Here is a 57,671-nt window from a genome sequence, read left to right on the forward strand (position 1 = left end):
CTCCTTTCTTCTGATTTTCGATGTACTTGCGAATGACATCTTCTGAGATTGAGCCAACGGTTTCAATGTAAAAGCTACTGTTCCAAAGATGACCGCCCCGTAGCCCCTTTTTCAGTTGTGGGAATTTCAAAAACAGTTTACGGGCAGAAATCCCTTTCAGCATTTTCACAATGTACGAGGGAGCGATCTTTGGATGGGCAGAAGCAAAAACGTGAATGTGGTCTTGTTCGCCGACTTCCATCATAGCGATTTCAAACTCCTTTTCTTGTGCGATCTCTTGGAAAAGGTCTTTCAAGTAGCTTTCTATCTCGGAAGTGAGCACTTTTCTTCGGTATTTTACAGACCAAACGATGTGATAATTGACATTGTAGACACAGGTTCGAGCATGTTTTATGGTAGATTTTTTCATACATATAGTATAACTTAAAACCATATTTAACGTCTATTATATCGGTAATTTCCAACTACATATAGTCATTGAAAAAAGATAGAAATTTTCCCCTGTAATCCCCGCAAGGGGGATTCGGGAAAAGCGGACTCTCATCTCTCCTCTAAAGAGGTAGAGGATTCCCGTCCGCAATCCTAAAGGTTCCCTAAACAAAAAAACCAGGTAAACAACTAGTGAAAAGTTGCTTATCTGGTTTAAACAAACTTTTAATCATGCTGATGTTTTACGCCCCGATGAAACATCCACTTCTGTTCCATCTTCACGTAATAATTTCGGAGATTTATTTTCCGTTACGGTTTCTTCTGTGATAATACATTTCGTAATATCTTCACGAGAAGGCAAGTCAAACATCACTTCTAACATGATGCTTTCAATGATGGAACGAAGACCACGAGCACCTGTTTTACGTTCGATGGCTTTTTTCGCAATTTCTTTTAAGGCTTCCACTTTAAATTCAAGCTCAACTTCATCAAGCTCTAACATTTTTTGATATTGTTTAACTAGGGCATTTTTTGGTTGTGTTAAAATTTGAATTAACGCTTCTTCATCTAATTGTTTTAAACTTGCAATCACAGGTAAACGACCGATGAATTCTGGAATCAATCCAAATTTCAATAAGTCTTCTGGAACGACTTTTGCTAATAGTTCTTTATCTTCAACCTCTTCTTGCTTCACATCAGAACCAAATCCGATCACTTTTTGACCAAGTCGGCGTTTAATAATTTGTTCTATTCCATCAAATGCGCCACCACAAATAAATAAAATATTGGTAGTATCGATTTGAATAAATTCTTGATGTGGATGCTTACGACCACCTTGTGGCGGAACACTTGCAACAGTACCTTCTAAAATTTTCAACAAAGCTTGCTGAACCCCTTCACCCGATACATCTCTTGTGATAGAAGGATTCTCAGATTTTCTAGCCACTTTATCAATTTCATCAATATAGATAATCCCTTTTTCAGCCTTTTCGACATCATAATCTGCAGCTTGAATTAACTTGAGAAGAATATTTTCTACATCCTCTCCTACATAGCCAGCTTCAGTTAAAGATGTAGCATCAGCAATGGCAAAAGGGACATTTAAGATTCTCGCTAATGTTTGTGCAAGCAATGTTTTCCCACTACCTGTAGGTCCAATTAAACAAATATTACTTTTAGATAACTCTACTCCATCTACCTTATTGTTCGAGTTAATTCTTTTGTAATGGTTGTATACAGCAACAGATAATGATTTCTTCGCTTGATCTTGGCCAATTACATACTCATCCAAAATTTCACGAATTTCCCTAGGTTTAGGTACATCTTTAAATTCAACTTCCTCTTCAGTACCTAGTTCCTCTTCAACAATTTCCGTGCACAGTTCAATACATTCATCACAAATATATACACCAGGTCCAGCAACTAATTTACGGACTTGATCTTGCGTTTTGCCACAAAAGGAACATTTCAATTGACCCTTTTCATCGTTAAACTTGAACATTCATTGTCACCCCTTATTTCGATATAAAAAAAAAGACGATTATACCCTTAAATGTTATGTATTGCATTGTAACATATTTTCCTATTTTGAAGAAATGAAAGGCTTTCTTCTATAGTATGTGTTACAGGCCTGACTATAACCAACTATTAGGAATTAACATTTTGAAAAAAATAGGCAATTATTATGTATAGGTTGTAAAAACAAGGCACGGTAATCGCGCCTTGTTTTTATTATGTTAAATGTACTTATGTTCATTGTTTCGTTGATGTGTTAGGTTTACTTTCTATCATGAATTAGTTGCTCAAATTATGCAACTGTTTTGCTGTTTTCAACTAAGAAATCCACTGCTTTACGGATTTTCAAGTCACCTTTTAATCCTTCAGCATTTCCTAGTGCTTTTTTGATATCTTCTACAGCCATATTGTATTGTTCAGCCATTTTATTTAATTCTTTTTCTACTTCTTCGTCAGAAGCCTCTAAGCTTTCTGCAACAGAAATGGCTTCTAAAGTGAGACTTGTACGCACACGAGTTTCAGCATTTTCTTTCATTTGGTTGCGAAGGTCTGCTTCACTTTGACCTGAGAATTGATAGTAAAGATCAAGTGTCATTCCTTGCATTGAAAGATTTTGTGAAAATTCTTGTAACATACGATCAATTTCGTTTTCAATCATCACTTCAGGAAGATCAATTTCTGCATTCGCTGTAGCTTTTTGTACTAGTTCGTCTTGCAATTTTTGCTCTGCTTCGTTTTTCTTTTGTTCTTCAAGACGTTTTTGGATTTTTTCTTTAAGCTCTGCTAATGATTCCACTTCATCATCTACATCTTTTGCAAATTCATCATCAAGCTCAGGAAGTTCTTTCGCTTTAATTTCATGAACTTTTACTTTAAATGTAGCAGGTTTTCCAGCTAAATCAGCAGCATGGTATTCTTCAGGGAAAGTAACTTCAACATCCTTCTCTTCCCCAGTAGCAACGCCAACTAATTGTTCTTCAAAACCTGGGATAAAAGAACCTGAACCAAGCTCAAGTGAATAGTTTTCAGCTTGTCCACCTTCAAAAGCCTCTCCATCCACAAAGCCTTCAAAGTCGATCACAGCTGTGTCGCCATTCTCCGCTTTTCCTTCTTCTTTCACAACAAGCTCAGCTTGACGTTCTTGTAAAGTTTTCAATTCGTTTTCTACGTCTTCTTCTGTTACTTCAGTAGACATTTTTTCAACTTCTAACCCTTTATACTCTCCAAGTTTTACCTCTGGTTTCACTGTAACAGTTGCTTTAAAAATAAGCTCTTTTCCTTTTTCTATTTGCTCAATGTCAATTTCAGGGCGATCGACTGGCTCGATTCCTGTTTCTTCAACAGCACTTGAATACGCTTCTGGAAGAATGACATCTAATGCATCTTGGTAAAGAGACTCTACTCCAAAACGCTTCTCAAACATTGCACGAGGCACTTTTCCTTTACGGAATCCTGGAATATTTATTTGTTTGACAACCTTTTTAAATGCAGTGTTTAAACCTTCGTTAACCGTTTCCGCATCTACTTCAACAGTCAGAACCCCTTGGTTCCCTTCTAGTTTTTCCCATTTAGCAGACATACAGTTCCCTCCAACAATCTATAAATTATAAGTAGAAAATGATTCATTTTCTAATCATTCCTTGTAATTATGAACAAACCGAACATATACAGGAAAAGGATATATTACAACCATTACATTATAACACACGATTATGCTCTTTCAAGAAAGAACTAATGAATGGGGGTAGAAATTTCATCTAATTTCTTCATAAGTTCAAGACATGATCCCCATTCTGGATCATCAAACTCCTCCAATTGACCGTCATCTCGATCTTCACCATAATATTGATTAGCTAAAAAAATAGTCACATTCATCCAAGTCTCTGGAAAAAAGGGCGGGGAAAACGGATATAATTGAAAGAAATGCCGATCAACGATTTCCTTTATTTGACGAAAGAAAATGGGATTATCATGAGCAATTTTCTCTTCTAATTTATGTATAACCTCTTGATAATATGGGGTCTCAAAAGGATCTTGTAATTGTTTAGGTATAAATTCATCAGAAAAGGTAAATTTACGTACACAAACTTTTTGATCGTATCGATGCTCCTTTAGCACGTTCAAAATTAAACTTTGCAAAAAAGGATGGGCCTTTTCATCTTGTAAGATTGAACATAGTTCCTCTATATAAGGAATAATATTACTATGAAGCAATTCAGCAATTTTCATTGTTTGCTGATGTAAATCTTCTTGTTCATCAAAAAGCTTTCCTTTATAAGGCAAGGAGTATGACCCGTCCTCATAATCGACCATTTTCTCTCCCAATTGATAAAGCTTCATGAAATGATCACGTTTTTCGGCTGGTATTTGCTCTTCTTCTATAATAGGTGATAATGTCGCTACTACTTCATCATATTCTTTTAATTGAATAAGAATAAGCATGTATAAATCTAATACGTCATAATAGTCGCCAATTCCTGCATGAAGCATGTTTTTGCAATTTTTTTTCGCTTGCTCAAATTGGGAACTTTCGTAAAGAGCGAGCGAAAGAGCCATTTGAATTTCTCCATTTTCGGAATCCTTCGAAAGCTGAAGTGCCTCTGTTAGAAAATTTGCTGCTTCTCGATATTGTTTCTTCTGAAGTGCGTCAATTCCTTTATCAATTAACTTCTCATTTGTACCCGGAAATACAATTACATTCCCTTGCTTTATTAAATGTCTTTTTCTTTTTCTCATTCTTGCGTGTACCGCCTTTAAAGATTGAGTTTCCATTAGTTTAGCACGTTTAAAACAAAAAACAAAATAGTGAAAGGATACAACTTAAATAAAAACAAGAAAGATCCGCAACGTTTGTGACGTCTCTTTCTTGTGAATAATCATTTCATTAAATTTTGAACTTTCTAGATTCGAATCCTTTTGAATATACAAAAAACCCTTATATCAGTACGATATAAAGGATTTTCTGCATATTTATAAGCGTCCCAGGAGAGATTCGAACTCCCGACCGACGGCTTAGAAGGCCGTTGCTCTATCCAGCTGAGCTACTGGGACATACCTTGTTAAGTAGGACATTTTTTATTATATATTTTGACATTCGGAAAGTCAATATTTATTTGGAAATTATTTTAGAATAACTGATGGATAATGAATGGGCAAGGAACAAATATTTCCTTGCCCTATTTATTATAATGAGAAAATTTGTTGTAAATCAAGAAGTTCCTCATGAAGGTCATTAAAAAACCGAATGATTACTTCTTTTCGACCTACTTCAACAATCGCATAGGTTTTCTCCATTCTCCCTTTCGGCATGGAGATGCTTCCCGGGTTCAAATATATGGTTTCATCTACCTTTTCGACCCCTAACATATGAGTGTGACCAAAAAACACAAAATCTGCCCGATATTCTTTTGCCTTATAATGCAAATTCATCATCGTTGTTTTCACTTGATAACGATGACCATGAGTTAGAAATATACGTTTTCCTTCCATTACTTCCACAAGCTCATACGGAAATCGGTTCTCAGTGTCACAATTCCCTCGAACAGTTGTATATCCTGCCATTTCTGGATCATGATCATATAATTCAGAATCACCACAATGATAAAACCCATCCACTTTTCCTTTATAACGTGCCATTATTTCTGACAATATTTCTCCCCAACCGTGGTTATCACTTACGACTAATAATTTCATCCTCATTCATCCTTCGAAAAATGTCGTTATTTTTTTCTCGAGCTCTTTTAAAGCTTGTCCGCGGTGACTAATAGAGTTTTTTTCACTTGGAGATAATTCGGCGAATGTTTTACCGAAGTGTCTCACGTAAAAGATTGGATCATATCCAAAGCCACTTTCTCCTCGTCGCTCTGATAAAATATATCCTTCACATGCACCGGAAACTGTATTTACTTTCCCGTTTGGCATTGCAATGGCAAGTGCACAATAAAAACGAGCTGTCCTGTTTTCAAAAGGGATTCCTTGTAATTCCTTTAATACTTTGTCTATATTTGCTTCATCATTTTTATCGAGTCCTGCATATCTTGCAGAATATACCCCTGGTCGGCCATCTAAAGCATCAACGATTAATCCCGAATCATCCGCTATCGCAACCGACTGCATACTTTCGGCAACAGCTTTTGCTTTTAATTGAGCATTTTCCTCAAATGTTTCCCCGGTTTCCGCGATATCGGGAAACTCTGGGAAATCTAATAAGGTTTTTACTTGCACACTAAAGGGTTCGAACATTTGAATGAATTCTTTTGCTTTTCCTTGATTTTTTGTTGCAATTATGACTTGATCCATTTTATTTCTCCATTCATCACGACTTTGCTGTTATTTGATTGGCAATTTCCCCTAATACTTCTTTCTGAATTTGGATTAATTGAGAAATTCCCTTTTCCGCTAACATTAATAACTCTTGTAATTGTTTATTAGAAAAAGTGGCTTCTTCACCTGTACCTTGAAGCTCGACAAATTCATTCGAGCCAGTCATCACAACATTCATATCTACTTCTGCCTGGCTATCCTCAATATAATTCAAATCCAGAATAGCCCCGTGGTTTTCCAGCACTCCGACACTTGTTGCAGCTAAATAATCCGTAATCGGAAATTTCTTTAATTCCTTTTCAGTATACAATTTTGCCATCGCAATCGCCATTGCAACAAATGCACCTGTGATGGAAGCTGTTCTTGTTCCGCCATCTGCTTGGATGACATCACAGTCAATCCAGATCGTTCTTTCACCCATTGATTCTAAATCAACAACGGCTCTAAGGGCTCTGCCAATCAATCTTTGGATTTCCATCGTTCTTCCTGATACTTTTCCTTTAGAGGATTCACGAATATTACGTGTTGCTGTTGCACGAGGTAACATAGAATATTCTGCCGTAATCCACCCTTTTCCACCCCCACGCATAAACGGAGGGACTCTTTCCTCTATACTTGCGTTACAAATGACTTTCGTATCTCCCACCGTAATGAAAACAGAGCCTTCAGGATGTTTTACATAATCCTTTTCAATATGTATAGGTCTAAGTTCATCAAATTTTCTTCCATCAGTACGCATTTTCTTCCTCCTTAAAGGCTATAATTCTTTCCTTGTAACAGTAAAAAGGAGGTGGCAATGTGCCGACCCCACTCTTTACTATATAGTATATCAAATATTTTTTTTTAAAAACTACCTGTATTCACACTTTCTGGTCTTGTCACAGATTCCGATACTTTTTCCCCTTTTTCATTAACAAAATTTGTTTTTCCGTTGACTTGAATGGCTACACTTTTAATATTCTCTTGCTCTGTTAATGAAAGGACTAGGGTATTTAATAAATTTTGTGAGAGGACTCTTTCTTCAAAGCTTCCTAAAATTGATTCATTAAAATTTAATGTTACTTTTCCATCATCTATTACAGGCTTATCAATTAATTGGACATCTGGTAAAAATTCACTCACTAAGTTAGATTTTAAACCAGGACCCTCTGCTAACTCATTGACAATCGCCGTTACATTATCCTTCTCAAGATTGCTCACACGCTTCGTTACAGGTACATAATAATACCCATCATCCTTTTGAGCCATATAATACACGGTAATTGCACGAGTATTGGACATATCCACGACATCTTGAATATTATGATTGATTCCCACTGCTCTACTTAACCCTTTTGGATCGAGCGTTGTCCCATTGACAGGCATTTCTTTTAATCGTTCACCATTCACTCGTAATTCGACTTCATCTACGGAGTCAAATTGAGTAAGTGTCCATGTGACAGATTGAATAATGCGTTCCTCATCGTCTGCTTGGTATTCCTTAAACTCTGGTGAAAAGTCAACGACCGCTTTGCCTTCTTTAATATCTACACTTAAAACTTGGGTACCTGCTGGTAGTACTGCACGAAAACCATTTGGTAGCATATTGGAAATCGGTCCATCTGCAACTAAATATTCCAATGCCTGCTTTGCAAGACTTTTTGTATTTGGGAGTGGGAATGTTTGCGAAACGACATAGCCATTTTTATCTATTAAATATAATTCAGTCATTGCGATATTTTCATCTTTTTCTATCATTTTCGTTTCGTTTTTATTTTCTAGCTCTTGTAATGCTTCACCTTCTTTTAAATAGGAAACGGTTTGCGGCGGATCAATCTTTTCTTTTTTATCTTCATTCCCAAATAAGCCGCAACCAGCAAGATAAACCGACGATACCACGACGGTTGCAGCCACCCATATCTTCTTCTTAGACATTCTATACCCCTCCTAAGATAGTTTGTACTATATATACGAGCCATTCTTTTAATTTAGACCGTTGGAGAGGTATTTTGTTCAATTAAAAAAATCGCTTAGCTAAAAAGCTAAGCGAATCGTTTGTACATCAATGGTTCGATCTTGAAGCCAATCAGAGGCAATAGAGAAGAATATTTTCTCAGAACCTGTTGTAAAAAACTTATGTGAACAACGGGTTTTCTCCATATTTAATAAATCTTTATAATGAAGGATAGCACTTACTTCCCTTGCTGTTTCTTCACCAGAACTGATGACAGAAACAGATTTGCCCATAAAATTTGCAATAATCGTTTCTAGAAGAGGATAATGTGTACATCCTAAAATCAATGTATCTAGTTTTTTGGATTTTAATGGCAACAAAGTTTCAGCTACGATTTTTTTCGCCATAGCCCCCCTATATTCTCCACTTTCTACGAGGGGGACAAATTTCGGACAAGCAAGTGAATACACAATTGATTTTTCATTAATGGATTTTAATGCTTTTTCATATGCCTTGCTATTAATCGTACCAATTGTTCCAATTACACCAATGCGATCATTACTTGTCATTTTTATAGCTGCTCTTGCCCCTGGGTATATAACTCCAATGACAGGAATACTTAATTCTGACCGAATCTCATCAAGTACAACAGCTGTTGCTGTATTGCAGGCAATCACAAGCATTTTTATATCATATAATAATAAATAACGGGTCATTTCCCATGTGAATGTTTTTACTTCTTCAACAGGTCTAGGGCCATATGGACAACGTGCAGTATCTCCAACATAATAAATCGTCTCGTTTGGAAGTTGCCTCATTAATTCCTTTGCAACTGTTAACCCCCCAACCCCAGAATCAATTACACCAATTGGTTTATTCAAAAATCTCGCCTCTATCTTTCTTCATTTCTTGATGCATTTTCATTAAGTTGTTTTTGAGGGACATTATTTCTGTATCATTGAAATCGGACAAAGTTTGTTGAACGAATAATTGACGTTTTTGTATCACTTCATCAATAATCCGTTCTCCTTCTTCCAACAATTGAATTCGTACTACTCTTCGATCTTGAGAATCTTTCATCCGTGCGACTAATTGATTTTTTTCCATACGATCAATAAGATCTGTCATTGTGCTACAGGCTAAATACATTTTCGACGATAATTCCCCAATCGTCATATCACCATCTTCAAAAAGCCATTGCAAAGCAATAAATTGTGGAGGGGTGATTTTATACTGATTTAATATCTCCCGTCCTTTTTGCTTAATAATACATGCTATGTATCTTAAATCTTTTTCAATATCAGCCACACAATTTAACGTAAAAGATTCAATGCTTTCCTTAGACTTCATAATGACACTCCCTAAAACACTTTTGCATTTATAGCTAATCATATTTTCTCTTTTTTTTCATAAAAAAGCAAGGTTGATAGTTTGAAACATTATGCAAACATTCTTACATTGAGGGAGGCTATTTCAGGGCATTTCACCCCAAGCTAAAAGGTTTTAGGTTTTTAGTTGGGGTGAATTATGACCTAAAAAAGTAAGAAGCATCAATTCGATAACCAGCTGCTAAAAAAGTGGCCGGGCATCTTTTATCCCACTTTTGACGAGCAATCAATCATACTCAGGAAATGATGAGGAATTATAGAAGAATGGTTAGGTCATTGCCCGTAAAGGTTTAAAGGGACAGATCATATGTCATTTTAGGCGAAAGCCAAGACATGTAAATTTTGAGCGTAGTTCGTTCGACTCACATTCAATGGGGGATTAAGCCCCTACTGAATGAAGTTTTACTTTATAACTTGAGCTCCCCCATTCGAAGGAGTTCAACTACAGCTTGAGAACGCCCTTTTACTCCTAGTTTTTGCATGGCATTTGAAATATGATTTCTAACCGTTTTCTCGCTGATAAAAAGCTCCTTCGCAATTTCTCTAGTTGTCTTGTCTTGGACTAACAGCTCAAAAACTTCTTTCTCTCTCTTAGTTAATAATGGTTTATGTGCAAAATCATGATCCTTCAACTATTGTAACCCTCCTTGCCTTCGCCAGCTCTAAACAATTTAGGAATGGGTACTGCGGTCGTCAACATATTATATGAATACAGCGGCTCTTCAGTGACATCACGAAGGCAAGGTTTAGTAAATAGGCTTTTAACAAGACGGGGAGAATTCAGTTAGATTTTGGAGCTTCTTTTTCCATTCATTAGATAATGGCATTGAGCGACCTGTTTTCTTGGAAATTTGGACAATCGTTCCCCGACCAGTTAAACATATCTCTTCTTTTTCATTCAATACTTTATAATGGAGATCCACAGATGAATTCCCCACTTGATGTGGTTTAACATATACTTTTAATGTTTCCCCAAAATATACTTGCTGAAGAAAATCACATTGAAGATCTGCTACAACAATAATCTCTTCACTTTCCTCTTTAGACCATTCTTGCATTAATCCAACATGATCAAAGAATTCTATCCGTGCTTCTTCGAAATAAGCGAATGGTACCGTATTATTTAAGTGTCCAAACATATCTGTTTCAGAAAATCTTACTTTAATCTTCTGAAAAAAGTGAAAATTCTCATTCCAAGCATTCCAATCCTCGATATAAGCGATCTTTTTCATCCAATCCCTCCATTAATAATATGAACCAATATTCATTTTCCTACTATTATATTCTTTTTTAACAAATGCGCAAGCGTCGCATCTCTAGCATACGGATTTCGCAAGTTTTGACTGAGATAAAGAAAACTAGAGACGAGGCCCTTTACGTGCTGATGTTGACTGACCATGGGACACACCATATTAAAAAAAACAATATTAAAAGACCTTCAACCAAAAGTTGAAGGTCTTTTCTAATAGTATTATACGGAACGGTCACTACCAAAGAAGTTACGGAATGCTTGTACAGTTGCATCACGGTTAACCGCTGCGATAGATGTTGTAATTGGAATCCCTTTCGGACAAGCTTGAACACAGTTTTGAGAGTTACCACAATTCTGCATTCCACCATCTTGCATAAATGCATTTAGACGTTCGTCTTTATTCATTGCACCTGTTGGATGTGCATTGAATAAACGCACTTGGTTAAAGATAGCAGGTCCCATAAAGTTAGATTTACTATTCACATTTGGACATGCTTCTAAGCAAACACCGCAAGTCATACATTTAGAAAGTTCATATGCCCATTGACGTTTTCTTTCAGGCATACGAGGTCCTTCTCCAAGATCATAGGTACCATCGATCGGAATCCATGCTTTTACCTTTTTCAATGAGTCAAACATTCTGCTACGGTCAACTTGTAAGTCACGAACAACAGGGAATGTGCTCATTGGCTCAAGACGAACCGGTTGTTCTAAATGATCGATTAACGCTGTACAGGACTGACGTGGTTTACCGTTAATCACCATTGAACATGCTCCACATACTTCTTCCAAACAGTTCATATCCCATGCAATTGGTGTTGTCTTTTCCCCTTTTGCATTGACAGGATTACGACGAATTTCCATTAGCGCCGAAATAACGTTCAAGTTAGGGCGATATGGTATCTCGAACTCTTCTTTATACGGAGCAGAATCTGGATTGTCTTGACGAGTAATAATGAAGCGTACTGTTTTATTTTCACTCATCATCTAGTCTCCTCTTTCTTTTTAGTGTTTTTTTGTGTAGTCACGTTCACGCGGCTTAATTAATGAAATATCGACATCTTCATAATGGAATTTAGGAGCATTTCCTTCTCCAGCAAATGTCGCCATTGTTGTTTTCAACCATTCCTCATCATTACGTTTAGGAAATTCTGGTTTATAGTGAGCTCCACGGCTTTCATTACGGTTATAAGCACCAATCGTAATTACACGAGCAAGTTGTAACATATTTTTTAACTGACGAGTGAATGTAGCACCTTGGTTACTCCATTTGGATGTATCATTGATGTTGATGTTTTTCCAGCGTTCCATTAATTCAACTATTTTTTCATCTGTTTGTAATAGTTTTTTGTTTTCACGAACAACTGTTACGTTCTTAGTCATCCATTCCCCTAATTCTTTATGGAGCATATATGCATTTTCTTTTCCGTCAAGAGACATAACTTCATTCCATTTAGCCTCTTCTTGTTTTTTGTAGCGGTCGAATACGGAAGAAGCAATTGCATCTGATCCTTTTTCTAACCCCTCAATATATTTTACTGCGTTAGGTCCCGCAACCATTCCACCATAGATCGCCGATAATAAGGAGTTAGCACCTAAACGGTTTCCTCCATGTTGAGAATAATCACATTCACCAGCAGCAAATAACCCAGGAATGTTTGTTTGTTGTTCATAATCAACCCAAAGTCCACCCATTGAATAGTGTACGGCAGGGAAGATTTTCATTGGAACTTTATGAGGATCTTCTCCAGTGAATTTCTCATAAATCTCGATAATTCCACCTAATTTAATATCTAATTCATGTGGATCTTTATGAGATAAATCTAAGTACACCATATTCTCGCCGTTAATACCGAGCTTCATATCCACACATACATTAAAAATTTCACGAGTAGCAATATCACGTGGTACTAAGTTTCCATATGCAGGATATCTTTCTTCTAAGAAGTACCAAGGTTTACCATCTTTATATGTCCATACACGTCCACCTTCACCACGAGCGGATTCACTCATAAGGCGAAGCTTGTCGTCCCCTGGGATCGCTGTTGGGTGAATTTGAATGAACTCACCATTTGCATAATTAACCCCTTGTTGGTAAACGATTGAAGCAGCAGAACCTGTATTAATAACTGAGTTAGTCGATTTACCAAAAATAATACCAGGGCCACCAGATGCCATAATAACTGCATCAGCAGGGAATGTTTGGATTTCCATATTTGTCAAGTTTTGAGCAACAATTCCACGACAAATTCCTTCATCGTCTAGGACAACTCCAAGGAATTCCCAGCCTTCGTATTTATTAACGAGCCCTGCAACTTCATGGCGACGTACTTGTTCATCAAGTGCATAAAGTAATTGTTGACCAGTTGTTGCACCAGCATATGCAGTACGGTGATGCTGTGTTCCACCAAAGCGACGGAAGTCAAGTAATCCTTCTGGAGTACGGTTAAACATTACTCCCATACGGTCTAATAAATGAATAATTCCAGGTGCAGCCTCACACATAGCTTTTACTGGAGGTTGGTTTGCTAAAAAGTCGCCACCATAAATCGTATCATCGAAATGAATCCATGGCGAATCCCCTTCTCCTTTAGTATTAACAGCACCGTTAATACCACCTTGAGCACATACAGAGTGGGAACGTTTTACTGGAACTAAAGAAAATAGATCTACTTGCGTCCCTTCCTCTGCTGCTTTAATTGTCGCCATTAATCCGGCTAAACCACCGCCCACAACGGCGATCTTTCCTTTACTCATTGAGACTCACTCCTTTTCTCCCAAAATCCGTACTAATTAGTAAGTTCATATGGTTCGTTACATTATTCAAAAAAATTAGTTTGATAAATTAAAATTATACAAATGCTAAAATGGCTCTAACACCTACAACTGAAAGTGCTATAAATACCACTACGGACACATAAGAGAAAATTACTTGTGAACGCGGTGAAATGATAATTCCCCAGCTAACGCAGAATGACCATAGACCATTTGCAAAGTGGAAAATTGCTGAAATAACACCAACTATGTAGAAAGCTAACATAAACGGATTTGACAGAATATCTGCCATCATTTGGAAGTTGACATCCGCCCCAAAAGCTGCTTGTACTCGTGTTTGCCATACGTGCCATGCTAGGAAGATTAAAGTAAGAACCCCCGATACACGTTGTAGAACAAACATCCAGTTACGGAAGAACCCAAGACGATTTACGTTGTTCTTTGCTGTGAATGCAATATACAATCCGTAAATTGCGTGGAAAAGCAAAGGTAAGAAGATGACAACGATCTCCAACACATAACGGAATGGTAGCATTTCCATGAAATGAGCTGCATTGTTAAATGCTTCTTCCCCTTTCGTAGCAAAGTGGTTCACAACTAGATGCTGAGTTAAGAATAGTCCTACAGGAATGACACCAAGTAAAGAATGAAGCCTACGGTTAAAAAATTCACGATTTCCAGCCATGATTTACCCCCCTTAATCAATGAAGCTGTTTGAGACCCTTTTTGACAAATTTCGCACACTGCTCCTAACAGCATTCATATTATAACAATTATGTGACAAGTTTATTTTACTCCCAACTGATGGGAGCGTCAAGAAAACGTATACAGATTTTTTTATATTAAAAAAATACCCGCAATGAATGTTGATTCAACTTCTAAGTTTTTTCTATTCTAGTTGCTATTTTAAAATAATATTATTTCTATTATACCTATTATTTTTTATTTTTAATTCTTTGATTTTCTTTATATAATAAAGATGCAGAAAGTGGGGATATTTAAAATGGAAGAGACAGATCAATCAAGTACACTCGTTGTGTCAATGTTTGGGTATGAGTTAATCCGGGAGATTTTACTACCTGAGATTTTAGGTCAGGACACTCCTGAAGTTTTATATTGGGCTGGGAAAGCTTTAGCAAGAAAGTTCCCCCTCATGTCAGAAGATGAAATTTCCACCTTTTTTAATGAAGCAGGTTGGGGGAATTTACAAATAAGTAAACAACAAAAACGAGAAACTTCTTTCGATTTGTCCGGCCCTTTCATCGAAAGAAAAATAAAATTGCCTACAACTACATCCTTTTCTCTTGAAGCCGGATTTATCGCTGAACAAATAAGTATTCAAAAAAATGTGACAGCAGAGGCCATTCATGAAGTCCAAAAACGGTCTTCATCCGTTAAAATTATCATCCAATGGAATGAAAAAGATTAATATGATGGAGAAAGTGAAGGCTGGAAACGGCTTCACTTTCTCCTAATTCTTTACATTTTTTATTGCTAGTAAGTTCATTAATTCCACTACTATTTGGTGAAAAACGGAGATGATCTCTGTCCTAGCAAAGTTTTGATTTTTGTTGTATTATGCCTGAAATTCACTTATTAGTAAGTATATCCCACATCTGTAGTTACTTCACAAACTATCACATTATTATTGTAATTTTTCGATTATAGTCGCAGCCACTTTTTTCGGGATTCCAATTTCAAGTAATTCATCGATGGAAGCTTCTTTCATCCGTTTAATCGATCCGAAGTGTTTTAACAAAAGTTTCTTTCTCTTTGGACCTATTCCTTCAATATCATCAAGAGCGGATTGAAAAGCAGATTTCCCTCGCAATTGTCGATGAAATGTAATCGCGAATCGATGAACTTCATCTTGAATTCGTTGTAATAAATAAAATTCTTGACTATTATGCTTTAGTGATACGGTTTGTAGGGGCTCACCATATAAAAGTTGTGATGTACGATGTTTTTCATCTTTTGCCAGGCCCGCTACTGGAATCGATAAACCTAATTCATCCTCCAATATTTCCTTCGCAGCTTCCACCTGCCCTTTTCCCCCATCGATTAGAATTAAATCAGGTAAAGGTAAATGGTCTTGTAACGCCCTCGTATATCTTCTTCGGATCACTTCTCGCATTGAATTATAATCGTCCGGTCCTTCGACTGTCTTGATTTTGTATTTTCGATATTCTTTTTTCTCAGATTTTCCATCGATAAATACGACCATCGCTGAAACAGGATCTGTTCCTTGAATATTTGAATTATCGAAAGCTTCGATTCGCAACGGGGTAGAAATCCCCATCGCTACTCCTAATTTTTCCACCGCTTTAATTGTTCTTTCTTCATCCCGTTCAATGAGAGCAAATTTCTCTTTTAATGCCATCCTTGCATTTTTTTCTGCTAATAATACAAGATCTTTTTTCTTCCCAATTTTCGGTTTAAACATCTTTACATGAATAAGTTTTTCCGCTAAATCTTCATCTACACTTTCTGGTAGGAATATTTCCTTTGGCTTAAAATGGTTTGCTTTTGAATAAAATTGACCAAGATAAGTCAAAAATTCTTCTTCTGGCTCATCATAAAATGGGAATAAAGACACATCACGCTCAATCAATTTTCCTTGTCGCACAAAAAATACTTGAACACACATCCATCCCTTATCGACTGCAAAACCGAAAATATCCCGGTCTGTAAAATCATTCATCGTCATTTTTTGCTTTTCCATCGTGGCTTCAATATGAGCGATTTGATCACGATATTCCATTGCACGCTCAAACTGAAGCTCTTCTGAAGCCTGATGCATTTTCTCCGTTAATACTTTCTTAATCTCCTGGTATCCACCGTTTAAAAATTTCGTGATTTCATCTGTCATCTCTTTATAAGTAGATTCACTAACTTCCTTCACACATGGAGCTAAACATTGTCCTAAATGATAATATAAACAAACCCGATCAGGTAATGTATGGCATTTTCTTAATGGATACAGACGATCTAATAATTTTTTCGTTTCATTTGCAGCCTGGACATTAGGATATGGGCCAAAGTATTTTCCTTTATCCCTTTTTACCTTCCTTGTCGTAATTAATCGTGGATGCCGTTCATGCGTTAATTTAATAAACGGATAGCTTTTATCATCCTTTAACATGACATTATATTTAGGGTCATGTTTTTTAATTAAATTCATTTCCAAAATTAACGCTTCAATATTTGAAGATGTGATAATATATTCGAAATCCTCAATTTCACTCACTAAGCGCTGTGTTTTACCGTCATGTGTTCCTGTGAAATAAGAACGCACACGGTTTTTTAATATTTTTGCTTTCCCGACATAAATGATCGTTCCTTGTCTATCTTTCATTAAATAGCAACCAGGTTGATCTGGAAGAATCGCTAGTTTATTTTTTATCATTTCGTTCATCCATTCCCACCTCCATCATGAACCCATTCATATAAAATAATGTCATTATAAACAGGATCGAACATTGATGATGAATGAAATTTCTTCACCTTTTTGACATATTTCTTTATCGATATATCAGTCTGAAGTTGAAAACCTGTCAATACATGATCTGTTATATAAATTTTCCTATTGGGTTGTTGTTTTACCTCGTTTAAAAAAAGATCCAACGTATAAATACGCTTATGTTCAAAAGGAGCTTGGTCAAATTCAAAAACCCTTGTTTCTTCCCAAGTATAGACGACCAATGGGCCCTTTTCCTTTGAAAGATACTGTTCAGCCTGAACAACTGCAGGTACTTCCCTCACTTGTTGCTCCATCAAATTTATGGACAAGATCCCCTGTAATAGAATATAAAGAGCCATGAGAGTCAACATCATTTTACTAGTCCAATTTGTGTAAAAAAAGAGAATGGCTGGTGCCAAAAAGATTAAGGGCAATATATGTCTAGGTTTATCAATATTTTGTGCAAATAATGCCCATATGAAATAAAAAACGAGGATCACGACAAGAGAAGAAAGTGTCACATCCATCTGCCCGCTTTTTTTCCAAAATGAATGACATGCTATGATAAAAAGAATAGAACCTATTCCCAATAAGACCTTTGATTCCGCGAATACTCCTACCCAAAGGAAATTATCAAGAAGCAGTTTCCACAAGCGCGACAAGAACGAAAGGTCATTCTCGGCGACAGTTCCTCCCCATTCAGTAAAATGTCCTTCAGTAAAGCCGAAAGCGATACGGATAAATGTTTGTAAACCACCTACATTTGCAATTAACGCACTAATCCAAATGAAATTACTCACTGCAAGAATCATCAATTGGAATACAATTCCCTTCCAATCTTTCGTTCGAACCCAATACCAACCCCAATAAAATACAATCCCACAAAAAACAGGAGCATAAGATAGGCGGATTCCCATTAAAATCGAAAAGAGGATCATTGGAAAGATTCCAGAATCCATCGTTTTCTTTTGAAATGCACGATGTAAAGACCAAATAAACCACCATAATATACTAATGGCAGCCCCTTCTGATATGGGTTGTTGCAATAAAGTGGAAAAATAGGGTTGCGTCTGAGTGAATAACACGATCATTGCCGAAGGAATAGCGGAAACATATCTTCTAGAAAGGAGATAAACCGGAACGATCGTACTCATAAATAATAACTTATTAAAAATAGTTAAGGCATGACTAGCATCCCCTATCCAATTATGAAGAAACATCCCCCCTAAAATAAATAAAGGATAGCCTGGAAAATGGGGTTGCATATTTAACAAATCAAATTGCTCTACTCCTAAAACAAAATCGACCTGATCCCATGTTGAAACGGTAGCAGAACCTAAATAAAAAGCACAAGTCCAATAAATCAAAAGAAATACCGATATGACGATCCATTTTATATTTTTTACTTTCATATATTCCCTCAAAATCTTTAGTTATTTTATTATATCATGGAGTGAGACATTCCTCATTAGAGGGTTCTAGTCCTCCAGTTGGATGTTGAACGATTCTCATTTTCCCTATCTAAGTTGAACAGGATTTTTTATGTAAAAAATAAAAAAAGCCCCGCATGAAAGCAGGTGTAAAAAAGGGGACTTATTCAAATATGGAGCTAACTTATAACATTTTGTCTTTAAGGAGAAAAGCCAAGCCGTTCTTATAGGAGAAATCGTACTCTTTCAGAACGGCAAGGCTGCCAAAATATGAATCTTATAACTTCTGCTCTGCTATTGGATCAGAAGAAGAAGCTGTTTCTTTTTTCTTTTTAGAAGGGCGAATTTTTCCCGAATTGATTAATTTCATCCAAATTCCAACTAATATAAAATAGAGCCAGTAAGCTAACACTTGTTCAAGTGAAGGGTCATGACTATAACCGAACATAGCTGACATAAACAAGCCAACCTGACCGCTGATCATCGTTTCCTTCCCTGTATCACGTTCAAAGTGAAGTTCATCTTGGTAATGTTCTGGCATAAAAGCGACGATATCATATACAGGTTCTGGTTTTCCTTCCGCATTCGTATACAATGAACCCATTTTCCCCATATCTTGCATTACACCGATTCCTTGTACAAGGAGTCCTGCTGCAATAAACATAATTAAAATTCCTGTCACATTAAAGAATGTTTTCAATGAGAATCTCATCGTTCCTGAGAAGAATAAATAACCTAGTACTAGGGCCATCAATAAACCCGCTAAAGCCCCGTAGCTTTGGAAAACCTTTGTCACATCTCCACCGCTAATCGCCGCAAAGAAGAATACGGTTTCAACCCCTTCTCGGACGACAATTAAGTAGGAGTGAATAATCATCGCTGAAATGCTACCCGTCGATAAGACAGCATCGAGTTTCTTCTGCATTTCCGTGTTTTTACCTTTGGATTCTTTCTTCATCCAAAGAATCATATGGGATAAAAGAAAAACAGACGCAAACATAATGCCAACTTTTAAGTACAATTCACTTCCGAAACTAGCAAACCCTGTGAATACGACTTGGAATAATAAAGCAGCTAAAAAACTTGTAATAAGTGCTAAAAACACACCTACAAAGACCCATTTCTTGTAACGATCGGCGTTTAAACGGGTTAGATAAGACAGTATTAAACCAACGATTAAGATCGCCTCTAACGCTTCGCGAAGGGTAATCAAAAATGCTTGAAAATCCATTCCGTTGTCCCCCTTTTACAAAGACTACCTTTTCTTCTGCTTTCTTTTATTATTGACAATTAAGACAATAAGCAGGGCGATTAACCCTACAGAAAACCATAACCAAAAACTTGAACTACCTTCATTGCCCATCTTGTCAAAAAGGCCTAAATTTTCTTCTGTTAAATGGCTTTTATCTTTTTCCACTTCAGACACAATAGGAAATTGTGGCTGTAACTTGTCAATGATGAACTGAACCTTTTGGTCAAATGTTTCCCTATCACTTTGTTTATTTCCGATTCCGAACAATCCAGGGTTTCCTAGGGCTTTTAATGCCTCATCAAACGCTTGGTAGATTTGATCTGCTGATGATTGATCCGAATTTTTTGAGTAAATAGGCTCTAATATAGAATAAGTTCCTCGAGCTTTTGCGAGCAAGAGCTTAGCTTGACCATAGTCTTCAAATTGTTCCTGTGCAAAATGAAGGCGTCTTTCAATATTTAGGCGCATTGCTGCTTGCCAGCTTCGCCGAAGTAATTCTTTATCCTTGTCTTTAAAGGCTTCTGAAATGTCTGGTTGTGTTTTTTTAAAATAAAGATCAAATTCCTTTTTATATGTTTCATAAACTTGTTCGGCACGATTCCAATCATCATTCTCCAAATGCTTATCAAGTTCTTTATAGGCTTCTGCCATTTTTTCCTTTCCTGGATCCCCATAGGAATAAGCAAAAGCTGATGATGGAAATAATATGTAATTGAAAGTAACTATCATTATCAGACCAAAAAAAAGTAAAAACTTTTTCATTCATACATCCTCCTATGATTTTAATGATAATGATTATCAATCATAATGTCAATCGCTATTTTTTAAAATTTCGTTCTCTTTGAACTCTGCCATTTTATGCTGATCTTTTTGAATGTGGATGCGGTCAACTGGTCTTCTCATTTCCTTATAAATGGCCGGTATTACATTGGTCATATACGCTTTAAATTTAATAAATGATTGTCCCTTTGTTCGGACTTGATATTGAATAGGGATTTCTTTCACACGGAACCCTTTTCTAACGATATTTAATGTAATCACTTGAGCATAGTTATAATCATGAATAATTTCAGCATGTTCCATTACTTGTTTCGAAAAAGCTCTCATCCCCGATTGACCATCATGCAGCCATTTCCTCAGTAAAATCGATTGTAATAAAGTAAAGCAATAGTTTCCTAACCGTCGATGTAACCTCATCCCTTTGATGGTCCCTAGAAATCGCGAACCCATCGTATAATCCGCTTCTCCCTCAAAAATAGGCTGTAATAATGACGGAATGCTGCGAGCCGGATATTCTGCATCCGCATCAATCATGACACCAATGTCAGCCCCAAGACGAAGACATTCCTGCAAACCTCTTCGAACTGCGGCCCCAAGTCCGCTGTTCTTCTCCATATGAATAACTTCATCCGCACCCGCTAATTCTGCCACCTCAACGGTTCTATCTGTTGAACCGTCGTTAATCACAATCACCTTCACCTCGACTAAAGGGTGAAACGAACGGGGAACCTCTTGAATCACATCCGCGATCGACTTCTCTTCATTATAAGCTGGCAAAAAAACAACTACTTTCTGTTTATACACCGAAGTTCCTTCCTTTCAAAACAAACCAACATTCCTCTGTTATATTATTTCTCTTTCGTTTCAATAAAAGCCTCCTGCAATACTGGTCCGCGGGCATGGCTAGGTAGCGGAGCCCCTAATATATACGCAATCGTTGAAGCTAAAGATACTAAACTATGTTTTTCTTGTATCTTGACACCTTTTTTTATATTAGGACCATTCATAAAGAACGGAACAAATCTTTCCCCTTCATCCAAATGCCCATGACCACCAATTCCATCTGCTTGCCCATGGTCCGCACAAATGAATAAGGTCGTATTCTCCATTTTTCCTTCAGCCTTTAACCAATGTACAAAATCTTCAATCAGTCCATCTGCTTCTTTGATTTTTTGCAAGTACTCATCATATAAAACTCCCCGGCTATGACCGGTTTGGTCCGTCGCAATCATTTGCACGATAAAAAGATCGGGGTCTTGCTCTTTCATAATTTTTTTGGCACGTTTCATAATGTTCACATCTGCCACATCATTTTTCATGACAGCTGTCACCGTTTCAACGTCGTCTCCCATAGAATCCACTAAGTGAGCAATCCCTAGCAAGCGACCTTTCTTACCAATTTTTCTTAAAGAATCAAAAATACTTTCCACTTTAATGCCTAACTTCCAAACCATGTTTGATTTTATTCCATGTTCAGCTGGATAAGTCCCTGTAAACATAGAGGAAAAACAGACGACCGTTCTCGCTGGATAAACGGTTTCCATATTCGTATATTCAACCCCGCCTTCTTTCAGGGCATCTAAAAAAGGAGTTTCCGCTTCATAGAAACGTTCTTTTCTCATTCCATCTACTACAATCACAACCACTTTATCTGCCTGATGCCCCTCTTCCGGCTTTGGCATATGGGCATATGATGGATACATTTTTGGTTTCCAATCGAATAAATAGTGATGTAAAATCCATGTAAAGAGGAAGATTGCCACATAAAATATAGAAACATGTATCCAATTGATTATACTATCATTTATTTGACTTTGTAAGAACATTTCCCACATCATTAATAATAGTAGAAATTTAGGAAGCTGTTCTTGAGCATTCCCACTCGTTGAATCACTATTTTTCAATACTAATTTCCAAAAACGAGTAAAATTTAACCAGGAGGTGCCTATTCGAAGATGATAATAAAGAGTCCCCCAAAAGAACACCGTAAAGAAGAAAAACAACCCGATCGCCAAAAACATAAGAGAATAATAGATTTGTCCAAATAATAGAATATAAGCGATAAATGGAATCCATAAATAATTTCTTAAAAACAAAGGAAAATCATATATAAAATAAAGAATGAACAGCGGCAGCACGCACGCAAAACTGATCAAAAGATTCAAAAGAAATTCACCATCTGTTAATTGTGAAAAATGGAAAATGAAGATGGTTCCTATAACAAAAATGGGAGTAAACGGCTTCCCTTCATTTAAAAGATTCCAACATCTTGCAGCAATTTTTTCAAATTTTGAAGCGCTTTTCATGCCTCATTCCTCCTTTCTTTTTGCCATTTTCCTACCTCACCAAATGTGATGGGATAGATCATCCAGGCAATAAATCCGATAAAAAAAGAAAATAAAAATTTTAATCCATGACTAATCAGAGCCGTTATCATTCCAAATTCAACTGGGAAATCCACTGTTTTCATCGCTAAACTCATAATCGTTTCGTAATTGGCAATTCCTCCTGGTGTCATTTGAAAGGTTTGGCCAATAATCGTGATGCTGTTTACCCAAATAGCTGTCACAACATGAATCGAAGAACCTAACGCACTTACAACGGTCATAAGTACGGCAGCTTCCATCAACCAACTAATAAAAATGAGGAAAAAAACCGGAATTGTCTTCCATTGAAAAAAAGTCTGTTGAAAAAAGGAATATTGTTTATGAAAAAAATCTGGAAACTTTGTAATAATAATAAAAGCCAACACGATTCCACCAGAAATCATCATGACAAGAGGTAACATTGAAAATTGAAAGTACAGCGGTACCAAAAAAAGGCCTAAAGAAACAATGATAATTAAAGAAAAGATATCGAATAGTCGCATGATCACGACAGATTGTAAACATAAAGAGAAATCGAGGTGTTTCTCCCGCTTATAGAAAACATACGACCGAAAAAGATCTCCCACTTTAATCGGTAAAAGATGGTTGACAAGTAAACTGTACCAAATACCAATCATCGCAGTGGACAGCGAAAAACCTTTTCCTACATACCATTTCCATGCAATTCCTTTCAATAGAAAAGAAATAAAATAGAACATCAATCCTAGACTAATAAATAAAGGATGCTCTCCTATTTTTTTTAAAGAAGTTAAAAAAGTTTCCGTTTGGAAAAATGTCGAAATGAGATAGAAAAACAATATTAATATAGCGAAACTAATCAAACGTTTCACTTGTCTATAAATATTTTTCATATTCATAAGCCCAGGAAATAGTTCTCTTCAATCCCTCCTCAAAGGAAACTTTAGGAGAAAAGTCTAGCTCAGATTTCGCCTTTGAAATATCTGCCCATGTAGAATGAACATCCCCTTTTCTCGTCGGTTTATTTTCAAGACGGAAACGGCCGAATTGTCCGGTCAAATGATCTAGTAAAGAATTCATCGAAATGGGATGACCCGCACCAATATTATATATTTTCGTTTCCGACGCAAAATGGTTCATGGCCAAAATAATTCCTTCTACGATGTCATCTACATATGTGTAATCCCTTGCGCTTCCCTTTCCATAAACCGAAATAGGCTCCCCTTTCATTATTTGTTTAATAAACTTAGCGATCGCCATATCAGGTCTTCCCCATGGTCCATATACAGTAAAAAAACGTAGAATCGTTAACTGAAATGAATAAAATGATGCATATACATGACAAAAAGACTCTGCACTCCATTTAGCAGCAGCGTATGGGGAGATCAATCTTCCATTTGCCATCTCCTCTTTTAATGGGATTTGGGGTTGGTCCCCATACACAGAAGAGGAGGAAGCAAAAATAACTTTCTTTACCTCTGATGTTCCAGCAGCTTCCAGTACATTAACCGTTGCTTTAATATCGTAATCAATATAGGCTAATGGTTGTTCTAATGAATAACTTACCCCTGGCAAGGCAGCAAGATGGATCACAACGTGTGGAGAAATATCGAGAAATAATTTCTTTGTTCCCACTGGATCTAGCAAATCATGACGATAGAAATGGACATTTCCGAAATTTCTGATTTGTTGTAAATGAACTTTCTTTCTTTCGTTAGAATAATAAGGATGTAAACAATCGACTATATAGACGTCATAACCTAACTGGATTAATTTTCTACTTAAATTCATTCCTATAAAACCGGCACCACCGGTTATGAGTATTCTCATGATTTATTCACTCTTTCATCTCATGCCATTTTATATCTATTTATCCTCCCCTTATGAATGGGCAGTAAAAAATCCATCAAAGTGAAGTTTCACTTTATTCTACCACATACACTCCTACATGAGAAAAGTCGCTATTGAATAAGCGACTTTTCATTATGGTCATGAGCTCTTTACTACTACATATCGTCTATTTAAGAAGGACTCTGTTATTTTATTTGATTTAAATCGGCTAGGATTGCTTCACTCGTAGCCTTGGCTTCATCTACTTTGTTCTCAGAAATTTGTTGGAACCATTTTTCGGCATTTGCACTTAATTCTTTTGCTTTTTGTTCACCAAGTTGATCTTTGATTTGGATTTCAATCATATTTGTAAACATATTTCCCTCTAGAGCCGAAATTTTTGCATCTATTTCTTTATTTTCTTTTAAAGCAGCAGGTGCTTTTTCATGATATGAAAATATTTTTCCTTTTATAGCTTTATTAAAAAGACTTTTCACTTCAGCTGCTTTAATTGCCTTAGGATCATTATCTAAAGCAAATAATGTATTTAATTGCTTAGAAGCGTCTTCATCCCCACCAGACAACGAATCTTTAATCGCTTGGAAAAATCCGTACGCTTCGGCTTGCATAATTTTTAACTTTTCTTCTTCGCCCGCTTGCCCAGCTTCGTCCATTTTTTCTGCATATCCATTTGCAGCTAAATAGAAAATTTTATAAATGGATTTATCTGTTAATTGAATATACACGTTGAAATCGTCTTTTTTATCTTGAGTTAATGCTTCTTCCTGAACAGTCAAGCCGTTGTTAATATTTTCAGCGATACTGTCTTCACCTGTAAGTTGGTAATAATTATCGCGTTTTTCAGCTGTAGGGATAAAAATCTCGGTTGATAATTTTTTAATTTCTTCAAACTTTGCTTTTGCTGTTTCTTTATCCCCTTTTTCAAGATCGGCTACAATTTCTTTTTGTAAACTTTTTTGCTTTTGATAAAAATAAGATTGTGTTAATTTATCAGTAAGTTGAAGGGCTACAATTTCATCAATCTGTCCGGTCTTTCCACCTTCGATCGCTGCTTCAATTGATTGGGCGAATTCCCCATTTAATTGATTAACAGCTTCTTGCATTTGTTTTTTATAAGCTTCCTCTACTGCATTCCAGTCGGCTTTTTGTCCTTCTTTCACTTTACCTAGTTCAGATGTATATGTATTATAAGCCTCTAATTGGTTATTGACACTATATTCTTTCACTTGTTCTTCTTTTTCCGCTTTTTGATCCTCAGAAGGTTGTGCTTCTTCTTGTTTATTTTCTTTTTTAGGAGCTTCTTCATTGGCTCCACAAGCTGCTAAAATCGTACTGGCCGCTATAAATGATGCAAATATTCTTCTCAATTCTCTTTTCTTCATATGTATAACCTCCACCGAATTCTATATATAAATGATAATGATTTTCAATCTAAAATGATTATACCGATAATAAATATCATCGTCAATCCATTTTCTCATTTTCTCCTCAGAAAACAAAAGCTCCGGACCTACTTAAGTAGGCCCGGAGCTTTTCATATTCAAATATTAGGCATGTTTGTTTACTAAATCAGCTAAAGCTTCTTTCGGTTGGAATCCAATTACTTTATCGACTGGTTCACCATTTTTGAAAAGGATAAGAGTCGGGATACTCATGACACCAAATTGACCAGCTGTTTGAGAGTTTTCATCTACGTCAAGTTTAGCAATTTTCACTTTATCTCCTAGGTCCCCATCTAACTCCTCTAGAACAGGTGCAATCATTTTACAAGGTCCGCACCATGGTGCCCAGAAATCCACTAAAACAAGACCATCTTTTATCTCTGAAGCAAATGTTTGATCCGTTACTTTTACAATCGCCATCTTTCTACCTCCTAATGCATATACTACCGTAAGTATAACACCTATTGAAAAAGGATGCTATTTTTTTGTTTCTAATGTAATATTCCCCATCTGCCTCCAAATTATTACTTACCTTATGTATTAGCAAAGGAGATTATCCAGAATCTTTGTCACTTGAGGTGAGAAGTTCGATGTGGGTTTAAGGAGGGCTCAGCGATTGACCAATTGTTTCTATTGAAAACTTTTGAAAAAGGATAGAAAGCGACCGCTCGCTCGGCCGCTTTCTAAATTCAACCTCATATTCTTATCATTCAGTGTTCTATCAAGAAGAAGCCACTTTTAATTTCTTGAACTCTTCTGTTAACATTGGAACGACTTCAAATAAATCGCCGACAATTCCGTAATCAGCAACATTGAAGATATTTGCTTCAGGATCTTTGTTGATAGCAACAATGACTTTTGAGTTTGACATACCAGCTAAATGTTGGATCGCTCCTGAAATACCGCAAGCGATATAAAGATCTGGAGTTACAACTTTACCTGTTTGTCCAATTTGTAATGAATAATCACAATAATCAGCATCACACGCACCACGTGAAGCACCAATTGCTCCTCCTAATACGCCTGCTAATTCTTTTAATGGTTCAAAGCCTTCTTCACTCTTCACACCACGGCCACCCGCGATAACAACTTTCGCTTCTGATAAATCTACACCTTCACTTGCTTTACGTACTACTTCTTTAATGATGGTACGTAAATCTTTAATATCAGCGGATACAGAGCTAACTTCGCCAGTGCGAGATGCATCTTTTTCAAGTGGTTGAATATTGTTTGGTCGAATGGATGCAAAAACAATACCATCTACCACAATTTTCTTTTCAAATGCTTTCCCAGAGTATATTGGGCGAGTGAATACAACATTACCTCCAGCTACTTCTACAGAAGTGACATCTGAAATAAGTCCAGTTCCCAATTTACTTGCGATTTTCGGTGAAAGATCCTTTCCTAAAGCTGTATGACCAAATACAATTCCTTCAGGATTTTCAGATTCAATCACTGCCATCATAGCTTGAGAATAAGCATCAGATGTATACTGTGTCAATTTCTCATCTTCTACAACTACTACACGGTCTGCACCGTATTGAATCAATTCTTCTCCTAAAGCGCTTACAGCGTCACCAAGTAAAACCCCTACTACTTCTCCACCCTCTGCGACTGTTTTACCAGCTGCAATTGCTTCAAACGATACGTTTCTTAGTGCCCCATCACGAGCTTCTCCTAGTACTAAAACTTTTTTTGCCATTTACATAACCTCCTGTCTGTTTCTATTGTTTTATCAAACTACTTTTGCTTCTGTGTGTAATAATTGAACAAGTTCTTTTACTTGATCCCCTAGATCACCTTCTAAAACTTTTCCAGCTTCTTTAGTTGGTGGTAAGAAGATTTCAGTTGTTTTCGTTTTAGCTTCCACATCATCTTCATCTAGATCAAGATCATCTAATTCTAATTCTTCAAGCGGCTTTTTCTTCGCTTTCATAATTCCTGGTAAAGAAGGATAGCGTGGCTCATTTAAACCTTGTTGAGCTGTTACTAATATTGGTAATGATGTTTCAATTACTTCGGAGTCCCCTTCAACATCGCGAACAATTGTTGCTTTTTCACCGTCAATGTCTAACTTAGTAATTGTCGTAACGTAAGGGATTCCAAGTAAATCAGCAACGCGTGGTCCTACTTGTCCACTTCCACCGTCAATTGCGACATTTCCTGCTAAAATAATGTCTGCTTCTTTGTCCTGTAAGTATTCTGCTAAAATTTTTGCTGTAGTAAATTGATCACCATTTTCAACATCATCTTCAATATTGATTAAGACAGCTTTGTCTGCACCCATCGCTAAAGCAGTGCGAAGTTGCTTCTCACTTTCGTCATTTCCAACAGATACTACCGTAATTTCGCCGCCTTTTGCATCGCGAATTTGAATAGCCTCTTCAACAGCGTACTCATCGTAGGGGTTAATGATAAATTCTGCCCCATCTTCATTGATAGCGCCGTTAGAAACGGTGATTTTTTCCTCTGTATCAAAAGTTCTTTTTAATAATACATAGATGTTCATGGTTTCGCCTCCTATATTTTATCTATCTTTTCTTTCCTTTTAAAAAATTAGGAAAATTTATTATAAAAAAATTACTCGCCTTTAAATACTGCTTCCCTTTTTTCAATGAAAGCTTGAATTCCCTCTTTGGCATCGTTTGTAACGAATACTTCTCCGAACAGTTCTGCTTCCTTCGAAACTCCTTCAGAGAATTTTGCTTGTTTCGCATAACTCATCAATTCGATGGACGCTTTCATCGTAGCTGGACTTTTTTTAGAAATGTCTTGAGCCAACTTGCGAGCATTTGGAAGCAATTGCTCTTCATCATAAGCATGATTGGCAAGACCTAATTGTACGGCTTCAGATCCCGTAATTGGTTTGCTAGTTAGGAGCATTTCCATTGCTTTGGCTATCCCAACATAACGAGGAAGTCGTTGTGTCCCTGCAAACCCAGGTATAAGGCCTAATGATAGTTCAGGTAGTCCAAGCTTTGCCTTTTCCGTTACTAAACGAATATGGCAACTCATTGCTAGCTCTAATCCTCCACCAAGTGCTGCACCATGAATGGCCGCAATAACTGGTTTCGAAAAAGATTCAATCCTTTCAAATACATTTTGACCCCTTTGTGATAATACAGAAAATTCTTCTTTACCTGGAATAGTGGTGAATTCCTTAATATCCGCACCAGCTGAGAAGAATCTTCCATCACCATAGAGTAGAACGACACGAATTTCCTTGTCAGACTCAATTTCATTTAAAATAGAATCTAATTCCTCAATTAGCCCACTTGATAATGCGTTGGCTGGCGGTCGATTTATTTGGATTTCACCAACCATACCATCTTTTTTCAAAGATAAGTATTCCATTAGTACGCCCCCTTTTTACCAAAAACCATTCTACGCTGATAATCCTGACATTAGTAGTTTTGAGACAGTTGGGGCAAGAGCTACAAGATCATATTTTTGATCATTCATTACCCATGTAGTGACAATTTCGTCAATCGTCCCAAAAATCATTTGTCGTGTTATGCGAATATTTAAATCCGACTTAAATTCTCCTGATTCGACACCTTCAGATAAAATTTTTTCAATCAGTTTCAAATAATCTTTTAACACATTATTAATTTTCAATCTTAATTCTTTATTAGATTGGCGAAGTTCCAACTGAGTAACTACTGCTAAATGACGATCATCAGACAATATCGTGAAATGATTTTCTAGCATCAATAATAATTTCTCCGCAGCCTTCTGTTTTCCTGCTACAACTTTCTCTAAATTTTCGACAAAATTCTGCATTTTTTCCTGAAAGAGAGAAATCAGGATGTCTTCTTTATTTTTAAAATATAAATAAATGGTTCCATCTGCTACTCCTGCACGCTTTGCTATTTTCGAAACTTGAGCAGCATGATAGCCATTCTCTGCAATTGCAATAACGGCTGCATCAATAATTTGATGATATTTAGGTTTGTTTCTTTTCATGGGCTATTTTCCTTTCAAACACCTTTTGAAAAATGAATGATTATTCATTCACAATTCTATAATACTCTTTTTTGTCTAATCGTGTCAAGAATAAAATAACCCATGAAACATCCTTTTTCCTAATTTATTTTTTCAAGTTTTTGTTTTTCTTCATCTAAAAGTGCACGTCTTAAAATCTTCCCAACAGCTGTCTTTGGTAATTCATTCCTGAATTCATATAGTCGAGGAACTTTGTATGCAGCTAAATGCTTTCTAGCAAATTGATCCAATTCTTCTTCCGTTATGTTAGTCCCTTTTTGCAGTACAACATAAGCCTTCACGGTTTCACCCCGATATGGATCCGGTACTCCAACAACGACAGCTTCCTGTACAGCTTCATGTTCATATAAAACTTCTTCCACTTCACGAGGATAGATATTATAGCCACCTGCAATGATCATGTCTTTCTTCCGGTCGACAATATAGAAATAGCCTTCTTCATCCATATACCCTATATCTCCTGTATACAACCAACCATCTTTCAATGTCTGCTCTGTTTCCTCTGGTCGATTCCAGTAACCCTTCATCACTTGTGGCCCTTTTACGACGAGCTCCCCTATTTCATTCGGTGGTAGTTTCTCACCAGTTTCTAATGATAAAATAGCAGATTCTGTATCAGGCCATGGAACACCGATACTTCCTTTCACTCGTTTCGATCCCCATAAAAAGTTCGCATGTGTAACTGGAGAGGATTCTGTTAACCCATATCCTTCTACTAGTTTTCCTCCCGTGATTTGTTCGAATTTTTCTTGAATTTCAACCGGGAGTGGAGCAGATCCGCTAATACACGAGTTGATGGAGGAAAGGTCATAATTCTTTAATTCAGGGTCATTTAACAGACCAATATACATAGTTGGCGCACCCGGAAATAAGGTCGGGCGTTGCTTTTCAATCGCCTTTAAGGTTGTTTTTACATCAAATTTCGGGATTAGAATCATCTTATACCCTTGCATAATTGATAATATCATGACAGCCGTCATCCCGTAAACATGGAAAAATGGCAGCATGGCAAGGACCACTTCTTCCCCTTTCTTGCATTCATACAGCCATGCATCACACATTGAAGAATTTGCAACTAAATTTTTGTGTGTAAGCATGACCCCTTTTGGAAAGCCCGTCGTTCCACCTGTGTATTGTAGAAGGGCTAAATCTTCTTCAAAGTCTAATTCTAATGGAATGTTTTCTGCTTTTTCCGTTGCGATGATATTTTTAAATAGATGATTAGACCCTCTATGCTCAACACTAACTGATAAACCTGTTTGCTTCCTTTGAATAAATGGATAAATGAAATTTTTTGGAAATGGCAGATAATCTTTGATAGCGGTTACAATGATGTGCTCGAGGTTTGTCTTATTAAAAACTTTCATAACGCGTGGATAGATGAGATCTAATGTAAGGATTATTTTTGCTCCCGAATCTTTCATTTGATACTCGATTTCTCGTTCAGTATAAAGTGGATTCGTTTGAACCACAATCCCTCCAGCGTATAAGACACCGAAGTATCCGATGATTGCTTGCGGGGTGTTTGGGAGCATGATTCCTACTCGATCCCCCTTTTGGATTCCCAGTCTCTTTAAATATTTTGCAAATTTCAGAGCAGATACATACAGTTCATTATATGTTAGTTCCTTTCCCATAAAATGAACAGCGATCTTATTTGGATACTGTTCTGCTGCCCTTGTTAAATAAGCTTGTATGGGAATTTGCTCATATTCCAATGAGGTTGGAATCTCTTTCGGGTATTGATTCAGCCAGGGCTTTTGTGTCATAAGACCCCTCCTTAAACTGTTAGAATATTTTTAAAATTAATTTTATTATAATACAAACTTATATCAATGACAATTTCCTTTATAGTAATGGTACCTTTTGAATAAAGTGAAACTTCATTCAGTGGGGGTTTTCTTCATCCCCAACTGAATGTTAGTTAACCTTATCGGGCCTTTAGGGGCTGTGATCCTCTACCTATCTTCTTTGTTTCCAAATCATTTTAAGGTGGAGGTTTACTGCCCGTTAAGTCAGGAGAAATGAATGTGCAATTCGAAAAATATCAAATAAGACTGTCTTAAAAACGAGAAGATCGGCATTTTTAAGACAGCCCCTTTTAGCTAAAACTATGATTATATTATGCAAAAAACAGTAAATAAATAACTCCAACAACAACAAAGAGTCCACATAAACCGATTAACACTTTTGCCAATGTTTCCATTCTACCACTGCTCCCTTTATGACACTCCTGCACCAATGACGAATGATAACCCAACAGATATTACCATGGAAATAAATCCAACTGCACGATTATCATTTTCGATTTCTTCATCAATTTTAAAATTTGGGGTTAAAAATTCAAAGATAAAATAACCAGATAATAAGAGGAAAAAGCCAAACACTCCACAACTAATCATTTCAATAAGTGAATCATGCTGCAAAATGGAATGTCTGAAGATGTTAGCAATCCCGAAAATCTTTCCACCTGTTGCCAATGCTACAGCCATATTCCCCTTTTTGATTTCTTGCCAGTTTTTATACTTCGTTACAAGTTCAAAAATAGCTAAGAAAATAACAAGAAAAAGGATCACTACACTATAATAACCTGTTAACTGAACATATTGATTTTCCCAGAATTGATTCATTGTCGAATTTTCCCCTTAGATTTATTTTAACTCGACAACAGTCACACCGCTGCCGCCTTCACCAGCTTCACCAAGTCTTGTTCCTTTAACGGAACGGTGATTTTTCAAGTATTGCTGCACACCTTTTCGAAGTGCACCTGTACCTTTTCCGTGAATGATGGATACTCTTGGATAACCAGCTAAAATTGCGTCATCAATATATTTCTCAACCTTTAGTAAAGCATCTTCATACCGTTCTCCTCGAAGGTCTAATTCGAGTTTTACATGATAGTCTCTTCCTCTCACTGTTGCAAGTGGTTTCGTTTCCGCTTTCTTATCCGATTTTATAAATTCTAAGTTCGATTCTTTTACCTTCATTTTCATAATGCCCATTTGCACTAGCCATTCATTATCACTTACTTTTTCGACTAAATGCCCTTTTTGATCAAAATTTACAACTTTCACTTCATCTCCAGGTTGATACGAATGGAGTTTCTTTTTTACCTTCTTCATATTTGATTTCGCGATTGAAGGGACTGCATCAGATAATCGTTTTCTTGCCTCAATTAATTCGTGTTCTTTCACTTCAGCATTTTTTTGCAGACGCAATTTTCTTAAATCGCGAATGACCTCTTCTGACTCTTCTTGCGCTTTTTCCACAAGTGATTTCGCTTTTCTTTCTGCATTTGCAATCATTTCATCCTTATGCTCATAGAACTCGATCATTTGTTTTTGTAACTCTTTTTGCAGTTTTTCGGCATGTTTTAAATATTCTTTTGCTTCTTTTTCTTCTTGTTCTGCTAGTTTTTTACTTCGTTCTAAAGAAGCAATCATATTTTCTACTTCATTCGTGTCCGTTCCAATATGTTTTCGGGCACGTTCGATTACCCATTCTTGCAAACCAAGTTTTTTTGAAATTTCGAATGCATTACTACGTCCTGGCACCCCAATAAGCAGACGATAAGTGGGACTCAATGTTTCCACATTAAATTCTACACTCGCATTTACGACCCCATCGCGATTATAACCGTAAGCTTTTAATTCAGGGTAATGGGTTGTTGCAATAATCCGTGCCCCTCTATCATGGACTTCATCTAAAATAGCAATCGCCAGTGCTGCTCCTTCCTGAGGATCTGTCCCCGCCCCAAGTTCATCAAACAATACTAAACTATTGGCATCGACTTCTTTTAAAATGTCGACAATATTCACCATATGGGATGAAAACGTACTTAAGCTCTGTTCGATTGATTGTTCATCCCCAATATCAGCGAATACAGACTGAAATACCCCAATTTCAGATCCCTCTCCAACGGGTATTTGCAATCCAGCTTGAGCCATAAGAATCGCTAATCCGACTGTTTTCAATGTAACGGTTTTCCCACCGGTATTAGGGCCTGTAATGACGATTGCCGTAAATTCATTTCCCAATTCAATATTATTTGCCACTACTTCTTCTAACGGAATTAATGGATGACGTGCTTGAACGAGACGTATATATCCTCTCTCATTCACACTTGGTTTTGAGGCTTTAATCGTTTTCCCGTATTTGGCCTTTGCAAAGACAAAATCAAGATCGGATAAAACGCGGACTAGCACGAATAATTCGTCCGCATTTTCATCTATAAACCCAGTCAATCTGAATAAAATCCGTTCAATTTCTTCTTGCTCTTTCAGCTTAATTTCTCTTAATTGATTATTCAATTGTACGACCGATTCTGGTTCAATAAATAATGTTTGACCCGAAGCCGATTGATCGTGAATAATCCCTCCATAATGAGATCGGTATTCTTGTTTCACTGGAATGACATAACGATCATTTCGAATCGTGACAATCGCATCAGAAAGCATCTTCTGAGCATTTTTTGAACGAATCATGCCCTCCAATTTTTCACGAATTCTTCCTTCACTCGTTCTTAATTGGGAGCGGAGATGGCGAAGAGTATCGCTCGCTGAATCGAGCACATCACCGTTTTCATCTATCGCCTGTTTGATTTCTTCATGTAATGAAATTAATATAGGTAGTTGTTCTTCTTTGGACGATAAGATAGGTAGATCAATCTCCTTCTCTTCAATTAGCTCTACTATATATCTTTTCATCATTCGACCTGCGTGAATGGTACTACCTATCTGAACAAATTCTCCTCCATTTAACATGCCACCAATTTGTGCTCTTTTCACATGTGCTCGAATATCATATATTCCACTTAATGGAGCATGACCGGTTAATCGTAAAGCCTGTACTGCTTCATCCGTCTCATCTTGCAGGCGCACCACCTCTTCATATGAAGTGGCAGGAATCATTGTATCTACTTTTTCCTTTCCCAGTGAGGAAGAAGCATATTCTTTCAGTAATTCTTTAATCTTGTAAAATTCTAATGTAGATAAAACTTTTTTATTCACGGATGAAAGATCCCCCTATTTCTAGTTATTCCTTGTCAAGAATTGTTGCAGTTGCTCAAAGCAATGCGTGTTTAATACGTTCTCCGTCTTGATCCACCCTTTTCGCGCTGCCTTCACTCCCATTTCCATAAAATTTAAATGTTCGATCGAGTGAGCATCTGTATTAATGAACACTTTCACCCCAGCTTCTTGAGCCTTTTTTAAGTTGGGAGCACTTAAATCTAATCGATGGGGATTAGCATTCAATTCAAGTGCGGTATTGGTTTTCGCAGCTAATTCTATTAATTCATCCATGTCCACACTGTATCCGTCTCTTCTACCGATTAAGCGGCCCGTTGGATGAGCAATTAAATCAACATGTGGGTTTTCCAACGCCGTTCTTAATCGTTTCATAATGGTGGACTTAGGCTGAGAAAAACTTGAATGGATTGATGCGATGACAAAATCTAATTCACTCAGCAAATCATCATCATAATCAAGGGTTCCATCTGGCAGAATATCCATTTCCACTCCTGATAAAATGACGATATCATCATATTTTTCATTCAGTTGTCTAATTTGCTCCTGTTGCTTTCGAAGTCGATCTGGTGTAAGACCGTTTGCTACCTTTAAATATTGAGAATGGTCGGTGATGGCCATATAGTGATATCCTTTTGCTCGGCATGCATTGATCATTTCTTCTAAGGAATAAGCACCATCTGACCATGCTGTATGCATATGCAAATCCCCACAAATTTGATCAATCGTAATTAGGGAATTTTCCTCAGCGAAATCCTCCACCTCTGAACCGTCTTCTCGAATTTCGGGTGGAATCCATGGTAACTGAAAATGATGGTAAAACTGTTCTTCAGACTGAAATGTTTTGATTTCCCCTGTTTCCATATTTTCCACACCATATTCACTAATTTTCTCCCCACGTTCTTTTGCTAATTGCCGCATTCGAACATTATGTTGTTTTGACCCTGTAAAATGATGTAAAGTCGTGGCAAATTGTTCAGAAGTGACAAGTCGAAAATCAACAGACACATCCACCTTATCTTCAAAAATAAGCGACACTTTTGTATCACCTGATGCAATAATTTCCTTTTGATTGGGCATTTGTAGTAATTGTTCTCGTACGAGCTTCGGTGCTTTCGTAGCAATGATAAAATCTAAATCTTTGATCGTCTCCCTCATTCTACGGAGGCTTCCCGCCATAGAAAACTGTTCAATTTCTTTTATTTTCCCCAATTCATTGGCTATTTTTTCAGCTACATCACTCATGAAAGCAATCGGTAAACGCTCAGGTCGGGATCCAACTTGATGAATCGCCGCTAAAATTTTTTCTTCCGTTTTGTCTCCAAATCCCGCCAACGTCTGAACTTGCTTATTTTCACATGCATCTTTTAATTGATCGATATTTGTAATGGCTAGTTGTTGATAAAGCTTGGAAATTTTCTTTCCCCCTAAGCCTGGTAGCTGTAAAAGGGGAATTAATCCTTTAGGAACTTGTTGTTGCAATTCAAGTAGGACAGAAGAGCTCCCCGTTGTCCTGTACTCCTCAATCACCGTTGCCGTTCCTTTCCCTATTCCTGCTAATTTTTTCACATCATCTATTTCACTTAAACTGCGGTCATCATTTTCTAATGCAAGAGCCGCCTTACGAAATGCGGATATTTTAAATGGATTTTCTCCTTTTAATTCCATATAAATTGCAATTTGTTCTAATAACCTAATGACATCTTTTTTATTGATCGCCATGATTTCACCTGCAAATATGTTTGATTTTATACTTATCCTACTATATAGTATCAGAGACGCACGTGAAGAACAAAAACAGGGATTTTCACTACTTCCTTTTGAGTGAAATTTCCTTTTTAAAAGGTTTTATATGTATGAATTTCTTTTTTTAGAGCTGTATTAATGGCTCATGTTGATTGGAGCAGGAGGCGTGAAAACTCCTGTTGGGAAAACAGGCCTCACAGGCTTAAAGCGCCGAGGAGGCTCGCCGTACCACCCGCCAAAGAAGAGGCGCCTGTAGTGGGAATCAATAGCCAAGTTAACACTGGTTTTTTCGCACACAAAAACGAGGCGATCCCGCAAAGCAACTGACACGGGACAGCCTCATATTTACAATGCATCGACTTTGAACGATAGCTGTTGTAAACCCTCAGATAAAAACGGGGTATGGTTGATGATTATGCCTGATAAAAACGATTGATCTATTAAGGAATGTATGCCTTCATTTGGGATGAGTGCTCCTAAATATAGCAGAACAAATAAAAGAATATAGACTTCCAAGAAACCTAATACTCCACCGCCAAGGCTGTTCATTTGTTTGATAATCGGAATGCTTGCAACTGTATTAAGAATAGATCCAATGATATGTAGAGCTATTTTACTAACAAAAAAGATGATGATAAACGCGATAGCTCCGTAATAAAAATGTTCAAAAGGAACTACTTTTGAAAAGAGTGAAAATGCTGTATTCCCATTGATTGGAGGCAATGGAATGATACTCACAAGCTTTGGTGCCAGTAAATCATAGGTCATATACGCAATAATTAAGGAGAGAATGGCACTGCCCATATGAATAAGTTGTAAAATCAGCCCTCTTTTTAACCCGATTATAATGCCGCCAATTAAAAGGAAAAAAAGAATAAGATCCATCATAATTACATCATTCCTTTAATTGTTTAATATCATTTTGAAGTTGTTCCAAATCTTCTTTCAATTTCACATAGTCATGAATCGTGTTAACCGCTGTTAAGACGGCTAGCTTCGTAGTACTAAGCGAAGGATTCTTGAAACTTATTTCACGCATTTTTTCATCGACCATTTCCGCAACAAGGCGAATATGGTTAGATGATTCATCTCCGACAATTACATATTGTTGTCCGTATATATCAACAGTAATTTTGTTTCTCTGTCCGTCCGACAATTGAAATGCCTCCATTCATTAAGAATCCTAAACTTAAATATATCATGAAATTGAATGAAAAGGAAAGTAGAAAGGAGTTTGTTTATGTCAAATATTGTCTTGCATATGAGTCGTGAAATCATCTCAAAGATGAGAAATGATTATCAAGATTTCTTATTATCTAAGATTCCAACAGGTGCGGTTTTTACGGCGAAAACAAACGGCTGTACGATTACAGCTTATAAATCAGGGAAAGTCCTTTTTCAAGGAGCCAACGCAATGAATGAATCGTCTCGTTGGGGGAATTCTTCACCCTCTCCAACGAAGAAAAGAGCTGTAAAGAGTGGAACAAAAATACAGTTACCTGACGGTTTTTCCACTCTTTCTGTCATGGGTAGTGATGAAGTCGGAACAGGCGATTATTTCGGTCCGATGACGGTTGTCAGTACCTATGTAAAAACGGAACAAATGGACATATTAAGGGATTTAGGGGTTCGTGATTCTAAACATTTAAATGACGATCAAATCATTAAAATTGCAAAGGAGTTACTTCATCATATTCCTTATAGCTTGCTCGTGTTAAGAAACGAAAAATATAATAAAATGCAAAAAGCAGGGATGTCTCAAGGGAAATTGAAAGCTCTTCTCCATAATCAAGCCCTTTTAAATTTATTAAAAAAAATTTCGCCTGAAAAACCCGATGCAATTTTGATAGACCAATTCGCTGAAAAAACAACCTACTTCCGTTATCTCCAAAACCAAAAAGAAGTTTGCAGGGAAAATGTTTATTTTAGTACGAAAGGGGAAAGTGTCCATCTTTCTGTAGCAGCGGCTTCTATTTTGGCACGATATGCCTTTGTGAAGGAATTTGACAAACTGAGTAAGGAAGCCGGTTTTACCTTACCTAAAGGAGCAGGAAAACAAGTTGATGAAGCAGGAGCAAGATTAATCTTACAAAAAGGGGAAGAATGTTTATTAAAATTTACAAAACACCATTTTGCTAATACGCAAAAGGCAAAAGCTATTGTTCGAAAAATACAAGGAAATCTTTAATAAAAAAAAGGTTGGAGGGTTCAAATTGAATGGATCGAACTCCCCAACCTTTTTTAGTATATCATTATTCTAACAAAACGGTCCTTCATTTCCACTTAGAATCCGATAGATCATTATGATTGCTCCTAGCTTCACCAATCCTTATCCTCTTAGTTCAGCATTTACTTGCTCTTTCACCGCATTCAATACTTTCTCATGCGCTTTCACTACTTCATCATCTGTCAATGTTCTTTCAGGATCAAAATAAGTTAAGGAGAAGGCGATTGATTTTTTGCCTAGTTCCATATGTTCTCCTTCATAAAGGTCAAAAAGATGAACATCTTTTAATAATTTTCCTCCAGCTGTTTGGATTATGTTCGCGAGCTCACTTGCCTGCACAGAGCTGTCTACCACTAGCGCAATATCTCTCGTAATAGAAGGGAAGCGAGGAATTGGCTCATAATGTAATGGAGACGCCTCTTTTTCTAAAAGATAAGTCGCATCCAATTCGAATACATAAGTATCTTTCAAATCTAACTCTTTTTGAAGTTGCGGGTGGACTTGCCCGATGATTCCAAGTACTTCTCCATTGAATAAAATCTTGGCTGTACGTCCTGGATGCAGGCCATCTAATTTAGCCTTTTGAAACTCAATGCTACTCTCTATAGAAAGCTTTTTAAATAGACCTTCTACAATCCCTTTGACGACAAAGAAATCAACTGGTTTCTTTTCTCCTTGCCATTCATGAGTTTCCCATAATCCTGTGATTGCCCCTGCTAAGTGTTCTCTTTCTTCTGGCAATTCATTTTCATTGTTCTTTAGGAAGATTGTTCCTAATTCATAAAATCCGACCGCATCATTTCGGCGGGCCACATTGTATGAAACACTTTCTAATAATTGTGGAATTATGCTTTGACGTAGAAAACTTCTTTCTTCACTCATAGGCATAGCTAAACCAATTGACTCTCTCTTATTTAATGCAAATTGCGTACTTTTCTCTTCACTTGTTAACGAATAAGTCAAAGCTTGATATAACCCTGCCCCTTCTAATAAATGGCGAACTACACGGCGTTTCTCTTGATATTTTGTCAGCCCACCTGGAATCGCTACTCCAACCGGCAATGTTGTCGGCAAGCGATCATACCCATATAGACGAGCAACTTCTTCAACAAGATCTTCTTCAATTGTAATATCACCTCGTCTAGTTGGAACCGTTACTTGGAATGTATGACCATCGACAACATTTTCAAATTTTAGGCTAGTGAAAATAGCTGTCACTTCTTCGGTTGATAATGTAGTACCTAATACCCGATTTATTTTTTCCAATGAAATAGAAATCTTTTTTGGCTCACGATTCATTTCTCCAGCTATCACACTACCTTGAAGGACTTCTCCACCCGCGTATTGTTGTAGTAATTGGGCCGCTCTTTCTGCCGCCGCATGAACACGGTTGGGGTCAACTCCTTTTTCAAAACGGGCACTCGCTTCACTGCGTAATCCATGATCCTTCGAAGCCTTTCGAACAATTTGACCATTGAAATAAGCAGATTCGATGAGTACAGTCGTCGTATCATTTTGCACTTCTGAATTCGCTCCACCCATCACTCCAGCAAGAGCAATAGGTTCCTGACCATTTGTAATGACTAAATGTTCACTTGATAACATGCGTTCCACATCATCTAATGTCGTCATTTTTTCCCCTTGATGGGCACGGCGGACGACAATCTCTTTAGAGCCAAGGCGTTGATAATCAAAAGCATGAAGAGGTTGACCATATTCTAATAAAATAAAGTTTGTAATATCCACGACATTGTTATGAGGACGAATCCCCGCAGACATCAATCGAGTTTGCATCCATAAAGGCGATGGTGCTACTTTCACATTTTTAATGACTTTGGCAATATATAATGGATTGTCTTCCTTCGCATCAATCGAAACGGAAATATAGTCTGTCGCTTTTTCATTACTTTCATCTGCTTTTGGATGAGGAAGTTTGACATCCTTCTTAAGAATGGCTGCCACTTCATACGCAACACCAAGCATACTTAAACAATCCGAACGATTTGGAGTTAATCCTAGTTCTAAAACATGATCATCTAAATTTAATTGTGCAAGGGCATTCGATCCCACTTCTACGTCATTTGGGAATACAAAAATTCCTTCTGCATATTCCTTTGGTGTGATCTTTCCCTCAATTCCTAATTCTTGTAAGGAACAGATCATCCCATTTGATGGTTCTCCACGAAGTTTTGCCTTTTTAATTTTAAAGTTTCCTGGTAAGACGGCACCTACTTTGGCCACCACCACTTTTTGACCTTTGGCAATGTTTGGAGCCCCGCAAATAATTTGAACAGGATCTCCCTCTCCCAAATCAACTTGACATATATTTAATTTATCTGCATTTGGATGTTGTTCACATTCAACAACATAACCGACGACTACATTTTTGATTTCATCGCTCGGACATTCTACCCCTTCTACTTCGATCCCGCTTCGTGTAATTTTTTCTGCCAAATCGTTTGCATCTATGCCCGATAAATCAACATACTCTTGAAGCCATTTATATGAAACAAACATATTAGTTTACCTCCTATTAATTGAATGCGCTACTATTTTTCTACTCGTGAAAATTGTTTAAGAAAACGGATATCATTTGCGTATAAGTGGCGAATATCATCGATTCCATATCGTAGCATCGCGATTCTTTCCACTCCGATTCCGAATGCAAATCCAGTATATTTCTTAGAGTCAAATCCAGCCATCTCTAGCACATTTGGATGAACCATTCCCGCTCCTAGCATTTCAATCCATCCTGTTTTTTTACAAATCGAACAACCTTTTCCTCCACAAGAGAAACAAGAAACATCGACTTCAACAGATGGTTCTGTGAATGGGAAGAAACTTGGACGAAGACGGATTTCACGATCTTCTCCGAACATTTTTTTCGCAAATACTTCTAAAGTTCCTTTTAAATCACTCATGCGAATATTTTCATCTACGACCAGACCTTCAATTTGCATAAATTGATGGGAGTGTGTCGCATCATCATGGTCTCGTCTGTAAACTTTCCCTGGGCAAATAATTTTCACAGGTCCTTTTCCTTGATGTTTTTTCATGGTTCTCGCTTGTACAGGTGATGTATGGGTTCTCATCAGGATTTCTTCTGTTATATAAAATGTATCTTGCATATCTCTTGCAGGGTGATCCTTTGGTAAGTTTAATGCTTCAAAATTATAGTAATCTTGTTCCACTTCTGGACCTTCTGCAATTGTATAGCCCATACTAATAAATAGATCTTCCACTTCTTCCACTACACGTGTAAGTGGGTGATGATTTCCAGAATAAATAGGTCTCCCTGGTAATGTAACATCAATCGATTGTTCCTCCAGCTGTTTTTGGATTGCTGCTTCTTCTAGCTCTGCTTGTTTTGCTTCAATTTTAGAAGAAATCGATTCCCTTACTTCATTAGCTAATGCTCCCATTTTGGGACGTTCTTCTGGAGAAAGTTTCCCCATTCCACGAAGTACCTCCGTAATAGGGCCTTTTTTCCCTAAATAAGCTACTCGAACTTCATTTAATTGTTTTAAATCTTCAGCTTGATCGACTTTTTGCAATGCTTCTTGCTGTAGTTCCTTTAACTTTTGTTCCACAATATTTCCTCCTTTTTCTAGCAGGTTTATCAAGTAACCAGTGATTTTTGCCTATGGGATGGACTTTCTTTGTTCATCCTACCTGAAACTGGTGTAACCAATGGTTTTTAAACATAAAAAAAAGCCCTTCCCTAAGAAAGGGACGAGGCTGTTTTCGCGGTACCACCCTTATTAGCACAATCAATTTGCGCTCACTTCATTTTGATAACGGCTACACCGATGCATCTTTACATTTAGAATAAAGGCATTTTCCATAAACTTTTTGTAGTAAAAGTGCCTTCATAAAAAACGGTCCCGATGCCAACTCGAGAGATGAACTTCCCTTACATTCTTCGTAAAAATGCTTTCAGTCTCAGGCATTTTCTCCCTTTTCGAAAACTTATAAAGTACTTTTCTCTGTCTTCGTCTTTATTTTATCCAAAATTTCATATGTTACATATTATAGTATAATTTTCAGTTACTTTTCAAGCTGTCTTGAAAATGAAATAACAAAATCCCGGCTGCCACTGCTACATTTAAAGATTCACTCCGGCCGTATAAGGGGATAAATACATTTTGGTTTGTTGTCTGCAATAGTTCCTCTGAAACTCCATTTCCTTCATTCCCAACAATCATCGCAAAGGAATCATCTATCGTCACCTTTTTATAAGATTCAGCTGATTGCAAAGATGTCCCAAATACTGGTACCCCTTTTTCTTGTAATAATGAGATTGCTTTTTGTAATGACATGGAAATTATTGATAAATGAAAATGGCTTCCTTGTGCTGATCGTAACACCTTCGAATTATAGAGATCGACAGTTCCGTCACCAAGAATGACTAAATCAATCCCAGCAGCATCTGCTGTTCGAATCATCGTTCCAACATTCCCCGGATCTTGAACAGCATCAATGAGTAAGAAGGACTTTCCCTTTTCCATCATTTTTTCTTCATACTGATGCTTTTTACAAATAGCAAAAATTCCTTGGGAGGATTCTGTTTCAGAAATCGCCTTGGAAACCTCTTCTGAGATCGTCGTTATCTTGACATGATCCATATTCCAATGTGAGGGGATCATGATGTTTTCAGAATAAAGGATTTCCTCAATTTCATTTTTAAACTGAAGGGCCTCCTCTACTAAATGGAACCCTTCTAATAGGTATAGCCCTGTTTGTTCACGTCCTTTTTTGGTTAATAATTTTTTCCATTGCTTTACTTTCGGGTTTTTTGCCGATTGGATATAGTCCACCTATTCTCTCCTACCTTTTCGTTTCATTTCAATTTTCTTATTATAACGTAATGCGAATGCATATTGAATATCTACCTGGGGAAAATAGGAATGTAATTGCTGTAGAAAGGGGCTAATGAAATGAATTTCAACTTAAGAGGGGCCGTCCTTCACAATGTGACTGGCCACAGTCAATCTCAGCTTCAAGATACCATCGTGGATGCCATTCAAAGTGGTGAAGAGAAAATGCTTCCTGGTCTTGGGGTATTATTTGAAGTTTTTTGGAAAAATGCTGACTCCAAGGAGCAACAGGTCATGCTACAAACATTAGAAGAAGGATTAAGAAGATAATTATTCTGTATGCAATCGTTTTCCCTAGCTTTATTATTTTTGAACCCCCCAGACAAAGGATCTGGGGGCTTCTTATGACTTATTCAAATGTAATTTTATTCACAGCGTCACGATCTAAACGGAGAATCACTTCTCCTAAAAGTTTTACAGCATTTTCAAAGTCATCACGATGAAGCATCGCCGCATGTGAATGGATATAACGTGTAGCAATCGTGACCGATAAAGTAGGGACTCCACTCGCTGTTAAATGGATCGATCCTGAATCGGTTCCTCCACCAGCAATCGCATCAAATTGGTATGGAATATTCAATTCATCTGCTACATTTGTAACAAAATCGCGTAATCCTTTATGAGAAACCATTGAAGCATCATACAGAATGATCTGTGGGCCTTTCCCCATTTTGCTCATCGCATCTTTTTCCGAAATTCCCGGTGTATCACCAGCAATCCCAACGTCTACACCGAAAGCAATATCTGGAAGAATGGTATTGGCACTCGTTTTGGCTCCACGTAATCCAACTTCCTCTTGAACGGTTCCAACACCATACACGATGTTTTCATGTTTTTTATTTTGAATATATTTTAAGACATCAATGGCAATCGCACAGCCAATTCGATTATCCCATGCTTTTGCCAATAGCATTTTCTCATTGTTCATGACGGTAAATTCAAAATATGGAGTGATCATATCCCCAGGTCGGACTCCCCATTCCTCCGCCTCTTTTCTACTAGATGCTCCAATATCAATGAACATATCCTTAATATCAATAGGTTTTTTACGTGCTTCAGCAGGTAAAATATGGGGTGGTTTCGAACCGATAATTCCGGTTACATCTCCCTTTCTAGTTACAATCGTCACACGCTGAGCGAGCATAACTTGCGACCACCAGCCGCCAACCGTTTGAAAACGAATAAATCCCTTATCATCAATTTGGGTTACCATAAACCCAACTTCATCCAAATGGCCTGCCACCATGATTTTTGGACCATTTTCATCCCCAACTTTTTTGGCGATGAGACTTCCTAAATGATCGGTCGTCATTTCATCTGATAATGGCTCTATGTATTTTTTCATTACTTCCCGAACTTCACGCTCATTTCCGGGAATCCCTCTAGCATCTGTTAGTTCTTTTAACATGACTAATGTTTCATCCATCTTTGTCATTTTAAAAACCTCCATTTCATTACGTTATAGTAAAAATTATACTGAAAATCATGATAATATACAAAACTCTGCTTTTTCATTATGTATTTTATATAAAAATATTGAAAAAACCGCACTGAGTGAAGTTTCACTTTATAGCATATAATGTCCATTTTTTTCGTACATATAAGTAGGGTTAGAATTCCGAATTATCTAAAAATTTGGAAGGAGAGGGTTCAATGGATTACACGATTACATTTGATGAAAAAGCGACACAATGGCTTTTTTCAAAAACTGCAGAACCTGTTATCGTTGTGAAACCCTTTCAACCTGGAAACTGCTGTGTTGGGGGGATGGAAGCGGAGGTAACCTTTGTCAAACCTGATTTCGAGAATTTATTTCATCATCAAAAGGTAGAAGGGATTTCTATCTTTATTGATCAAGTTCTGGAATTCAAAGATCGTCACATTCATTTTTACCTTACTGGTTTTTCCGTATTTAAAACATTACAAGTGAAAGGATTGAAGCGATTTTAATTCTTTCAAGAAGGGGGAGTCATTTTGACAACTCAAACACCCACTTTTATAAAAAAACTTCAAGACACCTATGCCCCTTTTTTCAATATTGAGGAAAATGTACCACTAGGGGATACTTCTATCGATTTTATTGCCCATCATCTACGTAAAGATGAAAAATATATGCTATCCAAAAGTATCAAAATATGGGGAGTTGAAAACCAGCAAATTGTCTTCGTCATCTCACCTAAAATAGAACTATCAACCACTTGGGTTCATCAATATTTGCACAATATAATTCAGCAAGCAGATCATTATATTCCATCACATGATGAGCATATGTCAACGGTCCTAATTGGACTGATCATCACCGATCAACCAACAGATCAGACCTTATTAAAGGAGGTGAAAAAGACACGTAAAGTAAAGTTTCTTCATTACGGTATTCATGGCTGGATTGAAATTTATCTTGGTTTAGTTCATGTGCAAAATCAAACGATCACGATTCATCGGAAAGGAAAACCTTTTGTATCTGCCATTGGAAAAATATTGAAAGGGGAGCGTGAACAACAATGAATTTATTAACATTATTAATGGTTTCAGGAATTATCTTCATTATTGCCTATTTCACCTATGGAAAATTCCTAGATAAAAAGCTAGATATTGACCCAAATAGACCAACACCGGCAAAGACGATGGCGGATGGAGTTGACTATGTTTCCGCCAGAAAGCCTGTTTTACTTGGACATCATTTTGCGACGATTGCGGGGGGAGGTCCGATCGTTGGCCCGATTTCCGCTGTTGTGTTCGGCTGGATTCCAGCGGTACTTTGGATTATTGTTGGAAGCATTTTCATCGGTGGGGTTCACGATTATACATCATTGCAAGCCTCGATCCGACATAAGGCACAATCGATTGGAACGATCATTAAAGAATATATTGGAAACCGCGGACAAACATTGTTTCTTTCATTCTCCATTGCTACCTTAGTTCTTATTGTCGGGGTTTTTATTATTCTAGTACGTGATACATTTGTTGCCGTTCCAGAAGCTGCGACAGCCTCGGTATTATTTATTGGACTTGCGATCGTATTCGGTGTTTTAGTTAATCAGTTGCGTATGAACTTTGTGTTAGCAAGTATTTTAGGTGTACTTGCTATGTTCGCAAGCATCTGGATCGGAATTGAATTCCCTTTTCATTTAAGTGGAACAACATGGGTCATCATTTTATTAGTCTATGCCTATTTAGCCTCGGTATTACCTGTTTGGGTTCTTTTACAACCACGAGACTATTTAAATTCATTTTTATTATATGGAATGATTGCAGGTGCCTTCATAGGAATGGTGATCGCCAATCCTACAATTCAGTTAGCAGGGTATACAGGATTTTATAATGAAAATTTAGGATATTTATTTCCAATCCTATTTATTACCATTGCCTGTGGAGCGGTGTCAGGCTTCCACTCCCTCGTCTCCTCAGGTACAACCGCAAAGCAACTGGATAATGAAAAGAATGGGCGATTTATTACGTATGGAGCTATGCTTCTGGAAGGATTTCTTGCCATTATCGCGATAGGAGCGGTTGCCTATCTTTCACAAGCCGATTTCGCTGCAAGAATGACCGACCTAGGTGGACCAATCGGAACATTTTCTGCTGGTGTTGGTTTCTTTATGTCTCATTGGGGCATTTCTGAAATCACTGCTACTACATTTACCGCATTAACCGCTTCTGCTTTCCTAATGACGACATTAGATTCAGCTACTCGACTCGGAAAATATGCTGTTCAGGAATTTGCTGAAAATAAATCCTCCTTCTTCCGTAATCATCATATTGCCACCCTAGTAATCATCATCGGTGCCGGAGCTTTGGCCATTTCAGGAACTTGGAGTACGGTATGGCCACTATTTGGCTCAGCCAACCAAATGCTTGGTGCCTTGGCATTATTAGCGATTACGGTTTGGTTAATTAAAAAAGGAGTAAAAGCGTGGTTTACCATTCTGCCAATGGTCTTTATGTTTCTGGTCACCTTATCTGCGCTAATTGCTTTAATGCAAGCAAATTTAACGAAAGGCAACTATCTTTTAACAGTCATCGCCTTTATCGTATTCGTCCTATGCATCTTTTTAGTCATTGAAGCGTGGCGTGCCATTTTTTCAGCCAACAAACAAAATCCTCCGGTCAAAATGTAATGTAGGATTCCCCGGGGTTTCCCGTTATTCATCGTTAATTCCCCGGGGTATTTGTCTTTAGGATTTAATTCTTCCCAGAAGAACCAAATCCCCCTTCTCCTCTTATAGAATTGGTTAACTCTTCTGCTTGAATAAGATTCACATTTAATACTGGTGCAATGACCATTTGCGCGATTCGCATCTTTTTTTCCACTTTGAAAACAGCTTTACCATGATTGATTAAAATGACTTTGATTTCACCTCGATAACCTTCATCAATGGTACCCGGACTATTCAATACTGTGATCGAATGTTTAAGAGCTAATCCACTCCTTGGACGTACTTGAGCTTCCGTTCCTTTAGGTAATTCAATTTGGATCCCTGTTCTAACAAGAGCAGCTTCACCTGGTTGAATAAACATTTCTTCTATCGAGAATAAATCTAAACCCGCATCACCAGGATGGGCTTGATAAGGCAAAGTCGCCTCTTCATCTATTAATTTTATTTTCAAATCGTAATTCATCGTATTTCTTCCTTTCATTAAATATCTATGTATTTAAACAAAATCATTCTTTTCATTAGTTTATCAAAAACTTGTATTCAAAACGAAACCTTTTCATTTCTAAATCGTATATATGAAAATGAATCTAATTTAATCCATTTAGTTGGAGATCCCTCATTTAAAGTCGGAAAAGGTCTTTCAATAATACATGAAAGGTGGGAATTTTCAAGTTGATTGTACTAATAAGAGGATTCATTCTCATCTTATTAATCTACCTTGCTTACAATATCATAAAGTATATTACACATCCAAAGAGAAGATTTGAGTATGCAAGGAGACGACATCAATTATATTTACTGGACGAAAAGGATCAGATTCAAAAAAATTTCCTCCTAACGTATAAAGGAATGGTCTTTGAGGGTGAAAAATTCACAAATCCGTCTTCCAGGCCCCAAGTCGTTTCCATTTTCATTTGGCCCCACCAAGAATCGACGATAATTCCTTCACATGAAGTGAAGATTCTCGAACAACATATTCTTCAACAATACCCAAATGCTCACATCGATTGGAAAAATGTTCAGGCTGCCCCAAAGTAATAGGGAGCAGCCTGAATTTTCTTGTAAACCTAGCTTTTATTGGAACTAAAGGAACGTTTTTTTTCAGTCTGAAAAAAATCATGCCATTTTAAAATAATCACTCTTTCCCTTAATAAATAAAACAAAATGAATAATCCAATCATCATTAATACGATCATCTTCAAAGTAAATTGGCTGAGAAATTCTCCAAAGATGGTGTAAAAGAAAACGAAGGGGAAATTTACAATAAAGGAATTTCTAATAAAATCTTTCATACGAGGGGAACGCTCCATTAAACATACATTTAATAGATGGTAATGAACAAATGGAAAAAGTCGCAAAACAGTGATTTGCCCAACAGTTAATTTTGCATGAGGGCCGAACCATTTCTTTTTAATTTTAAGAAGCTTTTCATTGGTTTTCGGCATACGGGATAAACAAACATAGAAAAATAACGAAACGAAAATTAAACCGATAAGTGAATAAATCATGCCGAACAAACTACCAAAGAGGATTCCACCTGTCATGCATACGAGAGCAACAGGAATAAAAAGGAATTGCCGAAAAAAATGGAGAAGGATAAAGGCGATAGGTGCAAACATTCCAGCTGCTTCTACGTATGCCAAAAATATATACATTGACTGATCCATCCAAAAGCACCTGCTTTCACATTCTAAGATGAACTCTATATAATACAATGTATACACGAGTAGAAATAAATATGATTTCCTCCCGCACCCAATGAACTGATTTCTGCGTTCCCTGAGGGTTTGATTCTTCTTATAGAATGGGTTTCCTCTTAAGACGCTTTTACATTGCTTCTCACTGTTTTTGATTATTTCCCAGAGTATTTATATATTTCTTATTTTTTTCACCGCAACGGCTCATGAATTTGCTCATCTGTTATCCGTGTCGTCAGCTAGACCAGACCCCTAGCCGTCAAAAGGAACATTTAACAAACAAAAAAGCTGCCCCATTTTTGAGACAACTTTTGTTGTTAAAAAATTATTTTTGAATTTGTGCTTTTGCTGCATTGGCTAATTCTGCGAATGCTTTTTCATCAGAAACAGCTAATTCAGCAAGCATTTTGCGGTTTACTTCGATACCAGCAAGTTTTAAACCGTGCATTAAACGGCTATAAGAAAGTCCGTTCATACGTGCAGCCGCATTAATACGTGTAATCCAAAGTTTACGGAAGTCACGTTTCTTGTTACGACGATCACGATATGCATACATATAAGATTTCATTACTTGTTGGTTAGCAACTTTATATAAACGATGTTTAGACCCGAAAAAACCTTTTGCTAATTTAAGAACTTTTTTACGACGTCTGCGTGTAACTGTACCGCCTTTTACGCGTGCCATATTATTTCCCTCCTAAAATAAAATCCTTACTTAATGTTGTCTAACATATGACGAATACGTCTGAAGTCACCTTTAGATACGATGGCAGCTTTACGTAATTTACGTTTTTGTTTTGTTGATTTGTTTGCAAACAAGTGGCTTCTGTAAGCGTGAGAACGTTTTAATTTACCAGAACCTGTTTTTTTGAAACGCTTAGCTGTGCCGCGGTGTGTTTTCATTTTTGGCATTTGGTATTTCCTCCTCAAACTTAAATTACTTTTCGTTTTTAGGTGCTAATACAATGAACATGCTACGACCATCCATTTTTGGCTTTGTTTCAAGTGAAGCAAGATCGTCGCATTCCTGTGCAAAACGATCAAGAACTTTTTGTCCCAATTCTTTGTGAGTAATGGCACGACCTTTGAATCGGATCGACGCTTTAACTTTATCGCCCTTTTCTAAGAATTTTCGTGCATTGCGAAGCTTCGTGTTAAAGTCATGTTCCTCAATTGTCGGGCTTAAACGAACTTCTTTCAAGTTAATGACTTTTTGATTTTTCCGCGCTTCTTTTTCTCTTTTCTGTTGCTCAAATTTAAACTTCCCAAAGTCCATAATACGGGCTACTGGTGGTTTGGCATTTGGGGCAACAAGAACTAAATCTAAATTTACGCGAGTAGCAATTTCTAGAGCTTCTGTTTTGGATCTAATCCCCAGTTGTTCGCCATTTTGGTCAATGAGACGGACTTCACGAGCGCGAATACCCTCGTTTACAATCATGTCTTTGCTAATAATTAGCCACCTCCAAGATTTTTCAAATACATGTACATGAAAAATAAAAATTCATTTGACTACATCGCAGGAAGTACAGTAAGAACAACAACAAAAAATGCGAGTGTACAAACGCACACCCGCATAAATGGATAACATCATCATCCATTTCCTTATCTAGTTCAAACCTGCCAACTACTAATGTGTCAATCAGGTGAGAAGCGGGTTGCTTCTTCTTGTTCATGTGTATTCAATTCACCTAATATACTATATCATATAGTTCTATTGCTGTCAATTCATTAAAATCTCAACAAAGGTAATCGTAACAAATCTCAAGAATAGAATCAATGTTTTTTCAAAAAAGAACGCTAATTATTTTCGAACTTCTTTTAAAATCTGTTCAACAAAGTCTTTGAATGAAACTGTTTCTGATTTTTTCTCCCCGTATTTTCTAATATTGACCGCTTCGTTTTCGATTTCTTGGTCTCCAACGACGAGCATATATGGGATTTTTTGAATTTGCGCTTCTCTAATTTTATACCCCATTTTTTCATCCCGATCATCTAAATTAGCACGAATTCCTTGTGAACGTAATGTCTCCTGAACTTGTTTAGCATAATCAAAATGAATCTCTGGGGAAACCGGGATCACTTGTACTTGTACAGGTGCAAGCCATGTTGGGAAGGCCCCTTTATATTCTTCAATTAAGAATGCGACAAACCGTTCCATTGTGGATACAACACCGCGGTGAATAACAACAGGGCGGTGTGGCTTTCCATCTTCCCCTACATATGTTAAATCGAAACGTTCTGGCAGCAAGAAGTCAAGTTGTACAGTAGAAAGTGTTTCGTCTTTTCCAAGAGCTGTTCTGACTTGAACATCTAATTTTGGACCATAGAAAGCAGCCTCTCCATCTGCTTCATAATAGTCTAAATCTAATTCATCCATCGCTTCTTTTAACATTCCTTGAGCTTTGTCCCACATTTCATCATCATCATAGTATTTTTCTGTATCTTCTGGGTCACGGTAAGACAGTCTAAATGAATACTCATCTAATCCGAAATCTTTGTATACTTCTAAGATTAATTGAACGACACGTTTAAATTCCTCTTTAATTTGATCTGGTCGAACAAAGATGTGAGCATCATTCAATGTCATCCCACGTACACGCTGTAATCCTGATAAAGCCCCTGACATTTCATAACGATGCATAGTTCCAAGTTCGGCAATTCGGATTGGCAACTCACGGTAACTATGGATGCCATTTTTGTAAATCATCATATGGTGTGGACAGTTCATTGGACGAAGAACTAATTGTTCATTATCCATTTCCATGACTGGAAACATATTTTCTTGATAATGATCCCAGTGGCCACTTGTTTTATAAAGCTCCACACTCCCCATTACTGGAGTATACACGTGATCATATCCTAGACGTTCTTCTTTATCAACAATGTATCTTTCCACAATTCGGCGGATGGTTGCCCCTTTAGGAAGCCATAGTGGCAAACCTTGCCCCACCTTTTGGGAATTCATGAAGAGATTTAGTTCTTTTCCGATTTTTCGGTGGTCACGTTCTTTCGCTTCTTCTAACATATGTAGATGTTTTTTCAAATCATCCTTTGAAAAGAAAGCTGTTCCATAAATACGTTGAAGCATTTTATTTTTACTATCACCACGCCAATAAGCTCCTGCAATACTTAAAAGTTTAAATTCTTTAATTTTATTTGTAGAAGGAACATGAATACCACGGCAAAGGTCAAAAAACTCTCCTTGTTCGTAAATGGTTACTGTTTCATCTTCTGGGATGGCATCAAGTAATTCCAATTTATACTCATCACTAATTCCTTCAAAAATTTCTTTAGCTTCATTACGGCTCACTTCTTTTCGAACGACTTCAATATTTTCACTGACGATTTTCTTCATTTCTTTTTCAATGGCTTGAAGATCTTCAGGTGTGATCGATTGATCTAAATCGATATCATAATAAAATCCGCCTTCAATGACAGGCCCAACACCCAATTTAACTCCTTTATATAAACGCTTGATGGCTTGTGCCATTAAATGAGCTGTACTATGACGTAAAATTTCAAGAGCCTCTTCGCTATCAGGAGTAATAATTTCAATTGCTCCATCATCTTCAAGCGGGCGGCGATAATCGTATAATTCACCGTTTAATTTCCCAGCAATCGCCTTCTTTTTCAACCCTGGGCTAATGGAAGCAGCAATTTCCTCTGTTGTGATTCCTTTAGGGAATTCTTTCACCGCTCCATCTGGAAATGTAATTTTTAATACGTCTGACATGACAACACACTCCTTTTATCTTCATACAGAATGAACCGAAAAATTTTGGCATAAAAAAAGCCCTACTCCTTCATATTCTGAAGGGGCAAGACTTTAGCTTACGGTTCCACCCAACAATTGAATCATCTAATAAATGATTCGCTCCTGATCAGTTAACGGCCTGCAACCGCCATACCATTACTTATGAATCGGGAATTTTCTTTCCGATTTATGTTCACAGCTGTAGTTTAGAGGTGGTAAGTATTTCTTTCATGTTGGAAAAGTTTCAGCCTAGCTAATCCTCTCTGTGAACCTGATATAAAAATACCCTCGTCCTCATCATAACCTTTTTCAATATTTCATTGTATGTACGTTATTATATTGCTTCGGTTGATGAAAATCAAGAGACATACACAAAAAGCTTCCTATTCATTTGCCGCATTTCTTGAAAAGGTTCCTCTCTTTTGTTTCCAAAAGGTAGCAGTTGAAAACAATTGAACTCGTTCTTCAAATATATTACATATGGTTTGAACCAATCCTAATTCCTCATTATCCGTATAGATACACAATGTTTTTGGTGAAATAGATAGAAGAGGAGCAAGTGTGAAAGAATCAATGGACAATGGTCGATGAATAAGGATCTCCTGATCTATAAGCCCCATTAGATCATTTTGACTTAATAGATGAAACTTCGAGTTATAAAAGCTCACTTTCCTTCCTTCAACAATGACATGAAGAATGGAAGCCTTATGATTTCTTTTCTTTAAAAGTTCTCTTAACATATGGATAAAAATTTGATAGTCTTGCTCCATTTTATATTCATCTATACTAATTTCAATATAATTTAAAATTCGCTTATAGTATGGTTTTAAGCGAAAAGTCACAAAGGAATCAAAAGAAATAATGCCTTCATGGTTTCGAAAGGAGAAAAATGCTTCTTTTAAAAATCGGTCCTCTTGGAAATCATCTAATAATTCTGTTAACTCACGACGCTGACCATCAAACATTTCCGATACGATCTCCAAAATGGATTGACATTCTTCCTCATCATGATAAAAAAATTGTTGTTGTAAAATCGACCGTGCCCATTCAGTTCGCTTCCACTTTTTCACAAACTCTATGAAAGTCAATAACACTTTTTCCTCCGAAATACTAGCAGTTTCAGAATAAACCATAAATTTCTTTTTATTTTGAAAAGCTACTTCTTTTACATAAGCTTGTATATATTTTTTAAAAAATTGCTCTTTTAATTTTTCCGCATCTTTTTGTTCGGTAAAGACAATTTGTAGCAAACCTAAGTCCCCCCTTTGTATTCACATCTTGATACATATATATGGGGGGCTTGGTTATTTTAGAAGAATTATTTTTCTATTTTTTACTTTCTTCGTCGATTCGTTCCCTCTAATTTTACCGGAGTGGATAAATATTTTATTCTTTCCATTACACGGGCCGATTTCATTTTTTCCTCTTCTCCCCGTTGAGAGTATGTGAGATGATATTCTAATTCACTCCAATCAAAATTCGAGGTGAAAAAGGTTGACAGCCCTTCTAGCATTCTATACTGCAAAATCGTTCCCAATATATCATCCCTCATCCAACTAGACATCGATTCAGCTCCAATATCATCAATCATTAAAACAGGAGCCTTTTTCACTGTATCCAATTTTTCATTGATGGAATGATCCCCTAGTGATTGCTTCATTTCCCGGATAAACTCAGGGAAGTAGACAATGAAGGAGGAAACATTAATGGCCGCTAACTCATTTGCAATGGCGCCTAAAAGATAGGATTTCCCTACACCGAAAGGGCCATAGATATATAATCCCTTTTGCGGCTCTTTTTTGAAAGTATCAACAAATTTGGTCGCTAATCTAACGGCTTCCAATCGACTAGGATGATCTAAATCGATCGATTGAAATGTTGCATTTAACACATCTTTTGGGACATAAATACTCTGAATCAGTGTTTCCGCCTTTTTCTTCTCATCTTGAATTTTTTTATGTTCACAAGGATAATAATCAAGCTCAATGGAACCTCTTCTAAAAACTAATATGGGTTTATAACCTTGCATTAAGTTTGCACAATGATGAAGACCTTTACATTGTTCACAATTTCTCTCTTGTGAAATATATTCGTAAAGCCTCATTAGATTCTTTTCTATAACCGTTCTAGTTATTTCCCCGGCATGATCCTTTATTAATTGCTGGACATGAGGATGAGCCAATATTTCCTCTCTCATCTTGTCATATTGCTCTTGCAAATTACGAGGTTTCGGCATTCGATTTAATGTGTCATTTAATTTTTTCAATTCGTCTCACCCCCTGGATTGGATCGTTTTCTTAATTGTTCTTGTAATTGTCTTTTTTCTTCTTCAAAGTTATGATCTACTTCTTTTTGTTGATTAACAGTTGTTTCTTGCTGGTCTTCATGGAACCAGTCAGGCAGTTTTTCCGTTCGAATGGCTTTCTTCCTAGATTTCTTATTATTTTCTTGCTTTTTATTAGCCCAATCTAAGTAATTTCGATGTTCTTTTTTTGCAAGATCCATCGCCCCTTTGACTGTTCGGATCTTTTTTCTTGACCAATGGGAAGCAATTTTTTCCATATAGGCCTTCGATAATTTCATATCTGTTTTTAGCATGACATATTGGATTAACACATTCACGACTCCAGGCGGTAAATTTTGTTGAAACATCACTTCTTCAACCGCCTGCATATCAGCATTTGAAGGCATCGCCTCTGAAATATCGGTTAATACTTGCCGAGGTGAAGTTTCCTCTAAATATTGAATAAGTTGCTCTTCCTTTGTCAGTGGTTCCTTTTTCTTTTCATCATGAGAGGTCGTTAAAGAAGAAAGGTGAACAAGTTTCGGAAGATCCTTTCCCGTTTCAAGTTGGAACCAATCCCGTGCAGATTTTCTTAACACCTCTATGTCTATCCGATCATGTTCATCTACTGATGTTAAGATAATATTTTTCATATTTAACTCATTGATTCCGTACAGATGGGAAAGCTTTACGATGGTTTCCTTTACAGCCGGTGTTAACACATTCTTGGGGATCATAGTGCTTGCAAGCCCTGACTGCAATAAGTCGAAATCAAATTGATCAGATAGTGGTAGACCAGCACTCTCTTTCCGGTCTATAAACTCTTTTCCATCCATTGTTTTGCTCCCGCTTAACGCTTCATAATCAATGGTTTGCTCAGAAGATGAGAACACTTCCTGAAATGATTTAGTAATATCCTGATATACTTCATGATCAATCCATTCATCTGAAAAGAAATGTTTTAATCTTGTGAAATGAGCATGTCCAATTTTTCTATATAAAAAAATATTAAGCATGCCATCATTAAAAAATTGCGCAGGTGACAAGGGAGGTTGTAATTCATATATAAATTGACGGAGATCTCCCTGTTTTCTCATATAGGTTTTGAGTAGACCAATTCCTTCTAAATTCAATCGTTCCTGGAAGATTTCCTGTAAGTTTCGATCGAGAAAGTTCATTAAATGATAATGAGTGGATGCCTGTGAATAGAGCCGATTTTCTTCCACTTCGGCCCAAAGAGTCATATAAAGACTGAAGCAAGTCGATCCAATCAGTGGCTGATACAAGAAAGTGATAATTTTTCGGTCTGATTCGTTCAATATCCCATTCGCTCTAACAACATATTGGTCTGCAGGTTGTATTTCATTCCAAAACATTTTCATCAAAATCTTTCCTTTCATCGAATACGTCCATATGCATATTAAGCAAACCGATTATGAAAAGAGTTAGAGTCAAAAATTTCGAGGAGAAAGCAAAATTCCATATATTCTTCGATTCCATTGTTAGCATCCATTTCATTCATTCCGTTCTAAAAAAGATGTTCCTCAAATGTTTGCCTAAAAGGTAAAAAGCTAGAGCAATCCTCCAGCTTGTTTATTTTTCCTTTTTGATTAAATCCTTCAATTCGTCTAAAAATACGTTAATATCTTTAAATTGCCGGTAAACGGAAGCAAAGCGCACATAAGCTACTTCATCAATAACGGAGAGCTTATCCATAAC

At 37.0% G+C, this 57,671-nt stretch carries 56 protein-coding genes, 1 tRNA gene and 2 other annotated features (1 of these 59 running past the window's edge); of the genes, 7 read left to right on the forward strand and 50 right to left on the reverse strand.

Annotated features, from left to right (window positions below; translation table 11 throughout):
* The 16 genes from tnpA to J2S13_RS09125 all read right to left on the reverse strand — a co-directional run.
* Window positions 1–409, reverse strand: a 409-nt coding sequence (tnpA, locus tag J2S13_RS09050; RefSeq protein ID WP_307257417.1) for an IS200/IS605 family transposase, incomplete at its 3' end; no start/stop codon positions are given.
* Window positions 410–658: 249 nt separating this feature from the next.
* Complete coding sequence (clpX, locus tag J2S13_RS09055) at window positions 659–1,930, reverse strand: ATP-dependent protease ATP-binding subunit ClpX (RefSeq protein ID WP_307257418.1); 1,272 nt, start codon at window positions 1,928–1,930, stop codon at window positions 659–661.
* Window positions 1,931–2,236: 306 nt separating this feature from the next.
* Complete coding sequence (gene tig, locus J2S13_RS09060) at window positions 2,237–3,523, reverse strand: trigger factor (RefSeq protein WP_307257419.1); 1,287 nt, start codon at window positions 3,521–3,523, stop codon at window positions 2,237–2,239.
* A gap of 152 nt (window positions 3,524–3,675) precedes the next feature.
* Entirely contained in the window at window positions 3,676–4,680 is a 1,005-nt protein-coding gene (locus tag J2S13_RS09065) for a tetratricopeptide repeat protein (protein ID WP_307257420.1), read from the reverse strand.
* Window positions 4,681–4,921: 241 nt separating this feature from the next.
* Window positions 4,922–4,995: transfer RNA gene (locus J2S13_RS09070), tRNA-Arg, on the reverse strand.
* Between the two features lie 132 nt (window positions 4,996–5,127).
* The gene (locus J2S13_RS09075) at window positions 5,128–5,637 is read right to left on the reverse strand and encodes a metallophosphoesterase (protein WP_307257421.1); all 510 of its coding nucleotides are present in this window, start codon (window positions 5,635–5,637) and stop codon (window positions 5,128–5,130) included.
* A 6-nt stretch (window positions 5,638–5,643) separates the two neighbouring features.
* Window positions 5,644–6,243, reverse strand: coding sequence for an XTP/dITP diphosphatase (locus tag J2S13_RS09080; protein WP_307257422.1), 600 nt, complete (start codon window positions 6,241–6,243; stop codon window positions 5,644–5,646).
* 16 nt (window positions 6,244–6,259) lie between these two features.
* Window positions 6,260–7,006, reverse strand: coding sequence for a ribonuclease PH (gene rph / locus J2S13_RS09085; RefSeq protein ID WP_307257423.1), 747 nt, complete (start codon window positions 7,004–7,006; stop codon window positions 6,260–6,262).
* Window positions 7,007–7,110: 104 nt separating this feature from the next.
* A complete protein-coding gene (locus tag J2S13_RS09090; RefSeq protein ID WP_307257424.1) occupies window positions 7,111–8,181 on the reverse strand; it encodes a GerMN domain-containing protein in 1,071 nt (356 codons plus the stop codon).
* Window positions 8,182–8,280: 99 nt separating this feature from the next.
* Window positions 8,281–9,081 carry a glutamate racemase gene (racE, locus tag J2S13_RS09095; protein ID WP_307257425.1) on the reverse strand — a complete coding sequence of 267 codons (801 nt, stop codon included), beginning with the start codon at window positions 9,079–9,081 and terminating at the stop codon, window positions 8,281–8,283.
* On the reverse strand, window positions 9,074–9,550 hold the full coding sequence (locus tag J2S13_RS09100) for a MarR family winged helix-turn-helix transcriptional regulator (protein WP_307257426.1): 477 nt from the start codon (window positions 9,548–9,550) through the stop codon (window positions 9,074–9,076). The genes racE and J2S13_RS09100 overlap by 8 nt, the downstream gene beginning before the upstream one ends.
* Before the next feature lie 445 nt (window positions 9,551–9,995).
* Entirely contained in the window at window positions 9,996–10,220 is a 225-nt protein-coding gene (locus J2S13_RS09105; protein ID WP_307257428.1) for a helix-turn-helix domain-containing protein, read from the reverse strand.
* 129 nt (window positions 10,221–10,349) lie between these two features.
* Window positions 10,350–10,820, reverse strand: coding sequence for an acyl-CoA thioesterase (locus tag J2S13_RS09110; protein ID WP_307257429.1), 471 nt, complete (start codon window positions 10,818–10,820; stop codon window positions 10,350–10,352).
* A 239-nt stretch (window positions 10,821–11,059) separates the two neighbouring features.
* Window positions 11,060–11,824, reverse strand: a complete 765-nt coding sequence (sdhB, locus tag J2S13_RS09115) for a succinate dehydrogenase iron-sulfur subunit (RefSeq protein WP_307257430.1) — start codon at window positions 11,822–11,824, stop codon at window positions 11,060–11,062.
* A 21-nt stretch (window positions 11,825–11,845) separates the two neighbouring features.
* Window positions 11,846–13,597 (reverse strand): succinate dehydrogenase flavoprotein subunit, encoded by a 1,752-nt coding sequence (sdhA, locus tag J2S13_RS09120; RefSeq protein ID WP_307257431.1) that lies wholly within the window; start codon window positions 13,595–13,597, stop codon window positions 11,846–11,848.
* A 94-nt stretch (window positions 13,598–13,691) separates the two neighbouring features.
* Complete coding sequence (locus J2S13_RS09125) at window positions 13,692–14,300, reverse strand: succinate dehydrogenase cytochrome b558 subunit (RefSeq protein ID WP_307257433.1); 609 nt, start codon at window positions 14,298–14,300, stop codon at window positions 13,692–13,694.
* A gap of 318 nt (window positions 14,301–14,618) precedes the next feature.
* Here J2S13_RS09125 and J2S13_RS09130 point away from each other — a divergent pair, with 318 nt between their 5' ends.
* Window positions 14,619–15,044 carry a YslB family protein gene (locus tag J2S13_RS09130; protein ID WP_307257434.1) on the forward strand — a complete coding sequence of 142 codons (426 nt, stop codon included), beginning with the start codon at window positions 14,619–14,621 and terminating at the stop codon, window positions 15,042–15,044.
* Between the two features lie 216 nt (window positions 15,045–15,260).
* On the opposite strand, the gene uvrC is transcribed toward J2S13_RS09130, so the two are convergent.
* The 20 genes from uvrC to zapA all read right to left on the reverse strand — a co-directional run bounded on the left by uvrC (window position 15,261) and on the right by zapA (window position 38,109).
* Complete coding sequence (uvrC, locus tag J2S13_RS09135) at window positions 15,261–17,030, reverse strand: excinuclease ABC subunit UvrC (RefSeq protein WP_307257435.1); 1,770 nt, start codon at window positions 17,028–17,030, stop codon at window positions 15,261–15,263.
* Complete coding sequence (locus J2S13_RS09140) at window positions 17,027–18,487, reverse strand: hypothetical protein (RefSeq protein WP_307257438.1); 1,461 nt, start codon at window positions 18,485–18,487, stop codon at window positions 17,027–17,029. Before J2S13_RS09140 ends, uvrC begins: the two co-directional genes overlap by 4 nt.
* A gap of 295 nt (window positions 18,488–18,782) precedes the next feature.
* Window positions 18,783–19,736, reverse strand: a complete 954-nt coding sequence (locus J2S13_RS09145) for an FTR1 family iron permease (RefSeq protein WP_307257439.1) — start codon at window positions 19,734–19,736, stop codon at window positions 18,783–18,785.
* A gap of 24 nt (window positions 19,737–19,760) precedes the next feature.
* On the reverse strand, window positions 19,761–20,519 hold the full coding sequence (locus J2S13_RS09150; RefSeq protein ID WP_307257440.1) for a hypothetical protein: 759 nt from the start codon (window positions 20,517–20,519) through the stop codon (window positions 19,761–19,763).
* Between the two features lie 48 nt (window positions 20,520–20,567).
* Window positions 20,568–21,341, reverse strand: a complete 774-nt coding sequence (locus tag J2S13_RS09155) for a glycosyltransferase family 2 protein (protein WP_307257441.1) — start codon at window positions 21,339–21,341, stop codon at window positions 20,568–20,570.
* 44 nt (window positions 21,342–21,385) lie between these two features.
* A complete protein-coding gene (locus tag J2S13_RS09160) occupies window positions 21,386–22,843 on the reverse strand; it encodes an alkaline phosphatase family protein (RefSeq protein WP_307257442.1) in 1,458 nt (485 codons plus the stop codon).
* Window positions 22,840–23,775: a lysylphosphatidylglycerol synthase transmembrane domain-containing protein gene (locus J2S13_RS09165; RefSeq protein WP_307257444.1), complete on the reverse strand. Its 936-nt coding sequence runs from the start codon at window positions 23,773–23,775 to the stop codon at window positions 22,840–22,842. Before J2S13_RS09165 ends, J2S13_RS09160 begins: the two co-directional genes overlap by 4 nt.
* Window positions 23,759–24,712 carry an NAD-dependent epimerase/dehydratase family protein gene (locus tag J2S13_RS09170; RefSeq protein WP_307257445.1) on the reverse strand — a complete coding sequence of 318 codons (954 nt, stop codon included), beginning with the start codon at window positions 24,710–24,712 and terminating at the stop codon, window positions 23,759–23,761. Before J2S13_RS09170 ends, J2S13_RS09165 begins: the two co-directional genes overlap by 17 nt.
* Before the next feature lie 206 nt (window positions 24,713–24,918).
* Window positions 24,919–26,115 carry a hypothetical protein gene (locus tag J2S13_RS09175; RefSeq protein ID WP_307257446.1) on the reverse strand — a complete coding sequence of 399 codons (1,197 nt, stop codon included), beginning with the start codon at window positions 26,113–26,115 and terminating at the stop codon, window positions 24,919–24,921.
* A 165-nt stretch (window positions 26,116–26,280) separates the two neighbouring features.
* Window positions 26,281–26,595 carry a thioredoxin gene (gene trxA, locus J2S13_RS09180; protein WP_307257447.1) on the reverse strand — a complete coding sequence of 105 codons (315 nt, stop codon included), beginning with the start codon at window positions 26,593–26,595 and terminating at the stop codon, window positions 26,281–26,283.
* 301 nt (window positions 26,596–26,896) lie between these two features.
* Window positions 26,897–27,877: an electron transfer flavoprotein subunit alpha/FixB family protein gene (locus J2S13_RS09185; protein ID WP_307257449.1), complete on the reverse strand. Its 981-nt coding sequence runs from the start codon at window positions 27,875–27,877 to the stop codon at window positions 26,897–26,899.
* Window positions 27,878–27,910: 33 nt separating this feature from the next.
* On the reverse strand, window positions 27,911–28,684 hold the full coding sequence (locus tag J2S13_RS09190) for an electron transfer flavoprotein subunit beta/FixA family protein (RefSeq protein WP_307257450.1): 774 nt from the start codon (window positions 28,682–28,684) through the stop codon (window positions 27,911–27,913).
* Between the two features lie 71 nt (window positions 28,685–28,755).
* Entirely contained in the window at window positions 28,756–29,529 is a 774-nt protein-coding gene (locus J2S13_RS09195; protein WP_307257451.1) for an enoyl-CoA hydratase, read from the reverse strand.
* Between the two features lie 30 nt (window positions 29,530–29,559).
* A complete protein-coding gene (fadR, locus tag J2S13_RS09200) occupies window positions 29,560–30,141 on the reverse strand; it encodes a fatty acid metabolism transcriptional regulator FadR (RefSeq protein WP_307257452.1) in 582 nt (193 codons plus the stop codon).
* A gap of 119 nt (window positions 30,142–30,260) precedes the next feature.
* Window positions 30,261–31,949 (reverse strand): long-chain-fatty-acid--CoA ligase, encoded by a 1,689-nt coding sequence (locus tag J2S13_RS09205; protein WP_307257453.1) that lies wholly within the window; start codon window positions 31,947–31,949, stop codon window positions 30,261–30,263.
* Window positions 31,950–32,402: 453 nt separating this feature from the next.
* Window positions 32,403–32,810 (reverse strand): DUF350 domain-containing protein, encoded by a 408-nt coding sequence (locus tag J2S13_RS09210; RefSeq protein ID WP_307257454.1) that lies wholly within the window; start codon window positions 32,808–32,810, stop codon window positions 32,403–32,405.
* Between the two features lie 21 nt (window positions 32,811–32,831).
* The gene (locus J2S13_RS09215) at window positions 32,832–35,189 is read right to left on the reverse strand and encodes an endonuclease MutS2 (protein WP_307257455.1); all 2,358 of its coding nucleotides are present in this window, start codon (window positions 35,187–35,189) and stop codon (window positions 32,832–32,834) included.
* Between the two features lie 21 nt (window positions 35,190–35,210).
* Window positions 35,211–36,929, reverse strand: a complete 1,719-nt coding sequence (gene polX / locus J2S13_RS09220) for a DNA polymerase/3'-5' exonuclease PolX (RefSeq protein WP_307257456.1) — start codon at window positions 36,927–36,929, stop codon at window positions 35,211–35,213.
* A gap of 369 nt (window positions 36,930–37,298) precedes the next feature.
* Window positions 37,299–37,841 (reverse strand): CvpA family protein, encoded by a 543-nt coding sequence (locus tag J2S13_RS09225; RefSeq protein WP_307257457.1) that lies wholly within the window; start codon window positions 37,839–37,841, stop codon window positions 37,299–37,301.
* 7 nt (window positions 37,842–37,848) lie between these two features.
* Window positions 37,849–38,109 carry a cell division protein ZapA gene (gene zapA / locus J2S13_RS09230; RefSeq protein ID WP_307257458.1) on the reverse strand — a complete coding sequence of 87 codons (261 nt, stop codon included), beginning with the start codon at window positions 38,107–38,109 and terminating at the stop codon, window positions 37,849–37,851.
* An 84-nt stretch (window positions 38,110–38,193) separates the two neighbouring features.
* Here zapA and rnhC point away from each other — a divergent pair, with 84 nt between their 5' ends.
* Window positions 38,194–39,141, forward strand: a complete 948-nt coding sequence (rnhC, locus tag J2S13_RS09235) for a ribonuclease HIII (protein WP_307257459.1) — start codon at window positions 38,194–38,196, stop codon at window positions 39,139–39,141.
* A gap of 141 nt (window positions 39,142–39,282) precedes the next feature.
* On the opposite strand, the gene pheT is transcribed toward rnhC, so the two are convergent.
* From pheT to J2S13_RS09250, 3 genes are all read right to left on the reverse strand, one after another.
* On the reverse strand, window positions 39,283–41,697 hold the full coding sequence (gene pheT / locus J2S13_RS09240; protein WP_307257460.1) for a phenylalanine--tRNA ligase subunit beta: 2,415 nt from the start codon (window positions 41,695–41,697) through the stop codon (window positions 39,283–39,285).
* A gap of 32 nt (window positions 41,698–41,729) precedes the next feature.
* Window positions 41,730–42,770: a phenylalanine--tRNA ligase subunit alpha gene (gene pheS / locus J2S13_RS09245; protein ID WP_307257461.1), complete on the reverse strand. Its 1,041-nt coding sequence runs from the start codon at window positions 42,768–42,770 to the stop codon at window positions 41,730–41,732.
* Between the two features lie 135 nt (window positions 42,771–42,905).
* Window positions 42,906–43,182: a binding site (T-box leader), on the reverse strand.
* A gap of 41 nt (window positions 43,183–43,223) precedes the next feature.
* Entirely contained in the window at window positions 43,224–43,997 is a 774-nt protein-coding gene (locus J2S13_RS09250; protein WP_307257462.1) for a TrmH family RNA methyltransferase, read from the reverse strand.
* 120 nt (window positions 43,998–44,117) lie between these two features.
* Between J2S13_RS09250 and sspI the strand changes: the two genes are divergently transcribed.
* Window positions 44,118–44,327, forward strand: a complete 210-nt coding sequence (sspI, locus tag J2S13_RS09255) for a small acid-soluble spore protein SspI (RefSeq protein WP_307257463.1) — start codon at window positions 44,118–44,120, stop codon at window positions 44,325–44,327.
* Window positions 44,328–44,406: 79 nt separating this feature from the next.
* On the opposite strand, the gene J2S13_RS09260 is transcribed toward sspI, so the two are convergent.
* On the reverse strand, window positions 44,407–45,492 hold the full coding sequence (locus J2S13_RS09260) for a M42 family metallopeptidase (protein ID WP_307257465.1): 1,086 nt from the start codon (window positions 45,490–45,492) through the stop codon (window positions 44,407–44,409).
* 218 nt (window positions 45,493–45,710) lie between these two features.
* Between J2S13_RS09260 and J2S13_RS09265 the strand changes: the two genes are divergently transcribed.
* From J2S13_RS09265 to J2S13_RS09275, 3 genes are read left to right on the forward strand one after another with little or no spacing between them, the layout of a single operon-like run.
* Window positions 45,711–46,007: a CC/Se motif family (seleno)protein gene (locus J2S13_RS09265; RefSeq protein WP_307257466.1), complete on the forward strand. Its 297-nt coding sequence runs from the start codon at window positions 45,711–45,713 to the stop codon at window positions 46,005–46,007.
* Window positions 46,008–46,031: 24 nt separating this feature from the next.
* A complete protein-coding gene (locus tag J2S13_RS09270) occupies window positions 46,032–46,562 on the forward strand; it encodes a DUF8052 family protein (protein ID WP_307257467.1) in 531 nt (176 codons plus the stop codon).
* A complete protein-coding gene (locus J2S13_RS09275) occupies window positions 46,559–48,175 on the forward strand; it encodes a carbon starvation CstA family protein (protein ID WP_307257468.1) in 1,617 nt (538 codons plus the stop codon). Before J2S13_RS09270 ends, J2S13_RS09275 begins: the two co-directional genes overlap by 4 nt.
* 64 nt (window positions 48,176–48,239) lie before the next feature.
* Here the strand turns inward: J2S13_RS09275 and dut are convergent, their stop codons facing one another.
* Window positions 48,240–48,677, reverse strand: coding sequence for a dUTP diphosphatase (gene dut / locus J2S13_RS09280; protein ID WP_307257469.1), 438 nt, complete (start codon window positions 48,675–48,677; stop codon window positions 48,240–48,242).
* Window positions 48,678–48,886: 209 nt separating this feature from the next.
* Here dut and J2S13_RS09285 point away from each other — a divergent pair, with 209 nt between their 5' ends.
* Window positions 48,887–49,252, forward strand: coding sequence for a sigma-w pathway protein ysdB (locus J2S13_RS09285; protein ID WP_307257470.1), 366 nt, complete (start codon window positions 48,887–48,889; stop codon window positions 49,250–49,252).
* Window positions 49,253–49,281: 29 nt separating this feature from the next.
* On the opposite strand, the gene J2S13_RS09290 is transcribed toward J2S13_RS09285, so the two are convergent.
* The 9 genes from J2S13_RS09290 to nrdR all read right to left on the reverse strand — a co-directional run.
* Window positions 49,282–49,881, reverse strand: a complete 600-nt coding sequence (locus J2S13_RS09290) for a TVP38/TMEM64 family protein (RefSeq protein ID WP_307257471.1) — start codon at window positions 49,879–49,881, stop codon at window positions 49,282–49,284.
* Between the two features lie 355 nt (window positions 49,882–50,236).
* Window positions 50,237–50,596, reverse strand: a complete 360-nt coding sequence (rplT, locus tag J2S13_RS09295; RefSeq protein ID WP_307257472.1) for a 50S ribosomal protein L20 — start codon at window positions 50,594–50,596, stop codon at window positions 50,237–50,239.
* A 26-nt stretch (window positions 50,597–50,622) separates the two neighbouring features.
* Window positions 50,623–50,823, reverse strand: coding sequence for a 50S ribosomal protein L35 (gene rpmI / locus J2S13_RS09300; RefSeq protein WP_307257473.1), 201 nt, complete (start codon window positions 50,821–50,823; stop codon window positions 50,623–50,625).
* A 25-nt stretch (window positions 50,824–50,848) separates the two neighbouring features.
* A complete protein-coding gene (infC, locus tag J2S13_RS09305) occupies window positions 50,849–51,352 on the reverse strand; it encodes a translation initiation factor IF-3 (RefSeq protein ID WP_307257475.1) in 504 nt (167 codons plus the stop codon).
* 97 nt (window positions 51,353–51,449) lie between these two features.
* Window positions 51,450–51,587 (reverse strand) — a sequence feature (ribosomal protein L20 leader region).
* A gap of 128 nt (window positions 51,588–51,715) precedes the next feature.
* Complete coding sequence (gene thrS, locus J2S13_RS09310; protein WP_307257476.1) at window positions 51,716–53,647, reverse strand: threonine--tRNA ligase; 1,932 nt, start codon at window positions 53,645–53,647, stop codon at window positions 51,716–51,718.
* A 404-nt stretch (window positions 53,648–54,051) separates the two neighbouring features.
* Window positions 54,052–54,918: a sporulation protein YtxC gene (ytxC, locus tag J2S13_RS09315; RefSeq protein ID WP_307257477.1), complete on the reverse strand. Its 867-nt coding sequence runs from the start codon at window positions 54,916–54,918 to the stop codon at window positions 54,052–54,054.
* A gap of 83 nt (window positions 54,919–55,001) precedes the next feature.
* Window positions 55,002–55,934 carry a primosomal protein DnaI gene (gene dnaI / locus J2S13_RS09320; protein ID WP_307257478.1) on the reverse strand — a complete coding sequence of 311 codons (933 nt, stop codon included), beginning with the start codon at window positions 55,932–55,934 and terminating at the stop codon, window positions 55,002–55,004.
* Window positions 55,931–57,334: a replication initiation and membrane attachment family protein gene (locus tag J2S13_RS09325; RefSeq protein WP_307257479.1), complete on the reverse strand. Its 1,404-nt coding sequence runs from the start codon at window positions 57,332–57,334 to the stop codon at window positions 55,931–55,933. The genes dnaI and J2S13_RS09325 overlap by 4 nt, the downstream gene beginning before the upstream one ends.
* A gap of 211 nt (window positions 57,335–57,545) precedes the next feature.
* Window positions 57,546–57,671 carry the end of a transcriptional regulator NrdR gene (gene nrdR / locus J2S13_RS09330; protein WP_307257480.1) on the reverse strand. It continues 333 nt past the right edge of the window, so only the last 126 of its 459 coding nucleotides appear in the window; the start codon falls outside the window, past its right edge; it ends in the stop codon at window positions 57,546–57,548.

The sequence above is a fragment of the Oikeobacillus pervagus genome (assembly GCF_030813365.1).
Classification (GTDB): Bacteria; Bacillota; Bacilli; order Bacillales; family DSM-23947; genus Oikeobacillus; species Oikeobacillus pervagus.

What these genes read in the sequence shown, in the direction of transcription:
- infC (WP_307257475.1), bottom strand. Translation starts at nt 51,352, where the DNA reads ATGATTGTAAACGAGGGTATTCGCGCTCGTGAAGTCCGTCTCATTGAC.
- sdhB (WP_307257430.1), bottom strand. Translation starts at nt 11,824, where the DNA reads ATGAGTGAAAATAAAACAGTACGCTTCATTATTACTCGTCAAGACAAT.
- J2S13_RS09090 (WP_307257424.1), bottom strand. Translation starts at nt 8,181, where the DNA reads ATGTCTAAGAAGAAGATATGGGTGGCTGCAACCGTCGTGGTATCGTCG.
- tig (WP_307257419.1), bottom strand. Translation starts at nt 3,523, where the DNA reads ATGTCTGCTAAATGGGAAAAACTAGAAGGGAACCAAGGGGTTCTGACT.
- J2S13_RS09190 (WP_307257450.1), bottom strand. Translation starts at nt 28,684, where the DNA reads ATGAACATCTATGTATTATTAAAAAGAACTTTTGATACAGAGGAAAAA.
- J2S13_RS09225 (WP_307257457.1), bottom strand. Translation starts at nt 37,841, where the DNA reads ATGATGGATCTTATTCTTTTTTTCCTTTTAATTGGCGGCATTATAATC.
- sspI (WP_307257463.1), top strand. Translation starts at nt 44,118, where the DNA reads ATGAATTTCAACTTAAGAGGGGCCGTCCTTCACAATGTGACTGGCCAC.
- clpX (WP_307257418.1), bottom strand. Translation starts at nt 1,930, where the DNA reads ATGTTCAAGTTTAACGATGAAAAGGGTCAATTGAAATGTTCCTTTTGT.
- J2S13_RS09205 (WP_307257453.1), bottom strand. Translation starts at nt 31,949, where the DNA reads ATGACACAAAAGCCCTGGCTGAATCAATACCCGAAAGAGATTCCAACC.
- rnhC (WP_307257459.1), top strand. Translation starts at nt 38,194, where the DNA reads ATGTCAAATATTGTCTTGCATATGAGTCGTGAAATCATCTCAAAGATG.
- J2S13_RS09290 (WP_307257471.1), bottom strand. Translation starts at nt 49,881, where the DNA reads ATGGATCAGTCAATGTATATATTTTTGGCATACGTAGAAGCAGCTGGA.
- J2S13_RS09160 (WP_307257442.1), bottom strand. Translation starts at nt 22,843, where the DNA reads ATGAAAAGCGCTTCAAAATTTGAAAAAATTGCTGCAAGATGTTGGAAT.
- rpmI (WP_307257473.1), bottom strand. Translation starts at nt 50,823, where the DNA reads ATGCCAAAAATGAAAACACACCGCGGCACAGCTAAGCGTTTCAAAAAA.
- J2S13_RS09080 (WP_307257422.1), bottom strand. Translation starts at nt 6,243, where the DNA reads ATGGATCAAGTCATAATTGCAACAAAAAATCAAGGAAAAGCAAAAGAA.
- uvrC (WP_307257435.1), bottom strand. Translation starts at nt 17,030, where the DNA reads ATGAACGAAATGATAAAAAATAAACTAGCGATTCTTCCAGATCAACCT.
- thrS (WP_307257476.1), bottom strand. Translation starts at nt 53,647, where the DNA reads ATGTCAGACGTATTAAAAATTACATTTCCAGATGGAGCGGTGAAAGAA.
- J2S13_RS09145 (WP_307257439.1), bottom strand. Translation starts at nt 19,736, where the DNA reads ATGGATTTTCAAGCATTTTTGATTACCCTTCGCGAAGCGTTAGAGGCG.
- pheT (WP_307257460.1), bottom strand. Translation starts at nt 41,697, where the DNA reads ATGTTTGTTTCATATAAATGGCTTCAAGAGTATGTTGATTTATCGGGC.
- J2S13_RS09185 (WP_307257449.1), bottom strand. Translation starts at nt 27,877, where the DNA reads ATGGCAAAAAAAGTTTTAGTACTAGGAGAAGCTCGTGATGGGGCACTA.
- trxA (WP_307257447.1), bottom strand. Translation starts at nt 26,595, where the DNA reads ATGGCGATTGTAAAAGTAACGGATCAAACATTTGCTTCAGAGATAAAA.
- J2S13_RS09065 (WP_307257420.1), bottom strand. Translation starts at nt 4,680, where the DNA reads ATGAGAAAAAGAAAAAGACATTTAATAAAGCAAGGGAATGTAATTGTA.
- rplT (WP_307257472.1), bottom strand. Translation starts at nt 50,596, where the DNA reads ATGGCACGCGTAAAAGGCGGTACAGTTACACGCAGACGTCGTAAAAAA.
- J2S13_RS09165 (WP_307257444.1), bottom strand. Translation starts at nt 23,775, where the DNA reads ATGAAAAATATTTATAGACAAGTGAAACGTTTGATTAGTTTCGCTATA.
- J2S13_RS09130 (WP_307257434.1), top strand. Translation starts at nt 14,619, where the DNA reads ATGGAAGAGACAGATCAATCAAGTACACTCGTTGTGTCAATGTTTGGG.
- J2S13_RS09260 (WP_307257465.1), bottom strand. Translation starts at nt 45,492, where the DNA reads ATGACAAAGATGGATGAAACATTAGTCATGTTAAAAGAACTAACAGAT.
- J2S13_RS09140 (WP_307257438.1), bottom strand. Translation starts at nt 18,487, where the DNA reads ATGAAAGTAAAAAATATAAAATGGATCGTCATATCGGTATTTCTTTTG.
- J2S13_RS09265 (WP_307257466.1), top strand. Translation starts at nt 45,711, where the DNA reads ATGGATTACACGATTACATTTGATGAAAAAGCGACACAATGGCTTTTT.
- J2S13_RS09110 (WP_307257429.1), bottom strand. Translation starts at nt 10,820, where the DNA reads ATGAAAAAGATCGCTTATATCGAGGATTGGAATGCTTGGAATGAGAAT.
- fadR (WP_307257452.1), bottom strand. Translation starts at nt 30,141, where the DNA reads ATGAAAAGAAACAAACCTAAATATCATCAAATTATTGATGCAGCCGTT.
- J2S13_RS09175 (WP_307257446.1), bottom strand. Translation starts at nt 26,115, where the DNA reads ATGAAGAAAAGAGAATTGAGAAGAATATTTGCATCATTTATAGCGGCC.
- J2S13_RS09325 (WP_307257479.1), bottom strand. Translation starts at nt 57,334, where the DNA reads ATGAAAATGTTTTGGAATGAAATACAACCTGCAGACCAATATGTTGTT.
- J2S13_RS09100 (WP_307257426.1), bottom strand. Translation starts at nt 9,550, where the DNA reads ATGAAGTCTAAGGAAAGCATTGAATCTTTTACGTTAAATTGTGTGGCT.
- J2S13_RS09210 (WP_307257454.1), bottom strand. Translation starts at nt 32,810, where the DNA reads ATGAATCAATTCTGGGAAAATCAATATGTTCAGTTAACAGGTTATTAT.
- J2S13_RS09150 (WP_307257440.1), bottom strand. Translation starts at nt 20,519, where the DNA reads ATGAAAAAGTTTTTACTTTTTTTTGGTCTGATAATGATAGTTACTTTC.
- J2S13_RS09125 (WP_307257433.1), bottom strand. Translation starts at nt 14,300, where the DNA reads ATGGCTGGAAATCGTGAATTTTTTAACCGTAGGCTTCATTCTTTACTT.
- J2S13_RS09275 (WP_307257468.1), top strand. Translation starts at nt 46,559, where the DNA reads ATGAATTTATTAACATTATTAATGGTTTCAGGAATTATCTTCATTATT.
- polX (WP_307257456.1), bottom strand. Translation starts at nt 36,929, where the DNA reads ATGGCGATCAATAAAAAAGATGTCATTAGGTTATTAGAACAAATTGCA.
- J2S13_RS09195 (WP_307257451.1), bottom strand. Translation starts at nt 29,529, where the DNA reads ATGGAATACTTATCTTTGAAAAAAGATGGTATGGTTGGTGAAATCCAA.
- rph (WP_307257423.1), bottom strand. Translation starts at nt 7,006, where the DNA reads ATGCGTACTGATGGAAGAAAATTTGATGAACTTAGACCTATACATATT.
- dut (WP_307257469.1), bottom strand. Translation starts at nt 48,677, where the DNA reads ATGAATTACGATTTGAAAATAAAATTAATAGATGAAGAGGCGACTTTG.
- sdhA (WP_307257431.1), bottom strand. Translation starts at nt 13,597, where the DNA reads ATGAGTAAAGGAAAGATCGCCGTTGTGGGCGGTGGTTTAGCCGGATTA.
- J2S13_RS09075 (WP_307257421.1), bottom strand. Translation starts at nt 5,637, where the DNA reads ATGAAATTATTAGTCGTAAGTGATAACCACGGTTGGGGAGAAATATTG.
- J2S13_RS09170 (WP_307257445.1), bottom strand. Translation starts at nt 24,712, where the DNA reads ATGAGAATACTCATAACCGGTGGTGCCGGTTTTATAGGAATGAATTTA.